The organism is Paenibacillus sp. FSL H8-0261 (assembly GCF_045040645.1).
GTDB lineage: Bacteria > Bacillota > Bacilli > Paenibacillales > Paenibacillaceae > Paenibacillus_AQ.
Genome location: NZ_CP150297.1, coordinates 1,614,800 through 1,672,470, shown reverse-complemented (window position 1 = coordinate 1,672,470; position 57,671 = coordinate 1,614,800). Strand labels below are relative to the sequence as shown.

Annotated in this window: 40 protein-coding genes and 1 pseudogene (1 of these 41 cut by a window edge); 18 read left to right on the top strand and 23 right to left on the bottom strand. The window is 44.4% G+C overall.

All coding sequences use genetic code 11. The annotated features are described in order from the left end of the window. On the bottom strand, positions 1-231 hold the 5' portion of the coding sequence (locus tag MHI27_RS07360) for an Lrp/AsnC family transcriptional regulator (protein ID WP_405175940.1). The gene continues 228 nt to the left of window position 1, outside the view; the window shows 231 of its 459 coding nt (coding positions 1-231); it begins with the start codon at positions 229-231; its stop codon lies beyond the left edge, outside the window. 169 nt (positions 232-400) lie between these two features. Between MHI27_RS07360 and MHI27_RS07355 the strand changes: the two genes are divergently transcribed. Both MHI27_RS07355 and MHI27_RS07350 read left to right on the top strand, forming a co-directional pair. Then, positions 401-1,579 carry a serine hydrolase domain-containing protein gene (locus MHI27_RS07355; RefSeq protein ID WP_405175939.1) on the top strand — a complete coding sequence of 393 codons (1,179 nt, stop codon included), beginning with the start codon at positions 401-403 and terminating at the stop codon, positions 1,577-1,579. Between the two features lie 118 nt (positions 1,580-1,697). Next, on the top strand, positions 1,698-2,906 hold the full coding sequence (locus MHI27_RS07350) for an MFS transporter (protein WP_405175938.1): 1,209 nt from the start codon (positions 1,698-1,700) through the stop codon (positions 2,904-2,906). Positions 2,907-3,087: 181 nt separating this feature from the next. Here the strand turns inward: MHI27_RS07350 and MHI27_RS07345 are convergent, their stop codons facing one another. Beyond that, entirely contained in the window at positions 3,088-5,352 is a 2,265-nt protein-coding gene (locus MHI27_RS07345; RefSeq protein ID WP_405175937.1) for a beta-glucosidase, read from the bottom strand. Positions 5,353-5,466: 114 nt separating this feature from the next. On the opposite strand from MHI27_RS07345, the gene MHI27_RS07340 reads away from it, so the two are divergent. Further along, positions 5,467-6,741, top strand: a complete 1,275-nt coding sequence (locus tag MHI27_RS07340; protein ID WP_405175936.1) for an AraC family transcriptional regulator — start codon at positions 5,467-5,469, stop codon at positions 6,739-6,741. A 37-nt stretch (positions 6,742-6,778) separates the two neighbouring features. Here the strand turns inward: MHI27_RS07340 and MHI27_RS07335 are convergent, their stop codons facing one another. Both MHI27_RS07335 and MHI27_RS07330 read right to left on the bottom strand, forming a co-directional pair. Further along, complete coding sequence (locus MHI27_RS07335) at positions 6,779-7,939, bottom strand: serine hydrolase domain-containing protein (RefSeq protein ID WP_405175935.1); 1,161 nt, start codon at positions 7,937-7,939, stop codon at positions 6,779-6,781. Between the two features lie 189 nt (positions 7,940-8,128). Then, positions 8,129-8,962 carry a metallophosphoesterase family protein gene (locus tag MHI27_RS07330; RefSeq protein WP_405175934.1) on the bottom strand — a complete coding sequence of 278 codons (834 nt, stop codon included), beginning with the start codon at positions 8,960-8,962 and terminating at the stop codon, positions 8,129-8,131. 228 nt (positions 8,963-9,190) lie between these two features. Here MHI27_RS07330 and MHI27_RS07325 point away from each other — a divergent pair, with 228 nt between their 5' ends. The 4 genes from MHI27_RS07325 (at position 9,191) to MHI27_RS07310 (ending at position 13,983) form a co-directional block, all read left to right on the top strand. Then, positions 9,191-10,843, top strand: coding sequence for a helix-turn-helix domain-containing protein (locus tag MHI27_RS07325; RefSeq protein ID WP_341127479.1), 1,653 nt, complete (start codon positions 9,191-9,193; stop codon positions 10,841-10,843). A gap of 175 nt (positions 10,844-11,018) precedes the next feature. Then, entirely contained in the window at positions 11,019-11,966 is a 948-nt protein-coding gene (locus MHI27_RS07320; RefSeq protein WP_405175933.1) for an iron-hydroxamate ABC transporter substrate-binding protein, read from the top strand. 5 nt (positions 11,967-11,971) lie between these two features. Beyond that, the gene (locus tag MHI27_RS07315; RefSeq protein WP_076284343.1) at positions 11,972-12,979 is read left to right on the top strand and encodes an iron ABC transporter permease; all 1,008 of its coding nucleotides are present in this window, start codon (positions 11,972-11,974) and stop codon (positions 12,977-12,979) included. After that, the gene (locus MHI27_RS07310; RefSeq protein ID WP_042185906.1) at positions 12,976-13,983 is read left to right on the top strand and encodes an iron ABC transporter permease; all 1,008 of its coding nucleotides are present in this window, start codon (positions 12,976-12,978) and stop codon (positions 13,981-13,983) included. The genes MHI27_RS07315 and MHI27_RS07310 overlap by 4 nt, the downstream gene beginning before the upstream one ends. A 192-nt stretch (positions 13,984-14,175) precedes the next feature. Here MHI27_RS07310 and MHI27_RS07305 read toward each other — a convergent pair whose 3' ends face one another. Further along, positions 14,176-14,874 (bottom strand): SDR family oxidoreductase, encoded by a 699-nt coding sequence (locus MHI27_RS07305; protein WP_341127478.1) that lies wholly within the window; start codon positions 14,872-14,874, stop codon positions 14,176-14,178. 2 nt (positions 14,875-14,876) lie between these two features. Further along, positions 14,877-15,341, bottom strand: a complete 465-nt coding sequence (locus tag MHI27_RS07300) for a VOC family protein (RefSeq protein ID WP_076284345.1) — start codon at positions 15,339-15,341, stop codon at positions 14,877-14,879. A gap of 175 nt (positions 15,342-15,516) precedes the next feature. Between MHI27_RS07300 and MHI27_RS07295 the strand changes: the two genes are divergently transcribed. The 3 genes from MHI27_RS07295 to MHI27_RS07285 are packed head-to-tail and all read left to right on the top strand — an operon-like array spanning position 15,517 to position 18,541. Then, on the top strand, positions 15,517-16,398 hold the full coding sequence (locus tag MHI27_RS07295) for a carbohydrate ABC transporter permease (RefSeq protein WP_042185900.1): 882 nt from the start codon (positions 15,517-15,519) through the stop codon (positions 16,396-16,398). Continuing rightward, positions 16,398-17,237, top strand: a complete 840-nt coding sequence (locus tag MHI27_RS07290; RefSeq protein WP_405175932.1) for a carbohydrate ABC transporter permease — start codon at positions 16,398-16,400, stop codon at positions 17,235-17,237. Before MHI27_RS07295 ends, MHI27_RS07290 begins: the two co-directional genes overlap by 1 nt. A 38-nt stretch (positions 17,238-17,275) precedes the next feature. Further along, entirely contained in the window at positions 17,276-18,541 is a 1,266-nt protein-coding gene (locus MHI27_RS07285; RefSeq protein WP_405175931.1) for an ABC transporter substrate-binding protein, read from the top strand. A gap of 80 nt (positions 18,542-18,621) precedes the next feature. On the opposite strand, the gene MHI27_RS07280 is transcribed toward MHI27_RS07285, so the two are convergent. After that, positions 18,622-19,203: a TetR/AcrR family transcriptional regulator gene (locus MHI27_RS07280; RefSeq protein WP_042185894.1), complete on the bottom strand. Its 582-nt coding sequence runs from the start codon at positions 19,201-19,203 to the stop codon at positions 18,622-18,624. 294 nt (positions 19,204-19,497) lie between these two features. On the opposite strand from MHI27_RS07280, the gene MHI27_RS07275 reads away from it, so the two are divergent. From MHI27_RS07275 to MHI27_RS07265, 3 genes are all read left to right on the top strand, one after another. Continuing rightward, positions 19,498-20,940, top strand: coding sequence for a DHA2 family efflux MFS transporter permease subunit (locus MHI27_RS07275; RefSeq protein ID WP_405176701.1), 1,443 nt, complete (start codon positions 19,498-19,500; stop codon positions 20,938-20,940). 256 nt (positions 20,941-21,196) lie between these two features. Further along, positions 21,197-21,814 carry a TetR/AcrR family transcriptional regulator gene (locus tag MHI27_RS07270; RefSeq protein ID WP_405175930.1) on the top strand — a complete coding sequence of 206 codons (618 nt, stop codon included), beginning with the start codon at positions 21,197-21,199 and terminating at the stop codon, positions 21,812-21,814. Between the two features lie 28 nt (positions 21,815-21,842). Then, entirely contained in the window at positions 21,843-24,212 is a 2,370-nt protein-coding gene (locus MHI27_RS07265; RefSeq protein ID WP_405175929.1) for an MMPL family transporter, read from the top strand. A gap of 715 nt (positions 24,213-24,927) precedes the next feature. Here MHI27_RS07265 and MHI27_RS07260 read toward each other — a convergent pair. After that, complete coding sequence (locus MHI27_RS07260) at positions 24,928-29,373, bottom strand: endo-1,4-beta-xylanase (RefSeq protein ID WP_405175928.1); 4,446 nt, start codon at positions 29,371-29,373, stop codon at positions 24,928-24,930. 516 nt (positions 29,374-29,889) lie between these two features. Between MHI27_RS07260 and MHI27_RS07255 the strand changes: the two genes are divergently transcribed. Then, positions 29,890-32,544 (top strand): cation-translocating P-type ATPase, encoded by a 2,655-nt coding sequence (locus tag MHI27_RS07255; protein ID WP_405175927.1) that lies wholly within the window; start codon positions 29,890-29,892, stop codon positions 32,542-32,544. Between the two features lie 117 nt (positions 32,545-32,661). Here MHI27_RS07255 and MHI27_RS07250 read toward each other — a convergent pair whose 3' ends face one another. Continuing rightward, entirely contained in the window at positions 32,662-33,108 is a 447-nt protein-coding gene (locus MHI27_RS07250) for a V4R domain-containing protein (RefSeq protein WP_405175926.1), read from the bottom strand. A gap of 334 nt (positions 33,109-33,442) precedes the next feature. Between MHI27_RS07250 and MHI27_RS07245 the strand changes: the two genes are divergently transcribed. Next, entirely contained in the window at positions 33,443-35,374 is a 1,932-nt protein-coding gene (locus MHI27_RS07245; protein ID WP_405175925.1) for an ATP-dependent DNA helicase, read from the top strand. A gap of 202 nt (positions 35,375-35,576) precedes the next feature. On the opposite strand, the gene MHI27_RS07240 is transcribed toward MHI27_RS07245, so the two are convergent. The 12 genes and pseudogenes from MHI27_RS07240 to MHI27_RS07185 form a co-directional block, all read right to left on the bottom strand. Next, entirely contained in the window at positions 35,577-36,758 is a 1,182-nt protein-coding gene (locus tag MHI27_RS07240; RefSeq protein WP_405175924.1) for a sensor histidine kinase, read from the bottom strand. A gap of 547 nt (positions 36,759-37,305) precedes the next feature. Beyond that, positions 37,306-37,560: pseudogene (locus MHI27_RS07235) on the bottom strand (MFS transporter); the annotation flags it as partial. A gap of 262 nt (positions 37,561-37,822) precedes the next feature. Then, on the bottom strand, positions 37,823-38,803 hold the full coding sequence (locus tag MHI27_RS07230) for an ROK family protein (protein ID WP_405176700.1): 981 nt from the start codon (positions 38,801-38,803) through the stop codon (positions 37,823-37,825). Between the two features lie 305 nt (positions 38,804-39,108). Next, positions 39,109-39,978: a carbohydrate ABC transporter permease gene (locus MHI27_RS07225; protein ID WP_341061450.1), complete on the bottom strand. Its 870-nt coding sequence runs from the start codon at positions 39,976-39,978 to the stop codon at positions 39,109-39,111. Further along, positions 39,975-40,898: a carbohydrate ABC transporter permease gene (locus MHI27_RS07220; RefSeq protein ID WP_076284357.1), complete on the bottom strand. Its 924-nt coding sequence runs from the start codon at positions 40,896-40,898 to the stop codon at positions 39,975-39,977. Before MHI27_RS07220 ends, MHI27_RS07225 begins: the two co-directional genes overlap by 4 nt. 74 nt (positions 40,899-40,972) lie before the next feature. Further along, positions 40,973-42,376: an ABC transporter substrate-binding protein gene (locus MHI27_RS07215; RefSeq protein WP_405175923.1), complete on the bottom strand. Its 1,404-nt coding sequence runs from the start codon at positions 42,374-42,376 to the stop codon at positions 40,973-40,975. 531 nt (positions 42,377-42,907) lie between these two features. After that, a complete protein-coding gene (locus MHI27_RS07210; protein WP_405175922.1) occupies positions 42,908-46,711 on the bottom strand; it encodes a GH32 C-terminal domain-containing protein in 3,804 nt (1,267 codons plus the stop codon). An 87-nt stretch (positions 46,712-46,798) separates the two neighbouring features. Beyond that, on the bottom strand, positions 46,799-47,692 hold the full coding sequence (locus MHI27_RS07205; RefSeq protein WP_042185873.1) for an ROK family protein: 894 nt from the start codon (positions 47,690-47,692) through the stop codon (positions 46,799-46,801). A gap of 21 nt (positions 47,693-47,713) precedes the next feature. Then, complete coding sequence (locus MHI27_RS07200) at positions 47,714-49,195, bottom strand: glycoside hydrolase family 32 protein (protein ID WP_405175921.1); 1,482 nt, start codon at positions 49,193-49,195, stop codon at positions 47,714-47,716. 130 nt (positions 49,196-49,325) lie between these two features. After that, positions 49,326-50,936, bottom strand: coding sequence for an ABC transporter substrate-binding protein (locus MHI27_RS07195; protein ID WP_405175920.1), 1,611 nt, complete (start codon positions 50,934-50,936; stop codon positions 49,326-49,328). Between the two features lie 61 nt (positions 50,937-50,997). Beyond that, on the bottom strand, positions 50,998-51,879 hold the full coding sequence (locus MHI27_RS07190) for a carbohydrate ABC transporter permease (RefSeq protein WP_042125286.1): 882 nt from the start codon (positions 51,877-51,879) through the stop codon (positions 50,998-51,000). A gap of 17 nt (positions 51,880-51,896) precedes the next feature. Then, on the bottom strand, positions 51,897-52,790 hold the full coding sequence (locus MHI27_RS07185) for an ABC transporter permease (protein ID WP_405176699.1): 894 nt from the start codon (positions 52,788-52,790) through the stop codon (positions 51,897-51,899). 492 nt (positions 52,791-53,282) lie between these two features. On the opposite strand from MHI27_RS07185, the gene MHI27_RS07180 reads away from it, so the two are divergent. After that, positions 53,283-54,320, top strand: coding sequence for a LacI family DNA-binding transcriptional regulator (locus MHI27_RS07180; RefSeq protein ID WP_405175919.1), 1,038 nt, complete (start codon positions 53,283-53,285; stop codon positions 54,318-54,320). Between the two features lie 197 nt (positions 54,321-54,517). Here MHI27_RS07180 and MHI27_RS07175 read toward each other — a convergent pair whose 3' ends face one another. After that, positions 54,518-55,570, bottom strand: coding sequence for an NAD(P)-dependent alcohol dehydrogenase (locus tag MHI27_RS07175; RefSeq protein WP_042185859.1), 1,053 nt, complete (start codon positions 55,568-55,570; stop codon positions 54,518-54,520). Between the two features lie 120 nt (positions 55,571-55,690). Here MHI27_RS07175 and MHI27_RS07170 point away from each other — a divergent pair, with 120 nt between their 5' ends. Next, positions 55,691-56,107, top strand: a complete 417-nt coding sequence (locus MHI27_RS07170) for a MerR family transcriptional regulator (RefSeq protein WP_042185857.1) — start codon at positions 55,691-55,693, stop codon at positions 56,105-56,107. Positions 56,108-56,179: 72 nt separating this feature from the next. On the opposite strand, the gene MHI27_RS07165 is transcribed toward MHI27_RS07170, so the two are convergent. Beyond that, positions 56,180-56,818, bottom strand: coding sequence for a hypothetical protein (locus MHI27_RS07165; protein WP_340968050.1), 639 nt, complete (start codon positions 56,816-56,818; stop codon positions 56,180-56,182). A gap of 118 nt (positions 56,819-56,936) precedes the next feature. On the opposite strand from MHI27_RS07165, the gene MHI27_RS07160 reads away from it, so the two are divergent. Then, a complete protein-coding gene (locus tag MHI27_RS07160; RefSeq protein ID WP_405175918.1) occupies positions 56,937-57,140 on the top strand; it encodes a hypothetical protein in 204 nt (67 codons plus the stop codon). Positions 57,141-57,671 lie beyond the last annotated feature (531 nt).

Genomic DNA, 57,671 nt, shown 5'->3' with positions numbered 1-57,671 from the left:
AAATGCGTTACAATCCCTAGAATGAAATAACATGTAGGCAGCAGCATGTTTTCCAATCTTTTCAGGGGAAATGATGGTGCGATACTCGCTGATGATGCCTTTCTCCTCCATACGCCTAACTCTTTCCGTAACTGCAGGTTGCGATAAACCGACACATTTTCCCAGCTCTGTCATAGAAATTCTCGCTTGATTTTGAAGATGAAAAAGAATTTGCTTATCAATATGGTCCATCAAAATCACATCCTTTAAATTTAAGGTTCCCCCTATAAACTAGCTTGTAATTAACCGTTATAAGGCTAATTTAACTTAGTTGCCTTATGTAATCAAGATAACTTGTTATATATAATAACCCTACAATAGTAAAGTGTTCCTGGCTTTAACTATTCCGAAGGGATGAAGAATGTTGAGTATATTGGATTCAAACAAAATAAATACAGAATGGTTATCAGGTCGCATCGATGAAGTAATTGATCGAACCCTTGCTGACAAGCGCCTGGTCGGTGCTGTCATTAAAGTGGCGATAGATGGGGAACTGGTTTATAGCCGCGCTGCCGGTCTTGCCGACCGCGAGATGAACCGACTTATGCGAGAAGACGCCTTATTCAGGCTCGCCTCGGTTAGCAAACCTATCGTTTCAACGGCAGCCCTAGTATTAGTTGCTCAAGGTCGCCTACAGCTCGACGACCGCGTTGATCGTTGGCTTCCAGAGTTTCGGCCACGTTTGCAAAATGGCGAGTTCGCGACATTGACGATTCGTCATTTGATGACGCACACCGCAGGCCTTTCTTACCGATTTTTTCAAGAAGAGAATGGTTCCTATCAGTCAGCAGGGGTATCAGATGGTATGGATCAGTCCGGCATCACATTGGAAGAGAACTTGCGTCGTCTTGCCTCTGTACCCCTCCTCTATACGCCAGGTACCGAGTGGAAATACTCCATCGCGACAGACGTGCTAGGAGCAGTAATTGCAAAGGTCACAGAAACACCGCTCAGTGAGGCCGTACATTCACTCGTGACAAAGCCGCTTGGCATGAGCGACACGGGTTTTATTGCAGTCGATCGAGAACGATTGGCCACTTCCTATGCCAATGATACTCCAGAGCCACGACCTTTACTTGATCCCGACAGTATTGCCTTTGTGGAGGGAATGGCTGGATTCCTGCTTGCCCCTGGTCGAGCACTTGACGATGCTGCCTATCATTCTGGAGGAGCTGGCATGGTCGGCAGCGCCGGTGATTTTTTGCAACTGCTAGAAACATTACGCAAGGGTGGAGCACCACTGGTACCGGAGTCTCTGGTTCACGATATGACGACCAATCAGATCGGTGATCTGCCAATGGCCTTTTGGCCAGGACGAGGCTTTGGCCTAGGCATTACGGTACTGAAGGATCCTGTCGCCGCAGACACTTCGGAATCCCCGGGTACATGGCGTATGGGTGGCACCTATGGTCATTCGTGGTTCGTCGACCCCGAGCAACGGCTCAGTGTCGTGGCATTTACTAATACTGCACTAGAAGGCATGTCGGGTCAGTTTACTGTTGACCTTTGTGATGCCATTTATGATAGACGTAATAAATAAAGAACGAACACAAAGAGCCTTGGTCCGGAATGAACCGGTCTAGGCTCTCTGTCTAGTAAACCCTATTCGAGTGTGTATCATTGAGTTTTTTACAATTTAAAAGAGAGGTGCTTCTCCAATGACCCAAAACACAACTTCTGCCACACAAAGTGCCTCCAGTACTCCCTCTTCTGAACATTTACCATGGGCAGGATTACTCGCCCTTGCTATGACGGGGTTTATCTGTATTCTTACCGAAACGATTCCGGCCGGCTTGTTGCTCCAAATAGGTGATGGGCTTGGTGTCTCCGAGGCCCTTGCGGGTCAACTTGTCACTTTGTACGCCCTTGGTTCACTGTTGGCCGCGATTCCCTTAACCACCATGACGCGTGGATGGCGGCGGCGACCACTGCTACTAATGTGCATCCTTGGTTTTCTCGTATTCAACACCGTCACCACTTTTTCTTCCAATTATATACTTACGCTGGCAGCTCGGTTCTTCGCAGGCGTATCCGCTGGAGTCTTATGGGGCATGATAGCAGGTTATGCCCGGCGCATGGTGCCGGAGTCACTCAAGGGACGAGCAATGGCGGTAGCGATGGTTGGCACGCCTCTAGCTCTGGCACTCGGAGTCCCTGCTGGAACACTTCTTGGCACTCTTGTGGGCTGGCGCTCCATCTTCGGGATCATGTCGCTGCTGGCTCTGATGCTGGTCGGCTGGGTACTTTGGAAGCTACCGGACTATCCAGGGGAGGCTCCTGATAAGCAGCTCCCTCTCTACAAGGTTTTTGTTATTCCGGGGGTACGGCCGATACTATTTGTCGTTCTGGCATGGGTGCTAGCACATAACATCCTGTATACCTACATTGCACCCTATCTTACTCAGGCTGGGCTTACCCAGCGCGTTGACTTGGTACTGCTTATTTTCGGCATTACTGCGCTTATTGGCATCTGGTTCATCGGTATTTTGATCGACCGAAAACTACGTCCATTGCTTCTAATCAGCCTCGCTGCTTTCGCCTTGTCATCCATTGCACTAGGCATTAGTAGCAGCCAACCCGTAGTGATCTATCTAGTGGTTGCTGTGTGGGGGTTGACGTTCGGAGGAGCGGCTACTTTGCTACAAACAGCAGTTGCTGAAGCAGCTGGCGAAAGTGCAGATGTGGCCCAGTCAATGTTAGTGACGGCATGGAACCTAGCTATCGGCGGTGGCGGCGTGATGGGTGGGATTCTTATTGAAACAGTTGGTGTCCGCTCCTTCCCGTGGGTACTGTTTATTCTATTGATTCTTGCGCTACTAGTAGCGTGGCGCGCTAAAGAATACGGATTTCCTTCAAGGAAGCGTTGAGGCACACCTATGAAATCATGCGACAATCATCAAGTTTACGAATCACGGTAGCCGAACAAGAAATTTTTTCAAAAAAAGCCAGTGGTGCATATTATATTTGACTAATATGTACCACTAGCTTACTTATATTAAATTCCCATAAATTATAGTTCTCGGACCAGACTTGGCCTTTTCTGATCTCCTACTCTACAGCCAAAGCATTAAATTCTTGCAGATCCTTGGCTAAATCTTCTTCTGTGTATTTCCCTTGACCGAACCCAACCAGCGCCCGTAGCGGCATATATTTCATCATCGCCATGAACATTTCCGGATTATCGTCCATCGCACCTTCCATGCCAAAAATACTGCTGAACTCCTTTACTTTATCTGCCGTACGTGGATTATCCAGCAAATCACCAACGGTACTGTTGCGATGATAACGTAATGCAAGCGGAGCTGTCGATTCTACTTCAATAGAAACAGTCAGACGAATATCTCGTGAAGATGAACCAACAGCAATCTCAAAGACTCCACTTTCCACATGCCAATCACCAATGTTAACGTTGTAATAAGCAAAGGAGCGTTTATCCAGTTCAAAGGAAACCTCTTGCTCTTCCCCAGGCTGAAGATCTATCTTCTGGAAGCCCTTAAGCTCCTTAAGTGGACGGATCACGCTGCTCTCCACATCGCTAACATAGAGCTGAACGATTTCTTTTCCTGCGCGAGTACCCGTGTTTTTGACGGTGGCCGTAACTTGTACGTTCTCGGTATCTTTTATGCTGCTCTTGGAGATTCTCAAATTGCTGTATTGAAACGCTGTGTAGCTTAGTCCGAAGCCGAAAGGAAACAGCGGTTCAAGCTCTTTTTTATCATAATAACGATAGCCAACAAACAAGCCTTCTTTGTACTCAACCGTATCCCCTTCACCTGGGAAATTAAGAAAGGATGGATTATCGCTCAGCTTCATCGGAAAGGTCTCTGCCAGTTTGCCACTTGGACTAACCTCTCCAAACAGTAAATCTGCCACTGCACCGCCAAAAGCCTGACCGCCTAGATAACCTTCAAGAATACCCTTCGTTTTATGAATCCAAGGCATTTCTATGGGTGAACCATTGCTGAGTACGACAACGATATTGCTTTGCACCTCAGACACTGCTTCGATCAGCGCTTTATGGCTCTCTGGAAGCGACAAATGACTGCGATCATAACCTTCTGATTCATAGTTATCCGGAAGTCCAAGGAACAATACGGCTACATCCCCTTTTGCCGCTGTATCCCGTGCCTCTTGTAACAAAGCTTCATTAATCCCGTCATGATTCAGTTCATATCCTTGCACATATAGCAGTTCGGCAGAACCTGCAAGGGCCTTCATCTCTTCGAAAGCATCGTCCAATTTCGTCGGATTCACATGTGAGCTGCCCCCGCCCTGATAACGCGGATTTCTAGCAAACTCGCCAATGACCGCAATCGTTCCTTGCTTTGACAGCGGCAGAATGCCTTCCTCATTTCTAAGGAGAACCATGCTCTCCCGCGCCACTTCACGAGCCAGACGGTGATGCTCATCAGCATTAAATGAAGCATTATCTTTACGGTTCTCCACCGCTTTAAAAACAAAGGTAAGCAACCGTTCCACTGCAAGATTTAACGTTTCTTCCGCCAACTCCCCACTTTGCACCGCTGCGACAATCTTGGCATCGCCAATGCCTCCGGTTGACGGCATTTCCAGCTCCAGACCTGCTTGCAGTGCCTTCACCCGTTCATTGACCGCACCCCAATCGGACACGACGAATCCTTCGTAGCCCCATTCTTCTCTAAGAATCTTAGTCAGAAGAAATTCACTTTCGGAAGCATACTCACCGTTCACTCGATTATAAGAGCACATCACGCTCCATGGCTGACTCTGCTTAACTGCGCCTTCAAAGCTAGCCAGATAAATCTCCCGCAGCGTCCGCTCATCAATAACAGCATCAACAGACATTCTCCGGTGCTCCTGATTATTAGCGGCAAAATGCTTAAGCGAGGTGCCTACCCCTTCACTTTGCACACCTTTAATATGATTCCCACCCATCTCCGAAGAAAGATAAGGGTCTTCCGAAAAATATTCGAAGTTACGGCCGTTCAGCGGGGAGCGCTTAATATTTGTTCCCGGTCCGAGCAGAACAGCAACGTTCTCTGCTTGACACTCTTTCCCGAGTGCCTTACCTACACGACCGATTAACTCCCGATCCCAGGAAGAAGCCATCCCTGCTGCCGAAGGAAAACAAGTCGCGGGTACACTGTTATGGAGTCCGAGGTGATCGGCGCTCTCTTTTTGCTTGCGTAAACCATGGGGTCCGTCCGTTACCATTAAAGAGGGGATTCCGAGTCGTTCAATGCCCTTTGTATTCCAGAAATCAAGCCCTGAGCAGAGTCCTGCTTTCTCCTCCAGGGTCATTTGTGATATGAGTTCATGAATGTTGGTTTTCATAAAAATACCTCCTCTGAATGTATACTATCCCCATTTTAATCTACTTCATGTTAGATTTATGGCATTATCATTGTATTTTTGGTATTCTGGTTGGGCGAGGAGGTTGAAAAAACGGTGAATTATTTGGACGGTCGTGAAGGAGCTCAATATATTTGTAAAGTGTTGTATGAATCGCTGCAAATTCCTGTGTTTCTGCTAGACGCCAATCAGAGAATCGAGCTAGCGCTGCCTTCCTCTTCAGAGAGCGCCCCGTGGGTTCATAACCTCAATGAACTCCTTTCAGAAATTGCAGACTCTACTAAAAGCGAGAACAACTCTAACCACGATAGCTCAAAAGCCTCTATACCGATCATTCGCACCACTAGCTTCCTAGAGAATTACATCCTTCTCCATCTGCCCTCAGGCAGCAGTAACGGGGGAAGTATTGTGATCGGTCCTACACTTTATACTCACCTTTCAGAGGACAATATGACAAGTCTGATGCGTGACCATGAAGTTCCATTAAAGCTTCAAGAGCAATGGATGAAATACTACCGCAGCTTGACCGTGCTAAATAAAATGAGACTCTACCATACCGCTATGCTGATGTACTCGCTCGTCACCGGAAAGACGTTATCTCTTAGCGAACTGCTACTCGACACCCGAACTCTTGAGCATAAACAGCCTCCCGCAGGCAGTTTAGACTTGGACGTTTCCTACCGACGTGAGAATACATGGCTGCACCACGAACCCATGCTGGAAAAAGCTCTATTTCACCATATCAAAAATGGAAATAAGGCTGAGCTACTTCGTGTCCAAGCAACCTTCTCTGAAGACAATTACGGAGTACTCTCCAAGAAGAGCCATTTACGCAACAAAAAGAATCTGGCGATCTCCTGTATTACGCTCGCTACACGAGCTGCTATTGATGGAGGGCTGTATTGGGAGATTTCTTATACCCTCAGCGACTTTCATATCCAGCATATCGAAGAACTAAAGGATGTTCCGGCTGTAGATCATGCTATTCTTAATGCGCTTTGCGATTTCGCCGACCATGTCAAAGAGAGCCGGATGGCGAAACTTTCGCGCACCGTGGCCCTCTGTCAGAACTATATTTTTAATCACTTATATGAGGAACTCTCCTTAGATAAGCTGGCTGAAGTCGCTGGATTGAACAGAAGCTATCTCTCCCTATTATTTAAGAAGGAAACAGGATTCACGATCAGTGATTTTATTCAATTCGAGCGGATTGTAGAAGCCAAACGATTAATCGAATTACCGGGCATTAGCTTATCTGATATCGCTACGAGGCTACATTTCAATGACCAGAGCTATTTTACCAAAGTGTTTAAGAAATATACCGGCACCACCCCTAAACAATTCAGAAGAAACTGGGAAAGCACGCTTTAAGTATAGATGACACGACAAAAAATCTAAAAAAAGAGGATTAAAGATCAGTGATGGCTGCCAGAACAGTATTATTGAAGTAATCCACATACATATTTTTAAATGGCTTCTGGTGATCTAGCTCTACGGATAAATGCACCGTAACTGTCTGATAAATCGGATCAACGCAGAGGAAAGGACCTGCCGCGCCCCAGTGTGAATAGGCTTCTGGCGAGAACAAATCTCCACCGTCACGCTTCGAGCCGTTAATCGCCCATCCGTACCCCCAATACGCTTCTGGAAAAACCTCGTCTCTATATTTTGAGGATACGCCTGGAATTTGGTTGCGGGTCATTTCTTTTACGGTTACTGGACTAAGAAATCGTACTCCGTTATATATCCCGCCGTTAAGAAACATCTGGCCAAAGACAGCCAAATCCATAGCCGTCGAGTAAGCGCCGCCCCCCGCAGATACGGAATTCAAATTATACTCGCTGTCCACCCATTCCGCGCACGCTGCTTCTGGTGCACGTCTTACTACTTTGTCCCGCACGTCCATGGGTACACGATAATATGTATTTTCCATACCAAGCGGTTTAAAAATGGTTTCCTTTACGAATACATCATAAGCCTGTCCGCTAACGCGCCGGATGATTTCACCCAACAACTCATAGCCATACCCGCAATAAGACATGACCGTACCAGGTTCGTTACTAAGCGGTGCATCATAACCGCCATATAAGTACTTATGCTGATCTGGATCTTGATTAGGTTCGTGTGGAGGGTACTCTCCTTGTTCCTTTTTCAACTGTCCGTTCTGCCAAATCACCTCACCCTCCAGGCCAGAGGTATGTGTCAATAAGTGATGTACGCATACCTTAGTTTTGCCTTCACCTGTAAATTCGGGGATGTAATCGGAAACAGGTCTGTTTAGACCAATCTTCCCTTGTTCCATTAACATCATTATAGCGGTTGCCGTAAACAGTTTTGTTATGGAACACAGTGGATAAATAGCATCTACAGTTAATTCCGCTGCGCCTGGCTCTGGACCGAATTTCCCGTTCGCTTGATGGACCAGTAGCGTCCCCTTTCTCGCAGCAACAATAACTTGTGCCGGTGTAATGTTGTCTTCAACCATCTGTGCAGCTGCTATACGTATACGCTCTACACCGTAAGCCGACACACCCGCCTGTTCTAAAGAATGAAATAATAGTTCTTTCATGGGTAGCCCTCCTAAATAAATTTATTCAATACATATATAAACTATTATACAAATATGTTAAATAATCCTGCTTACTTATTATTTACCTGTAACTCCATGGTTAATGGGCTATTCTTAATAAAAGAAAAACGCTAATCTCGGTTTTCTCCCGAAAATTAGCGTGTTATTTTAACCGCATCCACTTCTTCACTAAGTAACCGCTACCTTAAAAGCATCGACATTTAATGCCGTCCCATTGATGGTTAATGTGGCGTTGTAATAACCGCGATCACCACTCGGCTTACATTTATAATCACCCGAACATCCGCACACAAAGAATTTTGTATTTGTATAACCTGGATATATATTAGTAAGCTTTCGATAAAACAAATGTCCATGATGTGTGAAAATAGCTAGCACTTTATCTCTCACTTTCGTAGGAATAGCTGCAAAAAACTTAGCAGTCTCCGCCGCGCTTAATACATGGCTATGATCGACCGTGATCCCGCTCACTTTTAAAGGCCAATGAAAATCAATAATATAAAAATGCTGATCATCTAAATTTTTCAATATATTTATACTACCCGGAGTGAACAGACCCAGAGCACAATTAAGCCACACGTACTTCACCTTACCCTGTGTCCCAGGGAAATTCATTTGCCCTTCTACTGCACCTAAATATTGCGTGAATAAGGACTGGGTACTTGCCTCCCAATTTCCTAGCGATGCTTTATAGGGGATACTTCCGAGCGTGCTAGTTACTGTATCCTTGAAGTCCTTGTAATAGGCATTTGCATTATTTCCATGATTCGCTCCCGCTTGCGTGTTATCTCCTCCAAAAATAACAAATCTCTTATTCCCGCTCCCTACAGCCTTTGGCAAAAGATTTCTAAAAATGCTTGCGCTATTCCCATATCCCACATGGCTATCCCCAATTACCGCGAAGTTGATAGTCTGGGCTGTTGCTTTAGGATTCAGATTACGTTTGGGCTTAGGACTGGCGAGAAGCCTTCGCTTCTTAGTGGAGGTTATCTGCTTTTTCATCTTAATCACCTCTTTATAATGGATAAAGAATACCTGGTAGTATATATATTCGATCCAATATGCTTTCTCTTGGACAGACGTATCCTTTAAAAAGAATATATAGGGCAGATAATTAACAGACTTATCTAAAAAGGTAAGATGTTATAATTAGTTCCACAGACGTCAATAATACAGTTCAATCCATAGCATTATAGTTTGAAAATATATTCAAGTAACGGAGGCCTTATTTTGATTAACGTTATCCCGGAATGGGCCGAATCTCATTTTCCTTTATATAGCGCTGGCAGCATTCAATCGATGTATGGGACCTCAAATCTACCAAGAGTTCAGATTCATGAGAATCTAACCGTATTACTGGCCGTTGCCGCTGGTAAAGGGAGCCTTGAGGTCAATAATCTGACTTATGAGCTTACGGAAGGAAGCGTAATCCTTCTCCCCGCTAATACTCATGCCTCATTAATTACAAATCTCCAGCAGCCGCTTCATGCCTATAAGCTCACCATCTGGATTCAAGAGCAGACTCAGGCTATACCTGGCGGTGCGATGATACGGAAAAGCGAAATGGCTTCGAGTTCAAATATACTGTTGTTTCCTTATGAGCCTACCATTGTATCCAGTGTCAAGGAATTGTATCTTCACCGACTGCCAGATCGAGAAACACGCCATGTACAGAATCAAATGCTCTTTCATCAGATTATTCTACAATTGCTCGAACAGCAGGAAGCCAGATATACAGTTAACGAGCAACCATCGATGGAACGGAGCATTTCATACCTGGAGAATCACTTTAGCGAAAAAATAACACGTGAGCACTTAGCCGCCATTGCGGGTGTAAGCAGCTCGCATTATTCAACGCTGTTCAAGCAGGTGACAGGCTTCAGCCAGAGCGAATATCTGTCGCGGCTACGGGTTCATAGTGCCAAGGAGCTTTTGCTTAACGGTTCAGGCACACTTAGGGAGATTGCGCTAAAGGTAGGCTACAAGGATGAATTTTATCTCAGTCGTCGTTTTAAGCTGCAGACAGGCGCATCTCCGTCTGGTTACAGCCGAAGCTCTTTCCAGCGAGTTGCAGTAATGCTTACCCCTTATGCAAGCCATTTGCTGTTACTTGGCTTAGAACCTGCGGTTACCATCTCTGAAAGCAGTGAATATTTGAATCTTTCGGATCAGGAGCCACCGCAGTCGATGAAGTTTATCAATACAAATAGCTCGGCTGAACAGATCAGATCGCTATTACTTGATGCCAACGTTGAACTGATTATTGCGGCCAAAGAACATCTGGAGGAATACGGATTGAAGTCCGGGCAGCTGCGAGCTGTAGCACCTATTATGGAGATCTCTTGGAACGAAATCGGCTGGAAAGATCAGTTACGCCTAATCGGCCGAGCCATTCAGCGGAGTGAACGGGCGGAGCAGTGGCTGAAGGATTTTGAACAAGAAGAGCTAGAAGCCCGAGAAATAGTACAGCACAGCACAGTCGCTAACGATATCATCACCATTCTGGTAATCAAGCCTGAGGAGCTACTCGTTTACGGAGCAAGGAATGTAGGTTATGTGATGTACCAATCCCTTGGACTTAGAGCACCGACCTTGATTGACAACGAGATAAAAAGATTGGGAGATCAGTTCCATTCGATTTCGATCGGGGTTTCAGATCTTGCAGATTATGCAGGAGACCGAATTTTAGTCATTGTATTTCCCGATGCCAAAGGCTCTACTGCGCATACTGAAGCGATCTTTCAATCCCCTTATTGGAGCCAGCTTCCCGCAGTGCAGCAGAAGAAAGTCCATATTCTTGATCTGGATGATTGGGTGCCTTATAACCCGGCTTCGATTCGCTTACAACTAGGACGAGCGGTAGCTTTATTCGGAGGCAAATAATAGTCCAAGTCTTTTTTCCAACAAAAAGGCATGGTTAGGCACATAAGTGATCCCTATAATGATTACAAATGCGAATGATTCTCATAATCACTCTAAGGCATAGGCTGAAGATTGATTTACACTGTTTGAATTGTTCAAAGTAACACTGTCATACAAAAAAGGGGAGAATTATTTAATGAAAAAGATATTTATTCCGTTTGTACTTATTATGGGGATTGCACTTAGTGCTTGTGGGGGAAATCAGGCGAAGAATGATGCTAGTCCTACAAACAGCCCATCTTCTACTCCTGCTGCGGAGTCAGAAAGTGCGACTTTTACTTATCAATCCGAAGATGGACCTGTTGAGGTTCCAACACATCCTCAGCGTGTAGTTGTACTCACCCGTTTTTTAACAGGTAATGTCATGGCACTGGGTGTACCTGTTGTGGGCGTAGATGAAATGTCCAAAACTAACCCACGCTTTGAAGAGCAACTAAAAGACGTAGAAGCGGTTAGCGATGAAAGTCTGGAGAAAATCATTGAACTGCAGCCGGATCTGATCATTGGGCTCTCCGATATTAAAAATATCGATAAATTCAAGCAAATCGCACCAACCGTTACTTATACTTATAATAAAGTGGATTACTTAACCCAACAGCTGGAAGTCGGCAAATTGGTGAACAAAGAAAAAGAAGCTCAAGCTTGGGTCGATGATTTTAGTGCCCGCACCAAAAAAGCGGGTGAAGAAATCAGAGCGAAGATCGGTGATAATGCAACTGTCTCTGTTATTGAGACCTTTAATAAGCAATTGTATGTATACGGGTATAACTTTGGCCGCGGAACTGAACTCCTCTATGGGGACTTCAAGCTTGGCATGCCAGAAACAGTAAAAGAAAGCACCAAAACGGATGGATTCTTTGCTGTCTCGACAGAAGTGCTGAAGGATTATCTGGGCGATTACGTTATTTTCAGTAAAAATGCGGATGAAGATAATTCCTTCCAGAATACAGAAATATACAAGAGCATCCCTGCCGTCAAAAACAATCGTGTTTTCGAGGCTGATGCAAAAGCATTCTATTTTAACGATCCGCTTAGCCTTGAGTACCAGTTGGAATTCTTTGAACAACAATTTCTTGGAAAATAAAGATAATGACTACGAAGCAAACTTCCATTCCATTTTTATATAAGCTGCTTGGTAGCGTGCTGGTAATGGTTATATGCCTCGTGATTGCTATGCTATTCGGGGCTAAAGAAACCACTTTCAATGATCTGTGGCTTGCCATCACCTCTAATTCAAAGGCAGACAATGTCCTTATTCTGCGTGAGATCCGGCTACCTCGCGAACTCGCCGCCATGCTGATCGGTGCTGCCTTTGCCGTATCCGGTGCTATCATGCAGGGGGTTACACGCAATCCATTAGCCGACCCAGGCCTGCTCGGTCTGACCTCGGGCGCGAATATGGCGCTGGCTCTTACGTTTGTATTTCTGCCGGGACTGAATTATTTTGGTACCATGATCGCTTGTTTTTTTGGCGCTGCCCTAGGAGCCGTGCTAGTGCTTGTTCTAGGTTCTGTGCGTCAAGGTGGCTTCTCTCCGATTCGAATCGTACTCGCCGGTGCAGCGGTATCTGCCTTTCTGTATGCTATCGCAAGTGGTGTAAGCATTGCCTTCAAAATATCCAAGGATGTATCCATGTGGACAGCGGGTGGATTGATCGGCACAACCTGGGGCCAGCTTCAGGCTATTGCACCTGTGATCATCATCGGCATCGTGGTGGCATTAATATTTTCAAACCAGTTAACCATTCTTAGCTTAAGTGACGAGGTAGCCATCGGATTAGGACAAAATCTTGCTGTGGTTAAAGGGATTCTATTCACTCTTATTATTCTGCTGACTGGAGCATCGGTCGCTCTAATTGGGGATATGGCTTTTGTAGGGCTGATGATTCCGCATATTGTCCGTAAGATTGTCGGTACCGATTACCGGTATATTTTGCCGATATCGATCTTTACGGGTGCATCGTTCATGCTTCTCGCGGATACAATTGGACGGACAATCCATGCACCTTATGAGACGCCAGTGGTCGCCGTCGTAGCTATGCTTGGGCTACCTTTCTTCTTGTTTGTTGTTCGGAAAGGAGGTAAAACACTCTCATGATTTCCTCTGCACCCGTGCGAAAGCAACGTATTATCCTATGTGTATGCACCGGTTTGATTCTGCTAACAGCTATCGTCAGCATGGGAATCGGATACTCTTCCCTATCTTTTGACAGACTGCTTCCGGTTCTGTTCGGGCATGGAACCTTTAAAGAGGACTTTGTATTATTCTCTGTAAGATTGCCGCGGATTCTGATTACACTGCTGGCAGGCATGGCCTTGGCGTTATCCGGCTCCATTCTGCAAAGCGTTACACGAAACGATCTAGCCGACCCCGGTATTATTGGTATCAACTCTGGTGCGGGTGTGGCTGTCGCTGTTTTCTTTCTTTTTTTCCCGGTTAGCGCTGGATCATTCATTTATGCGCTGCCGCTGGTTGCTTTTATAGGGGCATTACTTACGGCAGCATTAATCTATCTATTTTCATATAGTCGGACTAAGGGGCTTGATCCTGTTCGATTGGTGCTCGTTGGGGTAGGGTTCTCCCTAGCGTTGTCTGGCGTTATGATCGTGATCATTTCGTCCGCGGATCGTGCCAAGGTAGATTTTATTGCAAAATGGATCGCAGGGAATATATGGGGTACAGATTGGCCATTCATTTGGGCTTTACTGCCTTGGTTGATCTTACTAGTTCCCTTTACCCTGTACAAATCACAGCGACTCAACCTGCTCAGCCTAAGTGAAGTCTCTGCCATTGGTGTCGGGCTGAATCTCGAACGTGAACGTATCGTTCTGATTCTCACGGCAGTTGCAGCTTCCGCCTCCGCGGTTTCTGTCACAGGCGGGATCGCCTTCATCGGACTGATGGCTCCACATATTGCCAAATCGCTAGTCGGCCCGCGTAATCAGATGTTTATTCCCGTCGCTGTATTGCTGGGCGGCTGGCTACTTCTGATCGCGGACACCGTTGGCCGCAATCTCGTCGATCCTGACGGCATTCCGGCAGGAATCATGGTGTCGCTAATCGGCGTACCTTATTTCGCTTATTTATTACTTAAGAAATAAGCAGTTGTTTAGACAAAAGAACCTCGGCACAATTACCGAGGTTCTTTTTACTGACCGCTTTGTCCCCAGATTTCCACCGCGACGAGCGGTTCAATCAAGAAATCTGGGGACAACAACGGCCGGAAGTCCAATGATTCACCGCAGTGACTACTGAGCTTTTTGTTCGCAAATTTAGTTCAGCCTATATATCACCTAAATCTTCATATCCTTACCCGTATAATCTACAAACATGAAATGACCTTCTGGTGTAGTACGCTTCTCGATCAGGTCAAGGATCCCCTCGGCACTTTGATTTGGATTTGTCGGTGCCTCTGCCCCGCCCATATCGGTTTGCATCCACCCCGGATGCACGCTGAGCACTTGAATCCCACGTTCTTTTACATAGACATGCAGCTGCTGTGTGAACATATTGAGCGCCGCTTTGGAAATGCCATAAGGATAGTCGTTCGGATAAGCATTGGTGATACTTCCTGCTTCCGACGATATATTGATGATCGAGCATTCGGGTTCCGTAAGTAGCGGCAGGAAATGCTTAACCACTCGTATCGGTCCATACAGATTAATATCCATCGTTATAAGCATATCTTGGAAATCCAACGCTTCAATCGATGTATCCCGAGCGTTGAGTACCGCCGCATTATTAATAATGGCACCGAGGGTCCGACCTTGTTCTTGTAGACTCGCAGCCAGTGCCGCGATTCCTGCCTCGTCCGTCACGTCCAGCGCAGCGATGGTTAGCTTCTCTCCATAGGTTTCAGCAAGCTTCGATAGCGCTGTTTGTTCCTGATCGGGCCGGCGAACCCCAGCAATAACTCCATAGCCCCGCTTCAGCGCTTCGGCCGCCAGTTCATAACCCAGTCCACGTCCAGCACCTGTAATGATAATATTCATAGTTATTCCTCCCCGTTATCCTTATCGTTCTCTAGCAGCTCCACAATTACTTTTAACTCCTTGAAAGTGTCCATATAAGCATAACGCCCCCCGGTATACTCACCCTTTTGCTGGAGTGGGAAGCCTTTGCCTTCTAGCAGCATTATCTTTTCTTTCATTCCTTCAACTACAAAAGCAATATGATGAGGCCCCTCACCATGTTCATTCAAGTAATCCCGCCACGTACTCGGCTCATGATCCGGTTCAATCAATTCCAGCTGTAAAGAGCCCATATCAAAAAAAGCTAGCTTAGCCCGCGCCTGCGTAGCCACGCCATTATGCCGGGTCTGCGCAATATCTTCTGTATCTGTAACGATAATTTCCGGCTTTTCGAGTCCAAAAAACTCCGCATATGCCGTACTTACCTTCTCCACATCATTCACCAATATTCCAATCTGCGTAACAAAATTACCAAGCAATCCTGACATGCGCATCAACCTCCTATTAGTCTGACAAGTCCACCATACCGATTCTTTGAAAGGGCTGTCAAGCCTGTGTTGAAATCATTCTGAGCAACGATAATTTCAAGTATGTTTGTTTCGCTTAATCACCAATCCGGTTATAGAATGAAAAGTTTACATTAACAAAAAGGGGTGAGGAACGATGGACCATAGAAAAAGATCACGCCTGATGCAGCAGTTTGTTTTTGTCGGGCCGACTTCCTTGTTTTTCTTTATGATTGTGCTGATTCCTTTCTTTTTAGGACTCTATTATTCTTTTACCAGTTGGAACGGAATCTCACGTGATGTGGAGTGGACCGGACTCCGGAATTATCTACATATCTTCACAAAGGACCCTTCCTTTCTTCATTCATTCTGGTTCACGGCGAAGTTCACTTTCTTCGGTCTGATACTGACCAATCTGCTCGGCTTCGCACTCGCTTATGTACTGACCCGCAAGCTATTCACGCGCAATGTCCTGAGAACGGTATTTTTTGTACCTCATGTTATCGGTGGACTTTTGCTCGGGTTCATTTGGCAGTTTATTTTTGTCAGAGGGTTCTCCTCGATTGGACAGGCTACGGGCTGGTCCTTCTTTAATCTTCCGTGGCTGGGCACCGGAGGGACAGCCTTCTGGGCGATTGTAATCGTATTTGTCTGGCAAAATGCAGGGTACCTAATGGTCATCTACATTTCTGCAATCAACAACGTTCCCAAAAGCCTGATTGAAGCCTCAAAAGTGGATGGTGCCGGACGCTTTCAGGCTTTACGCCATGTCACCATTCCGCTGGTTATGCCAGCTGTAACCGTTTGTCTGTTCCTTTCTATCTCTTGGTCGTTTAAGCTGTTCGACCTTAACCTGTCGCTGACCAAGGGTGGTCCCTTCAAAGCTACTGAATCTGTAGCGTTGAATATTTACAATGAGGCCTATACTATTAGCCGATTCGGGATGGGCTCCGCGAAAGCGATGATTTTCTTCGTCATTGTGGCCGTAATCTCCCTGCTACAGGTTAGAGCAACCAAGAAAAGAGAGGTGGAGCTGTAATGGAGACTACCGCCAAGAAATTCAATGTGCCATTGCTTCTCGTCGAAGTAATTGTGATCCTGCTGGGCCTTCTATTCCTAGTACCGTTTTACTTTCTGCTAGCTAACTCGGTTAAGAGCTATAGTGAGATTCTTTCGGATTCCGCTGCGCTGCCCTCTGTATTCCAGTGGAGCAACTACGCCGAAGCTTGGAAAGCTATCAATTTTCCTCGTGCCTTTATGAACTCTTTTATTATCACGGTGATTAGTAATATTCTGCTAGCGTTCCTCTGCTCTATGTGCGCTTACAAAATGGTCCGCAATAACAGCTTATATAACCGCATACTTTATATTGCTTTAGTGGCCGCTATGGTTATTCCGTTTCAGGCGATCATGATCCCGCTGGTGCAAGTGGTTAGCGGTCTGGGCGTCATGGATTCAACCGCAGGTTTGATTTTAGCGTATCTTGGATTTGGCGCCCCGATGACTGTGTTTCTATTCCATGGCTTCGTCAAATCGGTACCTCTTGATATTGAGGAAGCTTCGAGAGTAGATGGCAACAGTCCTTATGGTACCTTTTTCCGGATTGTGCTTCCGCTCATGCAGCCAATTATTGTCACTGTCATTATTCTGAATACCCTGTGGATCTGGAACGATTACCTGATGCCTTCGCTTATTCTGCAGGACCCGGTGCATCGCACCATTCCCATCGCCACTTATAGCTTCTTCGGACAATATACGAAACAGTGGGATTTGGCACTTCCGGGACTTGTGCTCGGGATTACGCCCGTGGTCATCTTTTTCCTAGCGATGCAAAAATATATTATTGAAGGTATTGCCCAAGGCTCCGTAAAGGGCTAACGATACATGTTATTTTCAGCCAGAGAGGATGAATGAATATGAGAACCAAACGTGGAATTCTCCTCGCATGCTCCCTGCTGCTGGCTGCTCTGACAGCCGGCTGCGGAGATAATAGCGACAATGCGAATGGAGTTAAAACCGTGCATATCTACCAGTTCAAGGTTGAAATATCTGAAGCACTAGCTTCGCTTAAGACTGAATTTGAAAAGGAACACCCCGATATTAAGCTGGAGGTGCAAAGCGTGGGTGGCGGGACCAATTATGGCGCCTCCCTACGCGCCAAGTTCTCATCAGGAGATGAACCTGATATCTTCACCATTGGCGGCAACAATGAACGTGATATGTGGATGGAATATCTGGAGGATTTAAGCGGTGAAGCTTGGGCCAAGGATGTAAAGCCCCTAGCAGCAGAACAGATGACCGCAGATGGCAAGCTCTATGGCATGCCGATGAATCTCGAAGGATACGGCTTCATCTATAATAAGGACCTGTTTAAGAAAGCAGGCATCACCGAGAAACCCCTAACTCTAACCGCTCTGCGCGAAGCCTCCGAGAAGTTAAAGGCAGCGGGCATCACACCTTTTGCAAATGGATATCAGGAATGGTTCGTGCTCGGCAATCATAATGTGAACGTAGCTTTCGCCCAGCAGCCAGATCCCGAAGCATTTATCGCCGGGCTTACGGACGGCACCAAAACTTTCGCCGGAGACCCGGTTTTCTCCAAATGGATCGACCTGCTGGACCTTACTGTAGAGTACGGCAACAAAAATCCACTCTCCACCGACTATAATACCCAAGTCACGATGGTAGCGAGCGGAGAAGCCGCGATGATGCAGCAGGGTAACTGGACGCAAGGACAGATCGACGGCATCGATCCTAATCTAAATCTGGGTATCCTACCGATGCCCATTGACGACACCCCCGAAGACAACGACAAGCTGTATGTAGGCGTGCCAAGCAATTGGGTGATCAATAAAAACTCCCCCGTCAAGCAGGAAGCCAAGGTTTTCCTGGATTGGCTGGTCACCTCCGAGACCGGGAAAAAGTATATCACTAAGGAATTCCAGTTCATCCCTGCGCTCGACAGCATTAAGGGCACAAAAGAAGATCTTGGAACGCTAGGCGCCGAGGTGCTAGCTTATACCGATAAGGATCAGGCGCTGACCTGGAACTGGACCCGCCTGCCGAACGGGATGCCGCAGGAATTATCCAGCAGCATTCAAGGCTATCTCGGTGGCAAGCTGACCAAGGAAGGCATGCTGAAGGAGTTCCAAGTCAACTGGGATAATCTCAGTGTGCAGTGAGTTACCTGCTCTGTACACGATCGTAAAGAAAAAGCCGCGCAGCGATGCACGGCTTTTTCTTTACGATCGTATTCATTTGACTAGTTCGCACGCAGCATACTAATTTGTCTGGCAAGATACACTGGCGTATAGGGCATGTCATCTCGAAGCCAAGAAATAACCGTGCCAATTAGGGCTGCTGAACCGTACCAAACGGCAATGTCCTTCTGTATGGGCATCTTGGAATGCTCAGCAGCACCCTCCTTTTTCTCCTGGTGTGCAGAGATGATTTCCGCCATCAAGTTGAACAGACGGTCTGTAAAAATAGGGCTTCTTTTCGATGTGAGTATCACTTTATAGAATTTGGCATTTTCCGCAATATGCTTAAGCAGACTCTCTAGTATCCTCAAATTCTCTTCTTCAACCGATTCGTGATCGTTGTCATCGTTGTTGACCACTTGTAAAATGTCCTCCACCATTTCATCCGCCATCTTTTCCAACATATCCGGGAGATCCCGATAATGCAGATAAAAAGTAACACGATTGATTTTAGCCCGCTCTGCAATACGGTTTACTGATATTTTCTCAATATCCATTTCCTCAAGCAATTCAATCACAGCATCTCTAAGCAATTGACGTGTACGAAGTACCCGGGGATCTGTACGTTGCGTTGTGTTATTCATCTTACTCTCTCCAATCTTTAACTTTCATATCGTAAACTACAATTTTTAAATAATTGTTGTTTTTTAATGAGAAAACACTACAAATTTAAAACGAATGTAAACTATTTTACATTTTTTCGCAAATCGTTGCTTGATTACATGAAAATTTCATTTATAATCTAATTCATGCATTGTAAACTATACAACACACTGTAAATTTAGTCCATGATCAACGATTTGAAAGGATGGAGTGGAGTGAGTACAAAGACAGAAGTAACAAGCAGTTCCGTAAAAAAGGGACCCATCTTATTCATTATGATTTTGGGTGCCTTTCTTGCGACACTGAATCAGACTGTAATGAGCGTTGCCGTACCGGAGTTAATGCATGATTTTAATATCTCGGCTGCAACCGCTCAGTGGCTAACAACAGGCTATATGCTGGTTAATGGGGTTCTAATCCCAATTACAGCTTATTTGATGCAAAGGTTTACGACGCGAGAGCTTTTTCAAGCTTCCATGTTTATATTTTTGGCTGGAACGATCGTCTCGGCCATCGCAACAAACTTCCCTATTCTACTGACCGGGCGTATGATTCAGGCAGCTGGTGCTGGGATTATCATGCCGCTGCTCACAAATGTCATCTTGACCCTGTTCCCTCCTGTAAAGAGAGGGGCTGCCATGGGAATGGTAGGGTTAGCCATTATTTTCGCACCTGCGATTGGACCTACTTTGGCCGGATATATTTTGGAGCATTATTCTTGGGAAACTATGTTCTACGGCATGATTCCTTTGACTGTCATTGTAATCATCTGCGGATTTATTTATTTGAGAAATGTATCGGAACGTGTCTATCCCAAGTTGGATATTGTTGGCGTAGTTCTTTCTACTATCGGTTTTGGCACCTTGCTGTATGGCTTCAGCCGTGCTGCCAGCGCAGGATGGTCAAGCGCAGAAGTACTGTTCTCTCTTGGATTGGGTGTCCTTTCCCTTGGCTTGTTCGCTTGGAAACAGCTCGCTTCCCAAAACCCACTGCTTGATCTTCGGGCCTTTAAATACAGTATGTTCTCCTTAACGACTGTCATCAGTATCGCAGTTACAATCGTGATGTATGCAGATATGATGCTGCTGCCTCTGTATCTGCAGAATGCCCGTGGCTTTACAGCGATGGAATCCGGCTTGCTGCTGCTTCCTGGTGCGCTCATTATGGGTTTATTGATGCCGGTAACTGGAAAGCTGTTCGACCGGTTCGGGGCAAAATGGCTGGCCATTATCGGTCTACTGATTACAATTGCAACTACGCTAAGCTTTGTTAATTTAACGGACTCAACCAGCTATATGTATCTGGTATATATGTCAACAGGGCGCCGGATCGGTATGGCTCTTCTTCTTATGCCTATACAAACTTTAGGGTTAAATCAATTACCCTCCAAGCTTAGTGCGCACGGTACTGCGATCTCCAACACCATTCGACAAGTGGCTGGCGCCGTGGGAACTTCCTTACTCGTCACCGTAATGACAAGCCGTACTACAACGCATATGAAGGATATGATGGCTGCAGGCAGCACACAGACCGGAACAAAGGAACATATGCTCATGGAAGCCTCTATCCAAGGTATCAATGATTCCTATCTAGTTATTGTGGGCATCGGTGTTCTCGGTCTGCTGCTCTCTTTCTTCATTAAACGTGTTGGGCAAGCGCCTGATCCGGAGCAAGAACCCGAAGTGAAGCTCAAAAAAATCATTGCCAAAGAAGCATGATATATAGAAGCAATAAGTAATATTTAAAGCGACTTGCAAAAGAGATCAGCGATGTTAATCATTGCTGATCTCTTTTTAGTCTAACAACTACTCTGTTACAAGCTCGGACGGTTCACTACCCTGTATCCTGAATATAACCTCCACTCGTTTCTAAAAAATTGCCCATTGCGCAATTTTGCCCTTTGGGCAATAATATAAAAATAGAAAATTGAGCCCAGAGAGTTCTCTGTACTTAAGAAAGGAGATCGCATAGAATTTGAAGCCCAAACCGACATTACGCGACAAAAAAAAAGAAGCCACGGCCTATGCTTTAGCCAAATCCGCCTTCGAGCTTGCGCTTGAAGTAGGTATGGACGGCTTCATCGTCGACGACGTTGTCCAGAAGGCCGGCTACTCCCGGCGGACCTTTGCCAACTACTTCTCGTGCAAAGAAGAGGCGGTAGCCGCATATTTTATCAGCAACTCTTCAAGAGAAGATAAAAGCATGTTATTCGATAACCTGCCACCAGATGCAACACCGCTAGATGCCTTGTACAAATTGTTCAAGCTGCAGTTTACTTCCGAGTTTCTGTATCAATTGCGGCAGTTCGTATCGCTGGCTAATCAGTATCAGTCACTGGAGCCTTATATTCTCAGCGTATTCCGCCGCCTGCAGATTGCCGCGCAGGAAGTGCTCGAACAGTTCACTCATGGACGTTATGCCGACGGGTATACACATCTTCTCGCAGGCGCCGTTTACGGAGCGTTCGTGCCGATTCTGGATGGACGTCTGAACGTCATGCTACCAGGTGAAGCGCAGGATGAACACTCCGATGCCATATCGTTCGATCAATATCTAAATTCCATGTTTACTTATTTACGCAAAGGCTTTTAATTTAGAGATACAAAGGAGAAACCATAATATGTCTACATTTCTATACCGATTGGGCAAATCTGCATATACCAAGCCCTGGTATTTCCTTACCGTCTGGATTCTGATTCTCGGTGTTATAGGCGCCCTGCTTGGTGTCAATGGCATCCAATCCAGCTCGGAAATGAAAATTGAGGGCACTGAATCGCAAAAAGTACTGGATATGCTGGTCAAGGAACTTCCAGCAGCTGCTGGCGGTCAGGCGAGCGTTGCCTTCACCGCGCCTGATGGAGAACGGCTAGATACGCCGGAGAGATCAGCACTAATTCTGAAGGCTATAAATGATGTCTACAGCATGGACTATATCATCAATCCTGCTGAACTGGCCGCGCAAGCCGCGGCGGCTGCGGGTCAAGCTGCAGGAGCAGACCCATCAGCAGCTGCCGGTGGCCAAACTGCCACTGCGGACCCTTCGGCGGCTGCGAGTCAGACAGACGCTGCGGGTCAAGCTACTGCTGCGGTTCAGGCCGTTCCTTACGGGCCACTAATCGTTGATGGTGCTCCGGTTCCCGGCGTCATGCTGTCTGCCGACGGCAGCATCGCCCTGTTCCAATTCCAGTTCACTGTTCAGCAGACATCACTCCCCTCTTCTGTACCAGATAACGTGATTAAGGCTGTAACCGAAGTCGAGCAGGCAGGCTCCGGGATCACAGCCATTCCGAGTGATTCGCTCAAAAGCACACCGTCCATCGGATCTACGGAAGCGATCGGCGTAGCCGTCGCAGCAGTTGTGCTGTTTATTACACTCGGTTCGATTGTTGCAGCCGGACTGCCGCTGATCACCGCGCTCCTTGGCGTCGCGATTAGCGTCGGCGGTGCTTTTGCTCTTTCGAATATTGTGCACATGAATGACATTACACCCATTCTCGCAGTCATGATCGGTCTGGCTGTTGGTATCGACTACTCCTTATTTATCGTGAACCGGCAGCGGCGGTTAATTCTCGATGAGAATTTAAGTGCCAAGGAAGCAGCAAGCCGAGCGGTCGGCACCGCCGGCAGTGCAGTATTCTTCGCCGGACTTACCGTCATCATCGCCCTTTGCGGCATGTTGGTCATCGGCATCGGCTTCTTGTCAACCATGGCTCTCGTTGCTGCTGTCAGCGTGCTGATCACTGTTCTATTGGCGCTTACCCTGCTGCCTGCGCTGCTGGGTCTCGTCGGCGAACGGATCTGCACCGCCAAGGCACGTTCAAAGAACGTAGCTTCCGCGAACAAAGCCCGTCACGGGTTCTCACACCGCTGGGCGAAAGCAACCGTAAAATACCGCTGGGCTATCATTGTTCTAGTGGTCTTGGTTCTTGGTACAGCGGCGATTCCAGTAACCAAAATGGAGCTAGGTATTCCGTCTGGCGCTTCGGCAAATCTGGACACTCCAGCACGCCAGAGCTATGACATCATCTCCAAGGGCTTCGGCGAAGGGTTCAACGGTCCGTTACTACTGGTGGCCCAACCAAACAACCCGTCCGACAAGATTTCCATGGAGACGCTTGGTAAGCTGGTTCAAGAGCTGCAAATGCATGATAACGTCACGCTAGTGTCCCCAATGGGCGTCAACGCGACCGGAGATATTGCCATTATCAGTCTGATCCCTAAAACTGGCCCTACAGATACAAAGACGAGAGATCTGGTGCAAGATCTGCGCGATCCCGCTTCCAGCCTCGCATCATCAAATGATGTAACGCTTGGTGTGACCGGCTTCACTGCGATCAACATCGATATGTCCTCCAAGCTATCCGATGCATTTCCCGTGTATATCGGCATCATCGTAATTCTATCCCTAATTATACTGCTGCTTGTTTTCCGGTCGGTCATCGTTCCGATCAAGGCGACGGTAGGCTTCATTCTCAGTGTGCTCGCTACTTTCGGTCTAACCACGGCCGTGTACCAGTGGGGATGGCTGCACTCACTGTTTGGTTTTGACACAGGAGGCCCACTGCTCAGCTTTATGCCAATTCTGGTCACCGGCATTCTGTACGGACTGGCGATGGATTATCAGGTATTCCTCGTCAGCTCCATGCGTGAGGCTTACGTCCACGGACGTCGTGGCAACGACAGTGTCGTTCATGGCTACGATCTCGCCAGCCGCGTCGTACTTGCCGCAGGCGTAATCATGGTTTCCGTCTTCGCTGGCTTCATCTTCGCACCTGATGCGATGATCAAGCAGATCGGATTCGCACTGGCCTTCGGCATCCTGATCGATGCTTTCATCATCCGCATGACGCTCGTTCCGGCGGTAATGGCCGTCTTCGGAGACAAAGCCTGGTGGCTTCCGAAATGGCTAGACCGTCTGCTTCCGAACCTCGACGTCGAGGGCGATAAGCTGATCGCCATGCTTAATGCCAAGGGAGAAGGTAAGAAATAAGAAGAGGACAGCCTTTGAATTGTCCTCCCCAAATTTTGAAGAGCATGACCCTGCGAACTACCTGCAGGGTCTGCTTTATTTTTTAAGGCATTGCAGTTCTCCTGTGTCAGAGAAATCTTCTCTATATTGATCGACGAACAAATTACCCTGTTGGGTGTGTTGGCTTCTATTAGTTTAAATTTGTAGCTTACGGAGCACGCCTTGTTGTACTTTCCACAGATTTTCGGTGGTTTGGAGAGAAAAACTCCAATGTAGGGGAGCATTTTGCTTAGGTAAAACGTGTTATAAGGAAATCCTCCCTATAAATTAGCTCACAGCTGTTATATGAGCAGATTATACGGAATTCCTCCCTATATATTGGTTAATTTCAATAAAACACACCGAGTTCAGCTGAATTATAGGGATGATTTCCCTATAATCTCTCCACATGAGCTTTTAATGTAGAATTATAGGGAGGATTTCCCCATAATTCTATAGGTTTGACCCTGAAGCGAGGAACAAAAAGCAACTCCTATAAAGAAGCCAATAAACACGGGCTCCGGTACTCCTTTCGTGCACCCCTTGAACTCATTTCTGGCATAGCCCATATCCGTTGTGTTCTATACAAAAACAAGAACAGCGATTCTCCATGGATGGGAGAATCGCTGTTTTCTGTCGTTACGTTTTTTTTGATATTTCTTGTAACCGCCTATAAAGACTTTCTCTCAAAGCTAGCCTACGGCTTCCAGATGCGGTACAAGATAACTGCTGCTTCAGCACGTGTAAGCGTGTCGTTAGGCGCAATTCTATCGTTCTTTCCGTTCACAACTCCGAATTTGACCAACAATAATGCGCTGTCTTTCGCATAGCTGGAGATGCTTGCTTCATCCAGATAAGCATTTAAAGTTCCACTCGCCTTGATTTGCTTACCGGATGCCGCTAGCGCACGCGCAGTCAGCACCATCATATCTTGGCGAGAGACTTCAATGTTTGGTCGGAACGTATCATCTTCAAAGCCTGTGGCAATTCCCAGCTCCTTCGCGATGACCAGTTCATCATAATAATAATCCGTCTTTTGGACATCGCTGAACAATGCTGCACTTTTGCCCGTTCCCTTCAGTTCAAGCGCTCTCACGAGAAGAGCAATGAAATCCGCTCGCTTCATAGAATCAGCAGGTGAGAAATTATTCATGCTCGTTCCTTGGATGACATCGCGAGCTGCCATAACATCTATGGCTTGTTTTGCCCAAGATACGCTCTGCAGGTCTCCGAAGTTTTTCTTTACAGAGGTTACTGCATAAATACTGAAGTGGGTCGTTTGAAATACAACCGTTTGGGTTGCAGCATCATATCGACCATTCGGAACCGGAGCTACGTTGCCCTTATCATCGATGTACCAAACAACGATTAGATCCGGATTACTTAGCTCCTCCGCTGTCGGTGTATACGGTATGGATACCGTGACGGGAGCGTTAGGGTTATTCCATGGAATGACTTTATCGCCTGATACTACGCTTAGATCAATAACTGGATGGTTGCCGATCAAATTGCGGGTAGCTGCACTCAGGCTGTCGGCAGAGACTTTACTTATGCGTATGGACACTTGCTCAGCAAGGTCTGTTAAGTCGGGCAGCATATTGCTTGGAATTTGGATTGTAGCATTTTCCGTCTTAAGCAATAGTTCAAAGTTTTCTTTCCCCATCAAGCTTTGGGTTGGCAATTGTATATCATATACTTTCGCATCCGTTTGCTGTGGCACTTCGATTACGATTCGTTTCTTGCCGTTTGCCGCTGCGGTAGCCTGTTCAAGCGCCTTTTTCAAGTTGTCGCTGGAGATCGTGCCTACGGCAAGCCCGTTATCGGATTTCACCTCCAGTGTAATCGTAACAACACCCTCTTTGTTTGCAATGGCTACAGGCTGTGGAGTTGTTACTGCACTACCAGTGTTGCTACTACCAGTTGGTGTTGGCGTTGGTGTTGGCGTCGGTTCCGAACCGGTAGATTTCCCCTTGAGGGTAAGTACACCATAAACAGATGTGTCCATATATCCAGTACCGGTTGTATCGTTCCAAGCCGCAACACTTTGACGTGAGCCGTCTTTAGCATCATTGATCTGTACATCGAAACCAAGCTTTGTATCGTCATCCGGAGTTACCCCATGAAGCGGAATCTTCACTTCAACCGTGTAGTTTGTTCCGGAAATGTGAGTCGCCGACTCGAAACCAGCTGCGATGCTTGTGGGATTAAATGAAGTCTCATTGTCAAAATTGATTCTGTACTGCCCATCATCCTCTTGATAGAACGTTGTTTTCCCATTGTTTTGGTCCACGAAGATTTCAACCGAATCCTGTTCATGTGCGTTCACACTGCTCTTATCAAGCTGCGTATCGCTAACCTGGATCAGGACATAAAGATTTTGATCATCCCAGAGTGCTTTTGCCACTCCGCTCGCACCCTGCCAAGCCGTTTGATAACGGTTGATCGGCATTTCAGCGGTCTGACTCCAGATCTCGTCAACCGTTCCATCAATGACAGGTGCAGCGAATTTAGCGGTCGAATGATTAGCTTCAACCGATTCAGGCTCATGCTCTTCAATGAAGGTATCAGGATCGATAACGCCATAGTAAGCTGGCTTGGCTTGTAAGTTCTTATCGAACAGTAGTGGATTGGATGAAGCTCTCCAGCTCGTGTTATCATCCATACCCCAGAAGGTAACGCGTTTAATATGCTCATCGTTAGCTCTGAAGATATTTAACAACTGCGCATACAGATAACCTTGAGCATTAGCGAGCTTCTCAGAAAGCTGATAGTTGCTTCCAGCCTGAATGTCCAGCTCGGTAATGCTAACTTCGACGCCCAAGGAAATAAACTTCTCCAAGGACCGCTCCACATTTTCCGGGTTTGTATTGATGCTGTAATGTGCTTGCATGCCGACACCATCAATAAGCAATTTACCAGGGTGAGTGAGCGCATATTTATCATTAATTTCTTTGACCATACTGTAAATGGCCTGCGCTTTATTCTGATTATCTTCATTATAATCATTGTAATAGAGTTTAATATTCCAATCAGGATTCGCGTCTAGAACTTCTCTTGCCGCCAGGAATGCCTGCTCTACGTAGTCTGCGCCGATAGCACTCTTCCATGGGGCGGATCGCAGTGCAGTTTTCCAATCCGTTGGGTTAGACGGGTTATCACTCATCGCCTCATTGACAACATCCCAGGAGATCACCTTATCGCCAAAATGCTCCATAACGGTTTTGATATGAGCCCTCAAATTATCTAGAGCCTCATCCCGTCCCAAGGGGATCGTGTTGTTGTCTGCATCTGATGTTGTATTCATCCATGCTGGTGATTGCTGATGCCATACCAATACATGGCCATGCATCTGCATTCCCTCATCCAACACTTTATCTACAAGCTCATCCGCACCAGTGAACGTGAAGTTGCCCTTTGTAGGCTGCAACGCATCCGGCTTCATGGCATTACCTGCCGTAGCGACATTATGATGCATTTTCAGAAGTTCAAGTCTTACGCCTTCCAAATCCTCCGCAGATATTGCGTTTCCGATCAAAAAATGATCTTCATAAGCATCTTTAATGGGAATCAGATCCTTTTGAATACCAACCGGACCCGATCCTGTTTTTTCAAAGCTGATGTCGTCGATATAAAAAGATGCAGTACTGTTACTTGAGCTTTCCACATAAATGGTCAAATACTCGCTGCTTACATTGTTATAGCGGTATGTGCCTTCGAACTGAACCCAGCCTTCGTTTGTGCTGATGGTTTTAGGTGCGAGTTGTACATAATTGGCGCTGCTTCCATTGCCAACCTGGGTAGACAGCTGAAGCTGGGAGCTTGCAGGCTGGATCAGCTTGACCCATAACGAAATTTTATATTCGTAGCCCTTGTCCACATATTTCTCCACACGTAATGAAGGCCCATGCCAGGTGCTCGTTCTGCCCTCTACCTTTAAAGCATATGAACCGTTATCCGTATGATTCGCTTCATCGGTAATAGTAAGCGTCTCGCTACCTGCTCTGCCTTCAAAACCACCTGCTTTTTGATCCTCAAAAGTAACCGTGGTAAAAGGCAACGCTGGATCTCTAGGTGGTTCTGGTGTTGGTATTGGTGTCGGCTCTGCTGTCACCTCTTCTGTAACCAACACATCGCCGATATAGAACGGAACGGCTTTCCCTATCGCGTTCGATTGGACGCGAAGTTTCGTATCTTTACTCGAATCTACGATGAATTCTTTCGTCAAAGTGATCCCTTTGCCAGCTTCATAATCCCCACTTGCCAAAAGGGCATAACTGCCTATCGCTTGTATATAAGCTTGTGCACCGCTAGGTACAGTCACATCAGGATCAACGTACACTGTTGCGGTCACCGTGTAGGTTTTACCATTTTTCAGGCCTATGTCGCTAAAAGTAAAATCAGCCGCGTCCCAGTCATTTGTTCTATTGCTAACATATAATGCGGCACCATCAGCATTACCAGCAAAAACCTTACCGGTGACAGCTGTTAGATTAGCACTACCTGATTGTGTAGCTAAACCCTTGCCACTCACAAAAGATTCGTGATAAATTTCTTTATCCGTTTCTGTTACCGCTTTTTTTGCCGTGATGAGGACGTCCCCAATGTAAAACGGAACGGCTTTACCAATCTCGTCCGACAGAATACGTAGCGTCGTATCTTTACTCGTATCCACAGTGAATTCTTTAGTCAAGGTGATCGCTTTACCTGCTTCATAATTTACACTTGCCAAAAGACCATAGCTGTTTATGGTTTGGAGATAAGCTTGTGCGCCGCTAGGTACAGTCACATCAGCGTCAACATAAACGGATGCGGTCACCATGTAGGTTTTACCGTTTTCTAGGCCCATGTCACTAAATTTGAAATCAACCGCGTCATAGTTATTTGTTCTGTTGCTTACATATAAAGCCGCTCCGTCAGCATTGCCAGCAAATGCTTTATCGGTGACAGGCGTAAGACTAGCACTGCCCGATTGGCCTGCGATGCCTTTGCCATTCGCAAAGGTTTCGTGATATACCATTACTGAGTCTGATGGTACTGTCGCATCGGGTGCTGCAGCTTCCGTAATCGGAGCCAGCCAGCTAGACGGAATAAGCAAAGCAGCTGCGAGTAAGATCGAGATGACTTGTTTGAACATTCTACTCATTTGTTGCATTCCTCCTCCAGTGATTTTAAAATGAGCTATCCTCCTGATACTTAGGCGTAGCCAATGTCTTTAACTTTAGAGATTCACCCCCCATTTGTAACCGCTTACATATGTGCTTACACCATTTTACAACTCCGACACAATTGACAACTATACTAATACTAAAGGTGTTACCCCCCATAATCATAGGAAAACACACGAAAGATCCAGGAATTCCCTATGTCTTCCCATGTATAAAGACTTCTTCATAGGTAATCCAATACTATTCATTAAAAAGATTTCACAATATGGACGATTACGAATGATCTTTTTTTAGATATGCGCATACTAAGCTCCATATTTTGAAACTTGCGCCAAGTTGAATCGTAAGTTTGAAGATAGGTCCTGAAGTCTACTGATTTGACGAACTGATATACCATACTTGTGTAGAACACGCAGTTATGTGCACTTATGCAGTAAATCGAAGCTTATGAGACCTAAAAAAAGACACAGCACAGCGGAGAGGAGCTATCATTAGTGGAGTATTACCGCAAGAATGTAACAGACAGTTTACAGGAAGTGCAGAGTACAACTAACGGGCTTACGTCGGCAGAAGTCGACAAACGACTGGAACGTGATGGTTACAATGAATTAAAAGGAAAGAAAAAAGATCCCCTCTGGAAGCTTTTTCTTGAAAATTTCAAGGACCCTATGGTGGTCGTACTGCTTATTGCGGCCATTGTCCAGATTGTTATGGGTCAAGTTATGGAGTCGCTTATCATTTTCCTCGTGTTGATTCTCAATGCAGTTATAAGTGTCATCCAAACTCGTAAAGCGGAGAGTTCACTTGATGCCCTGCAGCAGATGTCGGCACCCGAGGCTAAAGTGTTGCGGGATGGAGCCTTAAAAACCGTCCCTGCCAGAGAGCTTGTTCGCGGTGATATCGTATTACTGGAGGCTGGAGATTTCGTACCTGCCGACGGCCGTATCATAGAATCGGGAAGCTTGAAGATCAATGAAGGCATGCTGACCGGAGAATCCGAAGCTGTAGAGAAGCATACGGATACCATCGCGAAGGAATCTCCACTCGGAGACCGTCGTAATATGGCGTTTAGCGGTTCATTCGTTGTATATGGCCGTGGAACTCTTGTAGTAACAGGAACTGCACTGACAACCGAAATCGGCAAAATCGCTGAACTCATTGAGAGTGCCGAAGCCAAGCAGACGCCACTACAGCGTAAGCTCGAAACCTTTAGCAAGCAGTTGGGTGTAGCGATTATCGTGCTGTCCGTTTTGATCTTTGCCATCCAAGCCGGACGTGTTTGGCTGTCGAATGATACAGTGGATACCACGGAAGCCATCCTGAATGCCCTAATGTTTGCAGTCGCTGTGGCAGTCGCCGCTATTCCTGAAGCTCTCTCCTCGATCGTAACGATTGTCTTATCCGTAGGTACGAACAAAATGGCTAAGCAACATGCGATTATTCGTAAGCTGCCAGCTGTCGAAGCACTTGGATCAACCAGCGTCATCTGTACGGACAAAACCGGTACTCTGACCCAAAATAAAATGACGGTTGTAGATTACTTTTTACCGGAAGGTGATCGTGATCAATTCAATCAAGAGCCCGAAGAATGGTCTGAGGAAGCCCGGCGCCTCCTACACATTGCCGTGCTTTGTAACGACTCTAACATTAATGAAGATGGTAAAGAACTAGGCGATCCAACTGAGGTGGCACTTATTGCCTTCAGTAACAGCATGAATAAAGATTACAAGGAAATACGCGACAATTTCCCTCGTGAAGCCGAACTTCCTTTTGACTCGGATCGCAAGCTAATGACGACCTTACACACTTTTAACGGACAAAAAGCAATGATTACTAAAGGCGGACCAGATGTACTCTTTAGTCTTTGTACGCATGTACTACTAAGTGGACAAGAAGTGCCGATGACACCGGAAGTTCTTGATCGTTTCATTGAAGCCAATGAGGAATTCTCCAGCAGAGCACTACGTGTACTTGCCTATGCTTACAAAACTGTACCAAATACAGTCACTGAAGTGGGGCTTGAGGATGAACAAAATCTGGTGCTCGTAGGCTTGACAGCTATGATTGATCCCCCTCGGGAAGCTGTCTATGGCGCGATCGCAGAATCCAAGAAGGCTGGAATTCGGACCATCATGATTACTGGTGATCATAAGACAACCGCACAAGCGATCGGACGTGATATCGGCCTTATGACCGAAAAAGAAATTGCCGTAACCGGTCAAGAGCTTGATGCCATGTCCGACGAAGAATTGGATAATAAGCTTGAGCAGATTGGTGTGTACGCCCGAGTCTCTCCGGAGAATAAGATCAGAATTGTCCGGGCGTGGCAGCGAAAAGGCAAAATCACAGCTATGACCGGTGATGGTGTAAATGATGCGCCTGCCTTGAAGCAAGCAGATATCGGTGTTGCTATGGGCAGTGGAACCGATGTTGCTAAAGATGCGGCTGCCATGATTTTGACCGATGATAATTTTGTATCCATTGTGAATGCTGTATCTGTGGGCAGAACGGTATTCGACAATATCAAAAAAGCGATCGCCTATTTATTTTCAGGCAACCTGGGTGCGATTATCGCCATTCTGTTTGCCCTGATCTTCGACTGGATTAATCCCTTCACAGCGATTCAGCTTCTATTTATCAATCTGGCGAATGATTCACTGCCCGCCATTGCCCTTGGTATGGAGAAACCTGAACCTAACGTGATGAATAGAAATCCAAGGGAACTGAAGGAAGGTATATTTGCCGGAGGAATGATGCAGGCTATTATTACCCGTGGTCTACTTATAGGTATAGCCGTAATTATATCCCTGTATATCGGACTCCAGCATTCCCCTGATATGGGCGTGGCTATGGCATTTACAACCCTGATTCTGTCTCGTACACTTCAGACCTTTGCCGCTCGCTCGAACAGTCAAACAGCTATTGAAGCTGGGTTTTTCAGCAACAAATACGTCATCGGAGCCGTTTTGGTCTGCTTTGCCTTTTACGGGATTGCGGTTCTGCCAGGAGTTAGAGAAATCTTCTCGATTCCGGCTTCATTCGGAATGTCCGATTGGCTGATTGCAAGCGGTCTGGCACTCGGCGCCGTCATCCTAATGGAATTGACGAAGGTTATTCGTAGAGCGTTTACTCCTAAATCAGCTTCTTAATCACAATTGAACAAAAAATCAAAACAGCGATTCTCCAAGGATGGAGAATCGCTGTTCTTCTGTCATTTACAGATCTGATTCAAACATCCGTAATATGATCGAAATATCACGTAAATTTTAATATTTGACTATGTATTCACAACATTCATCCCCATGAACATTACATTTCACTTCCCGGACGGAAACTCGTTTCCCACGTATTTTGCTAAGTGCTCCTTCGATAATGGCCCCCTCTAGGTCACATACCATTTTCCCTTCCATAATAGGTAACCCTTCGCAGAAACAATCGTGTACTGCAATTGACATTCCCTTGTCATCTTCATGGGTTATTATTGGGATCCCTATCTTCATTTGTTCGAATAACCCGAATAGTTCATTAACTGAGGTAACACCAAACTCTTCCCCAATTTTCCTTCCTATGGTCAACGTTGTGCCCTTACCATTCATGGGTAACGCTTGGTATAATCCAATAAGTCTAATCGTTCTGAAAAGCTCTAAGGGTACAGCATCACCCAAATTTTCTCTCCTTATTTTTTTCATATCTGTAAAAGTAAAATGATCCATGCAAGTAACCTCCAAATTCTTATGTGATTTATATTTTAAATTTAATTGATATATTGAGTATAAACGTATCCAATAAATGCTTTGTGATCCTACGCACTTCCTATCTCTAATGATTGGAAGAACAAGGGTTAAAAATCATTATTTTATATTCTGACACTTGACTGTTAGCGCTTCATCTACGATAATTACAACCTCACCCAAAAAACTGGGACTGGAAGAAAATTGATTTTGAAAAGAGGCGGTCGTTATTAGCTGGTTAAGTGATCTATATAAATTACAGAAGCGGGAGCTAAAAAAGGACATCGAACCCTCTTTAGTCAATGCCATCTTTCGGATGTATGATAGATTTCCCAGGATTGGACTTAAAGAGCGGATCGGCCAGCAAGATATGTCTCTGGATATCGCTGATGCTTATATTAATGGTAGAAACGCAATGATTGAAGCTGGTGTCGGCATCGGTAAGTCCTTTGCATACCTCATTCCCAGCCTGCTCATTAACCAGGTCTCAAAGCAACCGATCATTATTGCAACATCCTCCATACAACTTTCAGAACAGATCCATAAAGATCTGAGATTCATCGGAAGCCGGCTCGGATTTACATCGGTTCGCTCCGTAGTCGGAAAAGGCATGGGGCAATATGCTTGCCGATACAGGGCAACAGACCTGTTACAACCTGATGATTCAAGCTCTCCTCTATCTACGCTAGCCCAGCGTATTGTGAATTATGACATTGATGAGAGAGCAGATATTAAGGGCGGGGTTAGTGATGCAGTATGGTCTAATGTTTGTGTGAATGATTGTAAATTTGAACGATGCCATTATAAAAGTACATGTTCATTTTACGAGATGAGAGCGAAGATTAACGCCGACGCCAGCGACATGGATTTTATTATCGTCAACCAGGACCTGCTCATCCGTGATTTGATCAAGAAAAAAGAAGGAACGAAGGGATTAATCACTGAACGGCCAGCTCTGATCGTAATTGATGAAGCTCATAATCTGGAAGCAAAGGTTAGAGATGCTAGAACGCTCGAGTTTACATACCGGGGAACCTGCCGTATTCTGGATGACACCTTACAGATTCTCTTCAAGCAATCCGCAGATAACGGCCTTTTGCCGCAATTTAAATTTTTAAAAAGATGCGTGGGTCATATTTTCAAACAGGTAGAAGCGGATTTGCTGCAAACAGCCAAGCAGGATAATGACCGGATAAAAGTGTCGGAGATCACAGGGATTCCGTTAAAGCGGGGGGCTCAGGTTTTGAAAGAGTTTAACCTCAGCTTATCCGTCTTAACTTCCAAGCATGAGCGAGAGATCGATAATCTTTTTGAAGCTATGAACGGACTTATAGATCTCTTTGATGTACTCGCCGGAGTCCAGGATAACTACTTGATTTGGGGAAGCAATACCCAGCGTGAGGCCACTATTAGTATCTGTCCTAAAGGCATAAGCCAGTTCCTAAGATATAGCTTATTTAACGGGAAAACATCTGTTATTTTAACGTCAGCAACCATGTGCCAAACCGGAGAAACACTAGAGGAACAATATGCATATCTGACGCAGTCGCTCGGTTACAAGGGAGATTATATGGAGCGCCAGGCTTCGCCGTTTGATTATGACAACCACACCATGCTGTATATTGCTAAGGACATCCCTTACTATAACCATCAAAACAAGGTAGGTTATCTTGAAGCTGCATACAAGGAAATGCTGAGGCTCTGTAATTTAACGGACGGACGGACATTGGTTCTTTTTTCAGCGAAGGAAGATATGAAGTACATTCATAATAAGTTAAAATCCGAGAAGCTTGCATGGGCGGTGCATGTTCAAAGAGAAGGATCGTCTCAGGACGGGGTGATCGCTGAATTCCGTGGCAGTAAAGGCGTCCTTCTTAGTACCGGTGTATTCTGGGAAGGCGTGAACATCGAAGGTTCTGATTTGTCGCAGTTAATTATTTTCCGTCTGCCCTTCCCTGTTCCTTCCGATCCTGTCTATGAATATAAGGCATCTTTGGCGAAGGATCCCTTAAATGACGTTTTTGTACCGGACATGCTGCTTCGGTTAAGACAAGGAACCGGGCGACTGATCCGTAGTGAGACTGACCTTGGTGTACTCAGCATACTTGATTCCCGTCTGTCTGCTGCTGCGAAAAAGGATTACCGGGATAAGGCATTGGAATCTTTACCATTTAAAAAGGTTACCGAGGATTTTAGAGTGCTGGAGAAGTTTGTAAAAGAAAAAGAGATACAACTTAGCGTTAAGTAGAATAGGCTGTACCGTCCTCTAAGGAACGCGTATTTTTGAATAGCGATACTGTGTATCGTTTGGATGATCCTTTTCAGCATAAAAAAAACAAACAAGCCTGAAGAGCTTCTGTGCCAGGCTTGTTTATTTTTGCTGTATCAGCTCTCCGAAGCTGATGATCCATTTATCATCCTTCATTCAATCATTCAAATTGTTCGTAGCCTCAAATGTGATAATCATTTACCCAAGGCAAAATAACCATCACGCTAGTACCTACCTGAACTTCTGAATCCACCTTAATTTGTCCCCCATACATTTCTATTAATTGTTTACAAATTGATAATCCAATTCCTGTCCCTTTTTGCTTGGTTGTAAAGAATGGGTCAAATATTCGATTTAGTTTATCCAGTGGAATTCCTTCTCCATTGTCTTTAAAAATAAGGATAATTTCGTTAGTCTCATTAGCGGTGCTAACTGTAATGTCTATTCTGCCTCTAAACGCTGTGAATGAATCGATACTATTTTTTAAAATGTTAAGGATTACCTGTTCTAGTTGAGAGGCGTTTCCATACGTCATTACTTTCTCTAGAGAATACTCCACGGAAAGAATAATATCATCACTAAGTATGAGTTGATTCACGATGTTATTAACTCTATGTATAACCTCGATAACGTTATATACTACGCCGGTATTTTTCGAACTATCTCCTTTTCGAGCCAGTACTAGGAAGTCCGTTACTAATCCGTTCAGAGCATCAATCTCTTTGATGGTTATATCCAGATACGCACGCAATTCATCCGCCTTGATCACCGGTTCATATAGCCTGTTATTTACAAGCTGGGCAAATCCTTTAATCGAAGCAAGCGGATTCCGTATTTCATGTGCCATACCAGCTGCCATTTGTCCCATAACAGCAATTTTTTGTTCATGCAAATTGTCAATCTGTTGATTTTTATTAGATAAATACCCCTTTGCAAAGCCCGTAAAACCGGTCCAGTTGCTTTCCATTAAACGATTATAAAAAAACAATCGAGTCGTAGAATCATCTTCCATCTCTTCAATGATCTTAAACATCATATTCTGAGCGATTAAGTTTAAATCCTTGCTCATTTCAAGTAAGATATCAAAATGATCACCGAATATTTCTGCTGTATAAATCCCTCGCTCCACCCCCTCTTTTTCTAGTAGGTTTAGGTATTGGTCGTAACCATAGGAATCCAAGAACAGTGCCTCTATCATACTCATTAATATCGTGCTGAATGTTGAATCTAACAATTCCTTATGCGTCTCTATAAACCAGGCGGATTCGATATTTTTCATAGTTATAGAATGATAATGCCTATCTAAAATAATTGGAACAGCTAGGGTTAATGACGAACGTAATGCATTTGCTCTATATGACATTTTCATCCTCCCTCTTTGTTGTTTTGTATTCAATATATATGTATATTTTCCTGCTTCAAAAGTAACAGTAAGTCACTATATTTCACAAAACCAATAGTTTTACTTAATTAATAATTATAAGCGCTATAAAAAATGCAACACCCCAAGTTATTCCGCCTGTAACGGAATGATTTGGGGTGTTGATTACTTGTATGATAAATCTATATAACCAAGGGGAGCTTGTTAGCCCCTACTTACCTTCAAAAGGCTAACCTTCCTCATACTAGTATAACTATGCAATTGAAACGATAATGTCTTTGTACTATCAAAAAAGCATTTGATCCAGGATCAAATGCTTTTTACGTTGCTCCTTGGTTATTCAAACAGATCATTCACGGAACGAATAGGCTTCACATCCATCGATTCCTTCGATGCGGCTAGATTCAAATACACTCCTACCCAGATGATTGCGCATAAAATGATATAAACCATCTCTTTATCCCCTCCCTTGCGTGGGTTTTATCAGCAATCTATTAATCGTCTCTGTACTCAAAAACATCAATGTTAGTAGGGAAAATACTATGAACCAGAGCATCGATGGAGCGATGGAAAATCCAAGTAGCGCAACCGCAGTAAGGAAACAACTGAACAATGTGATTCTACCCGTACCCAGACGCTCGACCATCCTTTTGCTGAAGAGACTGGACACGATGGTCCCTCCCGCAATGATCATGGACACGATACCTGCCGAGCGGAGTAAAGAGTCAGGAAGTCCTAGACTGATAAAAGCCAGATATATAATAATCAAAAACCAGGTAGACAAGCATGCTTCCCCCTCGTGATAAAAATGATTCGTTGCACGCGTAAAGAAATATATTTATACACTTAATAAATATACTTTATAAAGTCTATGTATGAAGTATGCGATATAAGTATTCCTTTGTCAAGCAACCCATTCACTGATCTGGAGCCGTATCATTAGTGTGCAGTGCATATCAGCAATTGGATCAATACTCATATTGATTACCTAAAAAAAAGAGGCTTGTGCCATAAGTCATTCATCTCATGACTTATGGCACAACCTCTTAATGGAGCTCGACCAAATCCGGCTCCAATGACTTCAATGTCAACCAGCGCAGGCCGGCCTCGAAGTCTTCTTGAAATGTATCTTGCATAACAATCTGTGGATAAATGGGCATTGGATGTCGAAGCTGATAAGCTTCCCAAGCAGATGTCCAGATTTCTAATTCCACCTTATCCTGATATATTACAATTTTGTCCGGAGCAAGAACAGCATTCAGGGTTTGGATAATCCGGCAGGCAGTATCAATGAACGTGTCCTTGCCCATCTCGAGACTCCAGTCAGGCATGTCGGGCAGGAATTTTATTTCCCCTGACATGCCCTGATTACCTTTAAGGATCTTTCCATTCAGATAGATACCCATGCCAGGTGGGTACCTGTTCGGAAAGTAAAGACCAAGCAAGTACTGTTCCTCTTCCTCTCCCTGGTTCATGCAATATCCGCTGATAGCTGCATTAACGTCATTTTCAACCAAGATAGGCAACTCAAATTGTTGCTCAATCTCTTGAATCATCCGTGAGCCAGTCAGCTCATGGTGGCTGCTGACTTTAATTTCGCCGTTGACAACCTGTCCCGGAATGCCTATGCCAATAACCTTGATAGAAGGATACAAGGCTATAGAGTGTTCAATAATATCACAAAAAAATTGTCTTTCGAAGACTGGAATGATATGTTCATCCTTCGCCAGAATCTCGTTCTCCAAATTCACAACGGTGGCTGAAATCAGTACCTGTCCCTCTTTATCCTTCAGATAAATAACCAGCCCGAGGCTGAAGTTGTAATTGTAGCGATAAGTTTGTGCTGGCCTACCGCCGTTTGATGGTACAGTCAAGTCTTCGAACAGCTCACCTAACTCGTGCAGCTCCTTGACTAATGAGTTTACTGTTACGACGCTCAGTTTGGTCAGTGCTGCCAGCTGGGGTTTGGTGGCTGTATTTATACGTTTCATCACTTGACGAACGTTGTTAAGATTAATTTCCTTCATTAAGTTGGCGTTTGCTGTTCTCATAAGCCCCCCTGCTCGATGAACGTATGGATCAATTCATCAGGTATTCCGTTTAAGTATGATTGTACCTTAATGTCGTCTAGTTTTCATCTTCATACCTTAAATACGACAGTGTTAACTATTATATCTCGGGGTCCATATTAACAAAAAAGCAACCTCCTTGTTGGCAAGTTGCTTGTAAAACGACTCTATCGTGAATCTCTAATTATCATCTAAATTAACGATAGCGCCCGATGGAAATTAAATCCTCCATGTCTTCTACTAGCTATCTTTAGCCATTAGAGTTAATTCTTTAATCCAGTCAAAGTGATTCCTTCTACGAAATATTTCTGACCAATCAGATAAAAAATGACGCCCGGCACAAAGGACATGCACGTAGCCGCCATCGTCAGTGACCAGTCCTGCTTGAGTTGGCCTCTAAAAGCGGTCAGTCCCAAGGCTATCGTATACTTATCGCTTGAGTTTATGTAAATCATCTGTTGAAGTAGATCGTTCCATAAACCGATAAAGATAAATAATGCGACGACGATCATTGCAGATTTAATTGCCGGTATAATAATACTGAACAAAATACGGAAATATCCAGCACCATCGATCGTTGCTGCTTGATCAAGCTCTCTCGGAATAGACATGATAAACTGCCTAATCAAAAAGATATTAAAAGCGCCACCGCCACAGAAATAAGGCAAAATCAATGGTAGATAGCTATCATGGATTCCTAAGCCCCTCGTCCACCCAATATATAGCGGAATGAGTGTAACCATTGCAGGTAAAAGCATCGAACCGACACAAAGTGCCCAAATCAATTTTTTGCCCCAAAAGCGCAGCCTTGCAAAGGCATAACCGCATAAAGTGGCTGTAAAGGTTCCTGCCAAACAGGCGGGTACAATAATAATCATGGTGTTCCATAAATATTTCCAAAACTTAAATATCTCTAGCGTTTCTCCATAGTTTGAAAACAACCAATTTCCTGGCAGCAGTGAAGGTGGATATTTGTATATCTCGGCATTCGACATGAGCGATGTGCGAAATATCCACCAGATCGGAAAGAGCACGAGTATAGTAAAGAAAATGACAGCGACAAACGAGATCAGGTTCATCCATTGAGTATTACGTTTTTTGCTCTTTAATCTTCCGTATGTGGCTACACTCATTTGTCATCGCCTCCTTCATTAAAGATCCATAGGTTGGAGGTTTTGAATAATACACCAGTAAAGCCTGCAAGAATAACAAAAATAACTAACGTTGTCGCACAAGCATACCCTAACTTGTAATTTACAAATGCTTGATCATACATTAGATAAGTCAAAAAACGTGAAGAATTACCCGGTCCGCCATTAGTTAATGCAAGAGCCGGCGTAACGATCTGGAGATTAGCAATTAAACTCATTAACAAATTGTAAAAAATAATGGGTGACATGCATGGCAATGTGATGTGCAAGAATCGTTTCCATCCGTTGGCACCATCCATTTCAGCCGCTTCATGATAGACGCCCGGAACATTTTGAAGTCCAGCTAAGAAAATAACAATTAAGTTTCCTGATAACCAGATCGAAATCAAGGATAGAGAAGGAACCACATAGCTGGAATCAGCGATAAAAGAAACTTTGTTCAAACCAACCTCGGAGAGCAAAAAGTTGAAAAAGCCAAAATTAGCCTCGTATAGCCAGGACCATCCTACGTATATTGCAGCTGCCGGCAAAACGTATGGAACATAGAAAATCGCTCTAAAAAAACCTCGTGCCGGAATTTTACGATTCAGAAGCATTGCGATAAAAAGTGAATAAATCATACTTCCAACTACTGATAAAATGGCAAAGTAGATCGTTGCTATAATGGAATCTTTAATATAAGGATCGGTGGTAAATAGATTTATGTAATTCTCGATGCCCACGAACTTGGGTTTCGCCAATCCTGTCCAATTCGTCAAGCTGATTCCTAGCACCCCAACAAGAGGCAGATACGTCAGAAAGATCAGCCCGAGGAAGGCAGGAATCAACAGGATATACGCAACGCGTGCCTCACTTGAATTAATGCGTGAACGGCGCTTCGGAGATTTATTAATAGTTTCCATTTTTCTCTCCCCACCTGATGATCAAAATATGGCCGCCGCGTGTGTGAGCATAGCAGCGGCCATCCTTCCAGACCTTAGTTACTACCTTTATTCGAAGCTTTCAAAGCATCGAGGTTTTTCGTGATAGCGTCCTTAGCAGTCGTCTTTCCAGTCCACACATCCCCTAGAATCGATCCAAGCAAGGTGTTAAACTCCGTCGTATGATTCGTGTAGAACCACGATGCTGGTTTCACAGCAGAAGATTGAGCATAATCAACTACTGCAGATTTGTATTCTTCATAAGCAGGGAAGTTAGGGTTCTCCACCCATTTACGGGTAAGGGTTTCATCCGTATACCATTTTTCCAGCGTCGGCATCCAGATTCCTGAACTAATGAGTCCCCAGTTATTTTCTTCAGAGTTGTACCACTTCAGCCATTCCATCGCTTCTTTTGGATGCTTAGTCTGGGAGAACACGACATTGGCTCCACCCGTGTTGAGGGTAACCTTATCCTTCATGTAAGGCAATACAGCAACGCCATAGTTCAGGCCTTCTTCCTTGGCCTTATTCAGACTAGTTCCCACGTTCCACGCACCGTTAGTAGCCATGGCGACAGTTCCCGCGATAATGGTTCGTTGAATACCATCATCAGTCTGTCCGACAGACAACGGAGCAACATGATCCTTCAAGTAAAGATCTGCAACCTTCTGAATTCCCTCTATACTGGCGTCTTCTCCAATTCTCACCTTAGTCCCATCACCCGAATAGAACCCCCCGCCATTACCAAGCGCCCAGGTCTCGAGCTGCCATGGTAAGTTCTCAACGGATGCGCCAAACTGAACAATACTCTGCTCGTTAAAGCCACTCTCATCAGGATGTTTATCATTTTTATCAATGGTCAGCTTCTTCGCTGTTGTTACAAATTCGTCCCATGTCCACGCTTTATCCAAAACGGCTGGAGGATAGGGTACACTGGCTTTGTCGAACATGTCTTTATTGTAATAGAGGAGTAAGATTTCATTGGCAGCCGCATAGGCTACGGTTTTCCCTTGATATTTGTAAGCTAAGCTATCCAGTGGTTTGCTGTCGCTTCCTTCATACATTGTATTCACATCATTCAGCATGCCTTGGGTAGACCACTGAACGACACCATCTTCCCTGAGCATCCCTGTATCAGGCAATTGCTCTGCCGTTGCCATTGTATTCAGCTTGGTCATGTAGTTTTCCCAAGGGATCGCTTGTACTTCTACTTCAATTCTGTCTTGAGAAGCATTAAATTTATCCGCCACTCCCTGGGTTACATTTCCCTCTTCCGCACTTCCCCACATCGAATAGATAATCTTGACCTTCTCCTCAGGCTTGGAAGTTGCGTTCTCGGATGCTTTGGGTGCATCAGTTGCCTCGGTTGCTGTGTTTGTCTCGTCTTTCGCACAACCAATGACACTTAATGCTAGTGCAGTTGAAAGAATACCTACCCCGAATACTTTACCTACTCTCAATTCCCTCTCCCCCTTCATAATTACTTAGATATGTCTAACCGTTTGACCCCCTAAGTAATTGAGTTAAACGTTTAGTACCAACTTTTTTAATAATTTCAACCTTTGCTTCGAATCCGAAATTTTGACCAGTGGATACGACATTTAATATCGTGATTTTTTTAAAAAAAGTGGTATAGAGTATTCATGAACTTGGGATGTTTTTATGAAGTAAGCGCTTTATTGATATTGTGTCATGATTTTCCATTAGGGAAAATAGCATTTTTCAACCTGATTTTTAAATATTTCAACTTTAAAGATTCATCTCTTTCATAGCGGCAGAATCAGCGGATCAAAATATTCACTTGCAGTAACGTTAATAAGCAGAGCCGCACTCCTACCCCAACGGGAGAAGCACTGCTCTGCTTATTTAGCATTTTTACACATAAGCTGCTATATGCAACAAATGAAACTCGTAGTTTCAATCTTAAGATCGACTTCTTAAGAAGAGCCGCCAATTTTAGCCGCTCTCCCATTAGTTCCATCATTCTCATGTTAATTCGTAATTACCCATTTTTGTCGATCAAGAGTAGGATCAAGCTCGCTTAGAGACAGTGTCGACCCATCCGCTGATACTTCCAGCGCTTTCTTATGATGAGCAGAAATAATACTTACGGTACCATCATCATTTTTGTGAAAAATCCAACGCTGATTGTTATATCCGAGATAATGGTATAACTGAATTTTATTTTGCCCTGTGTCGAGATCAAGCGCCTGACCGGCTGTTGTACGAATGGAATAGGAACCTGCATCATCCCCCGTCGGCACGATTACCCACTTCTGATCCGTAGAAACATTCGCATCCTTCAGGGTAACAGCTTCACCATTTGCAAGATTTGCTGTATAGAGAGATTTCTGTAGTTTTGCATTTACTAGACTGGATGTGGTCAAGTTGGCAGGTGTTTCTCCGCTCACGTTAACGTTTTGATATGAAGCATATCCGCCAAATACATGTAGTCCAAAGCGACCTTCTGCAAATGTGCCGTCCTGGAGGTCGATCACTTTCTGCCCATCCACATAAACTACAATATGCGGGCCCTTCGCTTCGATTTTTACTTTATAGGTTTGACCCGGCTGAATGAACGTCGGAACTTTCGCCAGTATTTGACGCTCTTCAAAACGGCCTTCGATTTTATAAAAGAGACGTACGGACTTCATATTCGGATCCAGATTTAAGTAGTATCCGCTGCGTCCATCTTCGCTGGCGCGGAACAACATAGAGCCTGCTCCCCCGGATTTCCCTAACATCATATCTGCTTCATAAGTAAAGTCTCCAGCCTGCTTCTCTGCGATATAATTCGCGTCACTCAAGTAATTTCCACGAATTCCATTTTCACTAATGACCCAAGAAGCTGCAGATAGATCTTTAGTCCACCCACTTAAGTTCGTATGAAATTCACCATCAGTTACCTTAACTAATACGCTTGTTGATGTCTTCCCATTTGGAGTAGAGACAGTAATGATAGACTCGCCTTCTTTTTTTCCTACAATGGTTGCCTGTGAGTTATCTGCCATGTTTAGTTCAACTACATCTTTGTTACTGGAATTCCATTTCAGCGGCTGTGCACCATTACCTGTTCCATTCTCTACCATTGCCAAGAGTTTGTCGCTTTGCCCCTTGCTCAGTTCACGATCATTTGTATCCATCATTATCTTGGTAGCGGAATTGGACTCCTGATTCCATACAGAGCCTAACCGATTCACCTTCAGAGATACGACCTTTACGTTGCCTCCATTGGTGTAAAAGCTCAAAGCTCTGCTGGCTGGATCCGGGAAAATGACGTCAGAGAAAACAACTTTACCGTTGTTGCCAAAAACCTCAACAGAAGACTCGTCTACAAGGATACGCATCTTAACACGCTTATTCTCCGTTTGCATTGGCGCTTCATGTCTTGTACTAAATAAACTCGAAAAATCCGTCAAACCAGATGCAGACCGATCCACGAAAATCTGACTCTCACTAGGTTTATATCCAACTACCGTTTTCTGACTTCCACCTACACGAACGTTAAAACCAAATTCACTAACCTGACTACCTGTTGGAATTTCTACTTCAGCTTCAATCTCGTATGCACCAGAGGTAACCCCTTTCAATAGATTCTGAGAAGAAGGACTCACCTCTTTGTTAACAGTAGAATACAGCTGACTACGCAGCAATTCCAACTCCTTGATCGGACTTTGAGCGAGCTGAATCCCATCTTTTGTCGTCACTAATGAGACTTCTCTTGGGATTGACAGTACGCCCTTCCAATGGGTCGTTGGGAAAGCAAACGGATAGTCCCAGTTTGTCATCCAAGCCATCATTACGCTGCGATGATCTGGCATGTTCGAAAAAGACATTGATGCATAGAATTCTTTTCCAAAATCAGTTCGCAATACTTTCCCTGCCGGATTATCATTAACGAATTTACCTTCCGCTGTTAAATGACCCACAAAATATTCAGCATCTGATCCGCCTGTTTTTGGATTCGCTCCTGTACTAATCATCAGAACCCATTTCTTCTGTGATGTTCCGTCTACCGAAAGTTGAAGCAAATCTGGACATTCCCATACACCGCCGCGAACATAATCCCCGTATCCCCAACTATCTGTCAGGGTCCAATCAAGTAGATTCGTTGAAGTAAAGAAACGAATATGATCTCCACCGGATACAACCATTACCCACCTGTTATTGTCGTTATCACGAATCACTTTCGGATCACGGAAATCCCAACCTCCAGGCTCATCTCCATTATCGCCGGGATTTCCAATAACAATTGGACGTTCCTTGGAATATTCCCAAGTACGACCTTGGTCCTTGCTGTATGCAAGACCGATACGCTGATTCCCATTCGGGCCATCGGGATTATAGGAAGTGTAGTAGGCAATTAGCCCCTTACCTCCTGAATCCCCGAACAAGCCTGATGCATTCGTCAAATCTGCCACAGCCGATCCAGACCAGACATGTCCATGATCATTCCACGGTAGCGCAATCGGAAGCCGCTTCCAGTTCAGCATATCTTTACTGACAGAATGTGCCCATGTGCCTCCGTCCTGATGGAATAGATGATATTCTCCTTCGAAATAGACCAGTCCATTCGGATCACTTGCAGAACCACGAATTGGCGTATAGTGATATTGAGGACGATATTTTTCATTATAATAACTGCTAGCATCCGTCACATAAGTATCCTGGAAGTAAGCCGTTCCTTGTTTAACGACGATTCCTGCATATCCATCGGTGTAGGTTTTATCTGTTAGATCGATTGCAGCCGGGGTGTATCCGTCTAGGAAGACCTGAATTCTGTTTCCACTTGCCTTTATCTCTACGTGATGTTTTGCTCCGGTCTGACTTGGATAGGTATGCTGTGAACTTGCAATGTCTGTTCCGTTAGCTTTCGTCAAGCTTACACGGACCTGATTTCCTTCCTTCGTAAGGGCAGCTTCATATCCCTTTGTTCCATCAGCCGATGAACGAAAGGCGAGCGCTGCAACAGAATCAGGACGAAGAGATATATTTCCTTCATATACAAAATCAGCAGCTTTTTTGTTATAAATTTGCTGTGACTTACTCTGGTTTACTACCATTCCTTTTTTGCCGCTGATATTAGGCTGCCATTGTCCTTGATTTGTAACCACAGCACCTAGATTTCCTTTCAGATCACTTACGATTATGTTTTGGAACAAAACAGAACCATCCCATACATTGAGTCCTAGCTTACCTGTACGATACGCGTTATCCTGAACCTCAATTACAGGTTTATATGCATTGTCCCAATATACTTTCAGCGATGACCCCTCTGCTTTCACCTTGAGATGATAGATTTCGCCTACCTTGACTGTAACTTTTCGCTCCTCTTTTAATTTCCCTTCACCACCACTTGCGTCTTGTAAACGAATCATACCTGCATTCGGTACGATTTGGAGCATGTAGGAACCCCAGCCATCTTCATTAGAACGGAACAATAAGGTCGCATCAGCTTGCATATCCTTGATCATGACGTCAGCTTCATAGATAAAATCCTCTGACACCGTTTCGGAGATTGCCATTACATTTTCTTGTGGATCGGAAGTCAGTAAGATTCCTTCAGGAGTATCCACCAAGTTACCTTTTCCTTTTATTTGCCAACCTGTCGAATTCGTTTTTGTATTGGTTACGCTTTCAAAAATAGAAAGTCCCTCCTTAGCTCGTTTGCTTACCTCATGTTCAGCGAGCGCAGCCCATCCAGTCCCGGGATTTGCTACATAAATGCCTGCTGAAGTCATTACAAGTCCTGTTGCCATAAGAAAGCATATTGCGAATTTTCCTTTATTTTTCATCTTCTTTGCCCTCTTTTTCTATCATTAATATTGAAAAACAAGAAGGAGGCCAATTCATTACTGCACTGACCTCCTCTATATATTCTTTTACAATTGAGCAGAAATCTTACTTTCCAGTGCTGTGAGTCCAAGAGCCAGAGCACCGCATAATCCCGCCTGTTGGCCTAGTCCTGGTGGAACGATATACTCATCTATGTGTTCCAAAATAGTACTTGAGCTGACATAGCCGTTCAGGTTCTGAAGCACAGCCTGACGGATCAGTGGGAACAATTGTGACTGCTGCATAACACCACCACCCAGAATGATTTTCTGAGGAGAGTTAAGCAATATAGCACCCGTAATCGACTGTGCAATATAAAATGCTTCCATTTCCCATGCAAGATGATCCATAGGAAGTTCATGGCCCTTCTTCCCCCACCTTGCTTCAATAGCAGGACCTGCCGCCATCCCTTCTAGGCAGTCCCCATGATAGGGACATCCCCCTGGGAATACATCGTCAGGATGGCGTCTCGTAAGAACATGACCCCCTTCAGGATGTACAAGACCATGAATGAGTTTACCTTCTGAATACACTCCCACACCAACACCCGTGCCAACTGTATAGTACAAACAGCTGGATAACCCTTGAGCAGCGCCCCATTTGGCTTCACCAAATGCCGCTGCATTGACATCCGTGTCCCATCCAAAAGGAACCGAAAAGTTTCTTTTCAAAGTGCCCAGCATATCGTAATTTCCCCACCCTGGCTTTGGTGTTGTTGTAACGTAACCATACGCCCTGCTATCTGTGTGAATATCAATCGGACCAAACGATCCAATTCCGATAGCTTCTACTTGCTTGCCTTGAAAATATTGAATAACTTTGGGCAACGTCACCTCAGGATGTTCTGTTGGGAAACTAATCTGATCTTCAATTTCCCCATTTTCATTCCCAATGCCACATATAAACTTCGTCCCGCCAGCTTCAATCGCTCCTATACGCATATACCTGACTCCTCTCGATGACTAATTCTTGTCTTGCTCAGCAGAGGGAGTAAGCTCATAGATATCCAGGGAAATCAGCAAGTCATTCTCATTTTCTGCAAACACAGCTATACCTTTAGATTCTAGTCCAGGGAATATAAGATCCGTAATCACTGCCTGACCACCATTACTGAACGCCTCAACTGAAGAGCGATCCACAAAAATACGGAGATCATTTGACTCATCAAGCGCTTCGAGCTTGGCTGAATGATGTCCTACGAAATGTTCGTGGAAATCATGCTGACCTGAAGCCATCCGATCTACATAAAGCTCCTCTGTCTCACCGTTAATACCGATTATTGTTTGACTATCCGCACCTACTCTTACTTTGAAGCCTACAGATTTACCTCGAGTGAACTCAGCTATAATCTCATAAGATTCCAAGTGAATCTCCTTAAGAAGAGTATTGATTTCTTGCACCGTTGCCTCTTTCACAGAAAGGACTTGTACACGAGCAGATTCCAACTCTTGTACCGGCTTCTGCACAAGAAAGATCTCCCCTTGTCTTGATTCGAGTTGAAGTTCCCTTGCAATCGTCATCGCGCCGCGGAATTCTTCTGCCGGCGTCTTGTTAGCATACATCCAGTTGCTCATCCAGCCGATAAATAGTCGTCTTCCATCTTCAGCCGGTATATCAGACCAGCTTACACCTGCATAATTATCTCTTCCATAATCAATCCAGCGAACTTTTATCGAATCTTCATCTGGCGTGAACACTTCTCCATCAAAATCCCCTGTGAAATACTGAGTTCTTGACCCTTCCACAAAAGCGGGATCCGCACCGATGCTCACAAGCATCACCCATTTCGTGTTCGAATGATCGCCATCAATAGCAAGTGGGAACAAGTCTGGGCATTCCCATACCCCGTCATGAGAACCGATTCCGTTACCAAATTCGCTGGCATATGTCCAGTTAATTAGATCAGGAGAATGATATAAACACACCGTTTGACCACAAGCTACAATCATCACCCATTGATTCGTATCTTGATTCCAAAATACTTTGGGGTCACGGAAATCAATGAATGTATCATGTTCAAGTACCGGGTTTCCTTCATATTTCGTCCAGGTCCTTCCGTTATCTTTACTGTAGGCCAAGCTTTGACGCTGAATGGCTGGCTTGCCTTCAGGCATATCCAAATGATGCGTAAAAATCGCTACTAAACCTGGTTTACCTTCAAAAAATCCAGTCGTATTATTCCAGTCAACTACAGCACTGCCGGAAAAAATCATACCTAATTCATCTGGAGCGAGAGCGATAGGAAGTTCCTCCCATGTAACAAGATCCTTGCTAACCGCATGGCCCCAGTGCATAGCTCCCATGGTCATTCCACCCGGATGGTGCTGAAAGAACAAATGATATTCACCCTCAAAATAAACCATTCCGTTTGGATCGTTCATCCACTTTTCCTTAGGGGAAAAATGATACACACCTCGGTATTTTTGTTTCGCAATCGTAGACATTATTGTTTTCTCCTTTACTCCCGTAATAAGATCTTAGCTCTAAGATCATCTCTCTTTATATAGATGAAGGTCGTGTATAGCAGTGTAACTGCATGGAACACGGCCTTCACCCCACAATATTAATCATTTGTTATTGGGTTGCTCTATCATATCCGCCTTGTTTAATTTCAAGCCATTCTTGCAAGCCCAGACGGTCCAATTCTTTCAGATATTCATCCCACTGCGCTTCGATTTTACCGTTTTGGTACCATTCCGTGCGCATTCTAAGCACGTAGGCAAAAAGATCCGTTTCAATTGTCGTAAGGCGATCAAGCTCTTGAATGGAGTGGAATACACTCGGCATTACGTTTTCTGCTTTCATCTTTGGCGCCATGATATTCTTGATAATATCCATTCTGCTTTTGGCATCATCCGGCATGGTTGTGTATTTCCCATAATAAGAATCAAGAATAGCTAGGGGTCCACCGACACTTGTTTTCTCACGTAGTTCTACAGGAGCTGCACCCTCCAGTGGCAAATGTTTCAGCATTCCTTTTTCTTTATCAAATTCGAAAATATTCTGCTGTTTTTCATCTCCATACGTCCCCCAGTTGTTCTGTACAGATTGAATCGGATCGAAGAGCTGATCAACCCATTTCGCTGTCGTTTCCAAGTTTTTATTGGCGCTTGTGACAACCATCTTACCTCTTCCCAAACCAAGCGCGTTCGTTCTTGTTACGTTAACTTCACCATCGGGTCCAGCAAGTGGAGGCATAACTTCGTAGCTGTCATTATCTCCGGTGATGTTGGCCTTATCCCATGAGAAGTAAAGTCCGTATTTCTGATCCTTTCCTTTTGCAAGGTAAGTACTCCAGTCTTGTGTGTAGGCTTCAATATCAATGAGTCCTTCTTTATACAGCTCGTTAATAAAAGAAACTGCTTCCTTGTAGTCTTCTTGTGCCGCCGTAAATATCACTTTCCCATCATTGCTCACAACCGCATGGTCAGGGTTCTCACCCAATCCAAACGAAGCAAATAGGAATGCCAGATCTTCTGCTCCCGGCTTGTTAATAAAGGACAATGGAATTTCGTCAGCCTTACCGTTGCCATTTGGATCTTTTGTCTTGAATGCAATTAATACTTCCTTTAATTCTTCTGTTGTTTTAGGCATATCAAGGCCAAGCTTCTTAAGCCATTCCACATTGATCCAAGGCATACTATCTACCGCCTGGATTCTTTCTTTACCGCTACCCAGCTCTTCAATCCATGGAAAGGCATAAACATTTCCATCTGGTGCCGTAATCATACTCTTATATTCTGGTGCTTCTTCCAGCACCTTTTTGAAGTTTGGCATATTGTTCTCGATGAGATCATTCAGCGGAACGATGGCACCATCTTTAGCAAGCTTGAGCAGCTCATAGTCACTATAGTCCGCATTAAAAATTGCATCAGGAAGATCACCACTTGCCACAGCCAAGTTTCTTTTTTCAACAAATACGTCTTTCGTGAAATTCTTCCAGTTAATATGAACATTCGTCTTTTCTTCAAGACGTTTATTAATCAGTTTTTCATTTGGATCAGTTGGTGCAAGTGGAGAGCTTTGCGTAATAAAGTTCAAAGTTACTTTACCGCTGGCGTCCTGTTCTTTACTAGCTGCACTTCCCCCTCCTCCTCCACCGCATGCACTAAGGAACATAAGTGAAGCAAGTACAGTTACAGAAGCTGCTTTCGTCGAAACTCTTGATTTCTTAATTCTTTTCATAGGGTATGACCTCCAAATTAGATATGAATGAATTAATCTTTATCTATGTGCAGCCTGTTTCCTACTTAAGGGAACCGACCATAACACCTTTTTCAAAGTACTTCTGGAAGAACGGATACATAACAATGAGTGGCAAACTGGAAACAACGATGGCAGCATACTTGATGATTTCAGACAATCGTTTCATTTCCGCCATGGCGAGTTGATCGCTGATCATGCCCGGATCTACCTGATTCTGGATCAAGATGGAACGCAACACGAGCTGCAGTGGATGAAGATTAGGATTATCTAAATAGATCATAGCGTCAAAGTAGGAATTCCACTGGCCAACAAAGGCATAAAGAGCGAGCACAAAAACAATCGGTTTGGAGAGCGGTAATACGACACTGAAGAAAATCCGCATCTCCGAAGCTCCATCTACATTAGCGGCTTCCTTCATTTCATTCGGAACTCCTTTGAAGAAAGTTCTAGAGAGAATAATGTTCCAAACATTGACTGCCCCTGGAATGATCACCGCCCATACTGTATCAAGCAGACCAAGGTTCTTAACGAGCAGATATGTAGGTATGAGTCCACCCCCAAAGAACATGGTGATAATAAACAATGTCATGAAGAACCCTTTTCCTTTGAGCCTGTCATCGGACAGTGCGTACCCTGCACAGATTGAGACGAGAACGGTAATCATAGCAAATGAAACAGAGTATAAAACAGAGTTTCCAAAACCTCGGATCATGGCAGGATTAGAAAGTATTTTTTTATACCCTTCTAATGACCAGTCCGAAAGATTGAATGATAATCCTTTACTGAGCAGCACAGATGGATCCATAAAAGAGGCAATCACTACATAAATCAAAGGAAGTACGATGATAAGTACGGCCAGTGTCAGGAAGATCGCGTTCAGCACGACGATAAAGCGATCTAAGCCGGAATGTTTAATGGGCATAGCTTGTTGCTCCTTTCTTAGTAAAGACCTTCACCCTCATTCAGTTTCTTCACGGTGAAGTTAACTGTGAGGAGCAAGACGATGTTGATGATAGAGTTAAACAATCCTACTGCGGCTGAATAGGCATAATCGCCCGACTGCAAACCAATTTTATAAACGTAAGTCGGAATGATTTCTGAGGTTGGCAAGTTCATCGCCGTTTGCATGAGATAGGCTTTCTCGAAGCCAATCGACATAATCCCACCGGCTGCAAGGATAAATACGATAGCCATAATTGGGCGAATGGTTGGCAGATCGATATGGCGTATTCTTTGTAGAAGATTAGCGCCATCGAGATTGGCTGCATTATGTAACTCAGGATCGACATTAGCAAGCGCTGCTACGTAAATAATGGATGCCCAACCGGCTCCGGTCCAAATATCGGATAAAATGTAGATCGAACGGAAGTACTCAGGACGAGACATGAACATAATTGGTTCACCTGTAAGCCAGGTAAAAAACTGGTTAATCGGTCCCGTTGGGGACAAGAAGATAAACAACATCCCGACCACAACGACAACAGAAATAAAGTTAGGCGCATACAAGAACAATTGAATGTTCTTTTTGACGCCTGCACGGCGAATTTGATTCAACATCAAGGCAAGCAGGATCGGAATTGGAAAACTCAGAATTAATCCGAAGAAACTTAATTTAAGCGTATTCAAAAAGATTACTTCGAAATTGGGAGAAGAAAGGAATTTCTCGAAGTTGTACAAACCTACCCATTCACTCCCCATGATTCCTTTGATTGGGCTGAAATCTTTAAAGGCGATAATCGCACCATACATAGGACCGTATCTAAAAATAAGGGTCAGAATCACAGCTGGTGCGAGCAAAATATAAAGAAAGTAGTGCTTCTTTAAATAATCCATTAAGGAACTCTTATGTCGCGTCACCGTTATTCCGTGTTCGGCTTCTATTGGGTTATGCAATGCCTTTACCTCCGTTCTTATCAATGTTTACATCTTGATGCAGTAAGGGCTTTCAATCTCACTTATGTCCTGCTGCTTTTACAATTTACCAAACACTTAATCGTTCGTCAATACAATTTGTAAAAATATTTATGTGCATATGACAAATTATTATGTTCATAAATGACGTGTAACATTTTACATAATTACAAATACAGCCAATTTAAATAAGGATATATACTTTAATCTCATCATTTTCTCAAAAACATGAAAAAAAAGCTTTTTTTTCGCACATACACATCCTAATAAAATGTAAACTAAATTGTGCATTTGTAAATATCATGTTGCTATTTTTAGCAAACTAATATACATTTAAGAGAGTTGGAATAATGGCAAATAGTACACTATTTGTGGCGAATATTAAGAACAAGAATATAGAGGTGAATTACATAGGTGGCCAGAGAAAAAGTAACCATACAAGATATCGCGGATGCTTTAGGAATCTCCAGAAATACAGCTTCTAAAGCCCTAAATGGAACGAACGGTATACCTGATGAAACCAGAAATAAAGTAATTAAGAAAGCAATAGAGTTAAAATATAAACAATTTGCTTTTATGGACACCGAGAGTGTTCAACCAAAAAACTCAGGAAACATCGCTTTATTAACAGAAAACTTACCTAACACTTCCCACTTTGGATCGAAACTGATCAGTGGCATGGAAAAAAGAATCAGTGCAGAGGGGTATAATTTATCCATGCACATTATTAGAGACATTGATCAAGAGTCCCTGTCTCTTCCAAATAATTTTGATGTCTCCAATGTAGACGGAATTATTTGTATTGAGTTGTTCAATTCGGAATATAGTAAGTTGATTACAAGTCTAGGTATTCCAACTATTTTCATCGACTGCTCTGCAGATGTCTGTTACCCTGAATTCCAAGCAGATGTACTTCTCATGGAGAACGAACACAGCACATACCAACTTACCAAAAAGTTAATTGAGGGCGGTTACAAATCACTGGGGTTCATCGGGGACTATAATCACTGTAGGAGTTTTAATGAAAGATGGGTGGGCTTTAATCGCGCACTAATAGAATCCGGGATTCAGCTTGATCTCACACAATGCATCCTCGATGACGATCAACTATTTTTCTCAAGTCCAGAGTGGGCAGATACTAGACTAAGTCAAATAAATGAGCTCCCTTCTGCTTTCGTGTGTGCTAACGATTATATTGCGGTTACCTTTATGAAGTCACTCAAAAATGTGCTTTCCATTCCTAACGACATCGTCATTTGTGGTTTTGATAACGGTCCTGAATCAAGCATTGTAGAACCCCATCTTACTACGGTTCATATTTATAGTAATGAGATGGGTGTCAAAGCAGCCGAAATGCTACTTTCCCGAATTCATGATCCGAAGCAACCCTATCAGGTTTCTCATATTTATACCAAACTCATCATAAGAGACTCTACACCTAATATCAGTTGATGAATTCATAATTTTGAGATAAAAAAATAACCTATGAAAATGAAGCAAAGAACCCAAGCGATTTAAAATTCAATCGCTTGGGTTCTTTATGTTTGTTAGACTACAAGAATGACCGTCTACTCCCTTTATTGGGACGATAGCTTTAATGGCATTAATCAAGCCGATGCACGATGTGATGTCAACAAAGAGGGCGTCTCTTATTCGTTGTTCCCCATCGTGCTGATGTCGATGACGAACCGGTAACGGACATCTGAAGCAAGCACACGCTCCCAGGCTTCATCAATCCGGTCAGCAGAAATGACCTCGATTTCAGATGCAATATTATGTTCAGCGCAGAAATCAAGCATTTCCTGCGTTTCACGAATTCCACCAATCATCGATCCGGCAAACGAGCGGCGGTGGCCGATCAGCGAGAATACGTTTACTGCTAAAGGATCAGCAGGCGCACCGACATTGACTAATGTACCATCCAGCGCCAGGAGCGAAAGATAGGCATCGATATTAATCTGCGCGCTTACAGTATTTACGATTAGATCGAACGAACCGGCAAGCTGTTTAAATGTCTCCGGATCGCTAGTGGCATAATAATGATCCGCCCCTAATTGCAATCCGTCTTCCTTCTTCTTCAGGGACTGTGATAAAACAGTAACCTCAGCCCCCATGGCATGAGCGATCTTCACAGCCATGTGTCCAAGTCCGCCAAGACCCACCACAGCTACTTTTTTACCAGGAGCGGCTCCCCAATGACGCAGTGGTGAATAGGTGGTGATTCCTGCACACAGAAGCGGTGCAGCGGCGTCAAGCGGAATACTGTCAGGGATCCGAACCACAAAATCCTCGGTTACGACGATATGGGTGGAATAGCCGCCTTGCGTATACTGCCCGTACCGGTCGATAGCTCCATAGGTGCCCGTATTTCCACTCAGGCAATACTGCTCCTCACCTTTATGGCAATTACTGCACTCTCCACAGGAGTCAACCATACAACCTACCCCTACCCGGTCGCCCACTGAGTACTTTGTGACTTCAGAACCAATCTGGCTGACAATTCCGGCGATCTCATGTCCCGGAACGAGTGGATAGTTGACCGGTCCCCACTCCCCGCGGGCAGTATGAATGTCCGAGTGGCAAATACCAGCGTATTTAATCTCAATAAGAACATCGTGCGGCTGCAGTTCTCGGCGTTCGATTGTGGTTAACTTAAATGGACCTTCCTGACTGAATGTAGCGCGTGCATTAACTTTTATCATAGTGAAACCTCTCTTCTGGTTAATAATAAAATCTAAAACGTCAGCTTTACAAAACATATGTTATTACTTAAAGTTAACTCTAAGTCAAGCACAAATTATATTTGAGATGGGAGATAGATGATGAAGACATACTCCATAAGTGAAGTTGCAGAGTCCTTTAACATGACACCACATACCCTACGTTACTATGACAAGGAAGGTCTTTTCCCTTCTATAGAAAGAACCTCCGGCGGTAAACGTATATTCAAACAATCCGATATGGACGCTTTAAAGGTAATTGAATGCTTGAAGTCATCCGGGATGCCAATTAAAGAGATAAAACATTTCATTGAGTGGTGCTCTGAGGGGGATTCCACCTTACAGCAAAGATATGACATGTTTCTGGAGCGGAAAGCTTCCGTAGAAGCGCAGATGGAAGAATTGAAAAAAACGATGGAAGTCATAGAACACAAATGCTTCTACTACAAGACTGCCTTGGATAGTGGTACGGAAGATATCCATAAAAATAATAAAATAAAAAGTTCATCCGCTCATTAGGAATGGACCTTCAAATTACAGTAAAGGCGGGGCAGATTGATCTGCCCCGCCTTTCTTTAATTCATAAACTTTTTAATTGGTACGCCTTTTTGCCAGAAGCTTCTCCGTAAAATTCACATCAAAAAAATGAATGATGGGTCCCAGACCAAGTGCTGACACCAAAGTTCCTAAGCCTACAATGCCTCCTGCCAGGAAACAAATCAGAGCACAAAGAGCATCCGTAAACATCCGGTGCCAAAAATAAGATATTTTAGGGAAGTTCTCTCTCATAATCAGGGACAAGCTGTCGTAGGGAGCTACTCCCACCTTCGATGTCTGATACAGGGATACCCCAAAACTGCATACCACCACGCCAATTGCTACGATAACCACTCGCTGCCATAACAAATGAGGTTCGCCGAACAGAGATAGCCAATTATTATGAAAGAAAGTAGCAATATATCCTAAAAGAATTGCGTTTACGAAAGTCCCGACTCCAATAAACTTTCGTCCTGTTATGAATTCGATTACAAACAATACAAGGTTCAGTAAGATCAAAAAATTCGCATATGTTATACCGACGCTCTCTGCAAGTGCCATTGCCATACCGCTGAAGGGATCATTCCCCATACCGGACAGCTTGAAAATACTAATTCCCATGCCCAGAAATACATTGCCGATAATCATAATAAGCAATCGTTTTTTATCGACGTTATGAATATATCCCCTCATATTGTCCATCCTATTTTCATATTAAAAATGCAACTTACAATAACGACGTCATTATATCATATTTTCTTGATTTGGATTGGAAAGAAATACAAAGACTACACAGAAAGGAAACGATCAAATGAAGGACGACAAGAAAGCTCCGCTTGATGGACGCGGCCCGGGTGTTGATCCCATAACCGAACCCGATTTAAGCCTGGCTGGCGATATGGGAGCAACAGGAAAGCTGGAAGAAATCGTGGGTGCTTTGCAGGGCGACGAACCAGAGATCACAGCTCCCGGCATTTCTCCTGATAAACAAAAAAATACAGAAACAACGGACTGAACATTAATTGAAGGGAACATTCCAGGAAAGAGGCTGTCCGATATTATTACAGCTAATGAGGTATCCCGTTTTATAATATTCCAGGATCCGGGATACTTTGTTATCTAATCACCTTTCCTAAAAAAACAAAGCAACTTATCCGCAGACAAGTCGCCTTTTAATACTTTAATGTCAACAGATCTACTTTATGACTTTAAGCTCACCGCTTTCAACATTATCAAGTCCAACTCTTCCTGTGACAACAGCATCAAACACCATGACTGACCAACTTCTTTTGAGACAATATCATCATTGTCAAAATTGTAAAAACCTAATGACTGTAAATGCTTATACTACTTGTTCACATATGATTTGTTCAACCTGCAAACTTGAATTTTTAAAAACAGGCAATATTTTTTCCAAATACCAAGTGAAGTCGATAATATCAATATCACTTTCAACTACAATTTTATTCCTATATATTGATAAACTGAAAACCATCTCATTCGTATTAAATATAAGAAAATCGCATCCGGCTTTAGAATCTCTTCA

What these genes read in the sequence shown, in the direction of transcription:
- MHI27_RS07355 (WP_405175939.1), top strand. Translation starts at nt 401, where the DNA reads ATGTTGAGTATATTGGATTCAAACAAAATAAATACAGAATGGTTATCA.
- MHI27_RS07350 (WP_405175938.1), top strand. Translation starts at nt 1,698, where the DNA reads ATGACCCAAAACACAACTTCTGCCACACAAAGTGCCTCCAGTACTCCC.
- MHI27_RS07345 (WP_405175937.1), bottom strand. Translation starts at nt 5,352, where the DNA reads ATGAAAACCAACATTCATGAACTCATATCACAAATGACCCTGGAGGAG.
- MHI27_RS07335 (WP_405175935.1), bottom strand. Translation starts at nt 7,939, where the DNA reads ATGAAAGAACTATTATTTCATTCTTTAGAACAGGCGGGTGTGTCGGCT.
- MHI27_RS07330 (WP_405175934.1), bottom strand. Translation starts at nt 8,962, where the DNA reads ATGAAAAAGCAGATAACCTCCACTAAGAAGCGAAGGCTTCTCGCCAGT.
- MHI27_RS07320 (WP_405175933.1), top strand. Translation starts at nt 11,019, where the DNA reads ATGAAAAAGATATTTATTCCGTTTGTACTTATTATGGGGATTGCACTT.
- MHI27_RS07315 (WP_076284343.1), top strand. Translation starts at nt 11,972, where the DNA reads ATGACTACGAAGCAAACTTCCATTCCATTTTTATATAAGCTGCTTGGT.
- MHI27_RS07310 (WP_042185906.1), top strand. Translation starts at nt 12,976, where the DNA reads ATGATTTCCTCTGCACCCGTGCGAAAGCAACGTATTATCCTATGTGTA.
- MHI27_RS07305 (WP_341127478.1), bottom strand. Translation starts at nt 14,874, where the DNA reads ATGAATATTATCATTACAGGTGCTGGACGTGGACTGGGTTATGAACTG.
- MHI27_RS07300 (WP_076284345.1), bottom strand. Translation starts at nt 15,341, where the DNA reads ATGTCAGGATTGCTTGGTAATTTTGTTACGCAGATTGGAATATTGGTG.
- MHI27_RS07295 (WP_042185900.1), top strand. Translation starts at nt 15,517, where the DNA reads ATGGACCATAGAAAAAGATCACGCCTGATGCAGCAGTTTGTTTTTGTC.
- MHI27_RS07290 (WP_405175932.1), top strand. Translation starts at nt 16,398, where the DNA reads ATGGAGACTACCGCCAAGAAATTCAATGTGCCATTGCTTCTCGTCGAA.
- MHI27_RS07285 (WP_405175931.1), top strand. Translation starts at nt 17,276, where the DNA reads ATGAGAACCAAACGTGGAATTCTCCTCGCATGCTCCCTGCTGCTGGCT.
- MHI27_RS07280 (WP_042185894.1), bottom strand. Translation starts at nt 19,203, where the DNA reads ATGAATAACACAACGCAACGTACAGATCCCCGGGTACTTCGTACACGT.
- MHI27_RS07275 (WP_405176701.1), top strand. Translation starts at nt 19,498, where the DNA reads ATGATTTTGGGTGCCTTTCTTGCGACACTGAATCAGACTGTAATGAGC.
- MHI27_RS07265 (WP_405175929.1), top strand. Translation starts at nt 21,843, where the DNA reads ATGTCTACATTTCTATACCGATTGGGCAAATCTGCATATACCAAGCCC.
- MHI27_RS07260 (WP_405175928.1), bottom strand. Translation starts at nt 29,373, where the DNA reads ATGAGTAGAATGTTCAAACAAGTCATCTCGATCTTACTCGCAGCTGCT.
- MHI27_RS07250 (WP_405175926.1), bottom strand. Translation starts at nt 33,108, where the DNA reads ATGGATCATTTTACTTTTACAGATATGAAAAAAATAAGGAGAGAAAAT.
- MHI27_RS07245 (WP_405175925.1), top strand. Translation starts at nt 33,443, where the DNA reads ATGTATGATAGATTTCCCAGGATTGGACTTAAAGAGCGGATCGGCCAG.
- MHI27_RS07240 (WP_405175924.1), bottom strand. Translation starts at nt 36,758, where the DNA reads ATGTCATATAGAGCAAATGCATTACGTTCGTCATTAACCCTAGCTGTT.
- MHI27_RS07230 (WP_405176700.1), bottom strand. Translation starts at nt 38,803, where the DNA reads ATGAAGGAAATTAATCTTAACAACGTTCGTCAAGTGATGAAACGTATA.
- MHI27_RS07225 (WP_341061450.1), bottom strand. Translation starts at nt 39,978, where the DNA reads ATGAGTGTAGCCACATACGGAAGATTAAAGAGCAAAAAACGTAATACT.
- MHI27_RS07220 (WP_076284357.1), bottom strand. Translation starts at nt 40,898, where the DNA reads ATGGAAACTATTAATAAATCTCCGAAGCGCCGTTCACGCATTAATTCA.
- MHI27_RS07210 (WP_405175922.1), bottom strand. Translation starts at nt 46,711, where the DNA reads ATGAAAAATAAAGGAAAATTCGCAATATGCTTTCTTATGGCAACAGGA.
- MHI27_RS07205 (WP_042185873.1), bottom strand. Translation starts at nt 47,692, where the DNA reads ATGCGTATAGGAGCGATTGAAGCTGGCGGGACGAAGTTTATATGTGGC.
- MHI27_RS07200 (WP_405175921.1), bottom strand. Translation starts at nt 49,195, where the DNA reads ATGTCTACGATTGCGAAACAAAAATACCGAGGTGTGTATCATTTTTCC.
- MHI27_RS07195 (WP_405175920.1), bottom strand. Translation starts at nt 50,936, where the DNA reads ATGAAAAGAATTAAGAAATCAAGAGTTTCGACGAAAGCAGCTTCTGTA.
- MHI27_RS07190 (WP_042125286.1), bottom strand. Translation starts at nt 51,879, where the DNA reads ATGCCCATTAAACATTCCGGCTTAGATCGCTTTATCGTCGTGCTGAAC.
- MHI27_RS07185 (WP_405176699.1), bottom strand. Translation starts at nt 52,790, where the DNA reads ATGGATTATTTAAAGAAGCACTACTTTCTTTATATTTTGCTCGCACCA.
- MHI27_RS07175 (WP_042185859.1), bottom strand. Translation starts at nt 55,570, where the DNA reads ATGATAAAAGTTAATGCACGCGCTACATTCAGTCAGGAAGGTCCATTT.
- MHI27_RS07170 (WP_042185857.1), top strand. Translation starts at nt 55,691, where the DNA reads ATGAAGACATACTCCATAAGTGAAGTTGCAGAGTCCTTTAACATGACA.
- MHI27_RS07165 (WP_340968050.1), bottom strand. Translation starts at nt 56,818, where the DNA reads ATGAGGGGATATATTCATAACGTCGATAAAAAACGATTGCTTATTATG.
- MHI27_RS07160 (WP_405175918.1), top strand. Translation starts at nt 56,937, where the DNA reads ATGAAGGACGACAAGAAAGCTCCGCTTGATGGACGCGGCCCGGGTGTT.